This window comes from Lysinibacillus sp. FSL M8-0134 (assembly GCF_038069745.1).
GTDB classification, from domain to species: Bacteria; Bacillota; Bacilli; order Bacillales_A; family Planococcaceae; genus Lysinibacillus; species Lysinibacillus irui.
In genome coordinates, this window is record NZ_JBBPAJ010000001.1 from 1,672,472 (window position 1) to 1,730,142 (window position 57,671).

At 39.7% G+C, this 57,671-nt stretch carries 61 protein-coding genes and 1 riboswitch (1 of these 62 cut by a window edge); of the genes, 46 read left to right on the forward strand and 15 right to left on the reverse strand.

Translation table 11 applies throughout. The features are described 5' to 3' along the window. Positions 1-27: 27 nt before the first annotated feature. The 4 genes from MKY49_RS08200 (at position 28) to MKY49_RS08215 (ending at position 1,462) form a co-directional block, all read left to right on the forward strand. Positions 28-396, forward strand: a complete 369-nt coding sequence (locus MKY49_RS08200; protein WP_274796630.1) for a response regulator — start codon at positions 28-30, stop codon at positions 394-396. 24 nt (positions 397-420) lie between these two features. Further along, on the forward strand, positions 421-915 hold the full coding sequence (locus MKY49_RS08205) for a CcdC family protein (RefSeq protein ID WP_274796631.1): 495 nt from the start codon (positions 421-423) through the stop codon (positions 913-915). A 62-nt stretch (positions 916-977) separates the two neighbouring features. Then, positions 978-1,127, forward strand: coding sequence for a hypothetical protein (locus MKY49_RS08210; protein ID WP_341385933.1), 150 nt, complete (start codon positions 978-980; stop codon positions 1,125-1,127). Between the two features lie 134 nt (positions 1,128-1,261). After that, positions 1,262-1,462 (forward strand): hypothetical protein, encoded by a 201-nt coding sequence (locus MKY49_RS08215; RefSeq protein ID WP_341385934.1) that lies wholly within the window; start codon positions 1,262-1,264, stop codon positions 1,460-1,462. On the opposite strand, the gene MKY49_RS08220 is transcribed toward MKY49_RS08215, so the two are convergent. Then, positions 1,463-1,891, reverse strand: a complete 429-nt coding sequence (locus MKY49_RS08220; RefSeq protein ID WP_274797296.1) for a DUF2621 domain-containing protein — start codon at positions 1,889-1,891, stop codon at positions 1,463-1,465. A gap of 123 nt (positions 1,892-2,014) precedes the next feature. Here MKY49_RS08220 and MKY49_RS08225 point away from each other — a divergent pair, with 123 nt between their 5' ends. The 7 genes from MKY49_RS08225 (at position 2,015) to MKY49_RS08255 (ending at position 5,462) form a co-directional block, all read left to right on the forward strand. Continuing rightward, positions 2,015-2,230, forward strand: coding sequence for a DUF1659 domain-containing protein (locus MKY49_RS08225; RefSeq protein ID WP_322606248.1), 216 nt, complete (start codon positions 2,015-2,017; stop codon positions 2,228-2,230). A gap of 14 nt (positions 2,231-2,244) precedes the next feature. After that, positions 2,245-2,469 (forward strand): DUF2922 domain-containing protein, encoded by a 225-nt coding sequence (locus tag MKY49_RS08230; RefSeq protein ID WP_274796635.1) that lies wholly within the window; start codon positions 2,245-2,247, stop codon positions 2,467-2,469. 71 nt (positions 2,470-2,540) lie between these two features. After that, positions 2,541-2,663, forward strand: a complete 123-nt coding sequence (locus tag MKY49_RS08235; RefSeq protein ID WP_004229459.1) for a YvrJ family protein — start codon at positions 2,541-2,543, stop codon at positions 2,661-2,663. Between the two features lie 106 nt (positions 2,664-2,769). Then, positions 2,770-3,378 (forward strand): SCO family protein, encoded by a 609-nt coding sequence (locus tag MKY49_RS08240; protein WP_274796636.1) that lies wholly within the window; start codon positions 2,770-2,772, stop codon positions 3,376-3,378. A gap of 102 nt (positions 3,379-3,480) precedes the next feature. Next, complete coding sequence (locus MKY49_RS08245; RefSeq protein WP_341385935.1) at positions 3,481-3,996, forward strand: RNA polymerase sigma factor; 516 nt, start codon at positions 3,481-3,483, stop codon at positions 3,994-3,996. After that, positions 3,989-4,879, forward strand: a complete 891-nt coding sequence (locus MKY49_RS08250) for a hypothetical protein (RefSeq protein ID WP_341385936.1) — start codon at positions 3,989-3,991, stop codon at positions 4,877-4,879. Before MKY49_RS08245 ends, MKY49_RS08250 begins: the two co-directional genes overlap by 8 nt. A gap of 46 nt (positions 4,880-4,925) precedes the next feature. Further along, a complete protein-coding gene (locus MKY49_RS08255; RefSeq protein ID WP_341386917.1) occupies positions 4,926-5,462 on the forward strand; it encodes a DUF1572 family protein in 537 nt (178 codons plus the stop codon). 39 nt (positions 5,463-5,501) lie between these two features. Here the strand turns inward: MKY49_RS08255 and MKY49_RS08260 are convergent, their stop codons facing one another. Then, positions 5,502-6,059, reverse strand: coding sequence for a delta-aminolevulinic acid dehydratase (locus MKY49_RS08260; RefSeq protein WP_274796641.1), 558 nt, complete (start codon positions 6,057-6,059; stop codon positions 5,502-5,504). Positions 6,060-6,374: 315 nt separating this feature from the next. Here MKY49_RS08260 and MKY49_RS08265 point away from each other — a divergent pair, with 315 nt between their 5' ends. Then, positions 6,375-8,336, forward strand: coding sequence for a methyl-accepting chemotaxis protein (locus tag MKY49_RS08265; protein WP_341385937.1), 1,962 nt, complete (start codon positions 6,375-6,377; stop codon positions 8,334-8,336). Positions 8,337-8,380: 44 nt separating this feature from the next. Here the strand turns inward: MKY49_RS08265 and MKY49_RS08270 are convergent, their stop codons facing one another. Then, complete coding sequence (locus tag MKY49_RS08270) at positions 8,381-9,775, reverse strand: alanine/glycine:cation symporter family protein (RefSeq protein ID WP_274796644.1); 1,395 nt, start codon at positions 9,773-9,775, stop codon at positions 8,381-8,383. 249 nt (positions 9,776-10,024) lie between these two features. Here MKY49_RS08270 and MKY49_RS08275 point away from each other — a divergent pair, with 249 nt between their 5' ends. The 4 genes from MKY49_RS08275 to MKY49_RS08290 all read left to right on the forward strand — a co-directional run bounded on the left by MKY49_RS08275 (position 10,025) and on the right by MKY49_RS08290 (position 13,570). Beyond that, positions 10,025-10,756 (forward strand): aspartate/glutamate racemase family protein, encoded by a 732-nt coding sequence (locus MKY49_RS08275; RefSeq protein ID WP_341385938.1) that lies wholly within the window; start codon positions 10,025-10,027, stop codon positions 10,754-10,756. Continuing rightward, positions 10,725-11,792 carry a DmpA family aminopeptidase gene (locus MKY49_RS08280; protein WP_341385939.1) on the forward strand — a complete coding sequence of 356 codons (1,068 nt, stop codon included), beginning with the start codon at positions 10,725-10,727 and terminating at the stop codon, positions 11,790-11,792. Before MKY49_RS08275 ends, MKY49_RS08280 begins: the two co-directional genes overlap by 32 nt. A gap of 285 nt (positions 11,793-12,077) precedes the next feature. Beyond that, on the forward strand, positions 12,078-12,779 hold the full coding sequence (locus MKY49_RS08285) for a M15 family metallopeptidase (RefSeq protein WP_341385940.1): 702 nt from the start codon (positions 12,078-12,080) through the stop codon (positions 12,777-12,779). Further along, positions 12,776-13,570 (forward strand): M55 family metallopeptidase, encoded by a 795-nt coding sequence (locus MKY49_RS08290; RefSeq protein ID WP_274796650.1) that lies wholly within the window; start codon positions 12,776-12,778, stop codon positions 13,568-13,570. The genes MKY49_RS08285 and MKY49_RS08290 overlap by 4 nt, the downstream gene beginning before the upstream one ends. Positions 13,571-13,625: 55 nt before the next feature. Here the strand turns inward: MKY49_RS08290 and MKY49_RS08295 are convergent, their stop codons facing one another. Continuing rightward, positions 13,626-14,216, reverse strand: coding sequence for a hypothetical protein (locus tag MKY49_RS08295; protein ID WP_341385941.1), 591 nt, complete (start codon positions 14,214-14,216; stop codon positions 13,626-13,628). A gap of 374 nt (positions 14,217-14,590) precedes the next feature. Here MKY49_RS08295 and MKY49_RS08300 point away from each other — a divergent pair, with 374 nt between their 5' ends. The 8 genes from MKY49_RS08300 to MKY49_RS08335 all read left to right on the forward strand — a co-directional run bounded on the left by MKY49_RS08300 (position 14,591) and on the right by MKY49_RS08335 (position 22,977). Continuing rightward, positions 14,591-16,420 (forward strand): peptide ABC transporter substrate-binding protein, encoded by a 1,830-nt coding sequence (locus tag MKY49_RS08300; protein ID WP_445928401.1) that lies wholly within the window; start codon positions 14,591-14,593, stop codon positions 16,418-16,420. 83 nt (positions 16,421-16,503) lie between these two features. Next, complete coding sequence (locus MKY49_RS08305) at positions 16,504-17,448, forward strand: ABC transporter permease (RefSeq protein ID WP_274796653.1); 945 nt, start codon at positions 16,504-16,506, stop codon at positions 17,446-17,448. Next, positions 17,448-18,422, forward strand: a complete 975-nt coding sequence (locus MKY49_RS08310) for an ABC transporter permease (protein WP_274796654.1) — start codon at positions 17,448-17,450, stop codon at positions 18,420-18,422. The genes MKY49_RS08305 and MKY49_RS08310 overlap by 1 nt, the downstream gene beginning before the upstream one ends. Continuing rightward, positions 18,415-19,488, forward strand: coding sequence for an ABC transporter ATP-binding protein (locus tag MKY49_RS08315; RefSeq protein ID WP_284702028.1), 1,074 nt, complete (start codon positions 18,415-18,417; stop codon positions 19,486-19,488). The genes MKY49_RS08310 and MKY49_RS08315 overlap by 8 nt, the downstream gene beginning before the upstream one ends. Continuing rightward, positions 19,481-20,428, forward strand: a complete 948-nt coding sequence (locus tag MKY49_RS08320; protein WP_341385943.1) for an ATP-binding cassette domain-containing protein — start codon at positions 19,481-19,483, stop codon at positions 20,426-20,428. Before MKY49_RS08315 ends, MKY49_RS08320 begins: the two co-directional genes overlap by 8 nt. Continuing rightward, on the forward strand, positions 20,425-21,357 hold the full coding sequence (locus MKY49_RS08325; RefSeq protein WP_341385944.1) for a S66 peptidase family protein: 933 nt from the start codon (positions 20,425-20,427) through the stop codon (positions 21,355-21,357). Before MKY49_RS08320 ends, MKY49_RS08325 begins: the two co-directional genes overlap by 4 nt. A 7-nt stretch (positions 21,358-21,364) precedes the next feature. Next, on the forward strand, positions 21,365-22,147 hold the full coding sequence (locus MKY49_RS08330; protein WP_341385945.1) for a serine hydrolase: 783 nt from the start codon (positions 21,365-21,367) through the stop codon (positions 22,145-22,147). Beyond that, positions 22,147-22,977 carry a C40 family peptidase gene (locus MKY49_RS08335; protein WP_312507024.1) on the forward strand — a complete coding sequence of 277 codons (831 nt, stop codon included), beginning with the start codon at positions 22,147-22,149 and terminating at the stop codon, positions 22,975-22,977. The genes MKY49_RS08330 and MKY49_RS08335 overlap by 1 nt, the downstream gene beginning before the upstream one ends. 124 nt (positions 22,978-23,101) lie before the next feature. Here the strand turns inward: MKY49_RS08335 and MKY49_RS08340 are convergent, their stop codons facing one another. Together MKY49_RS08340 and MKY49_RS08345 are read right to left on the reverse strand one after the other, a co-directional pair. Next, a complete protein-coding gene (locus MKY49_RS08340; RefSeq protein WP_341385946.1) occupies positions 23,102-23,527 on the reverse strand; it encodes a hypothetical protein in 426 nt (141 codons plus the stop codon). Between the two features lie 104 nt (positions 23,528-23,631). Then, positions 23,632-24,414 carry a glucosaminidase domain-containing protein gene (locus MKY49_RS08345; RefSeq protein ID WP_274796661.1) on the reverse strand — a complete coding sequence of 261 codons (783 nt, stop codon included), beginning with the start codon at positions 24,412-24,414 and terminating at the stop codon, positions 23,632-23,634. 236 nt (positions 24,415-24,650) lie between these two features. Between MKY49_RS08345 and MKY49_RS08350 the strand changes: the two genes are divergently transcribed. From MKY49_RS08350 to MKY49_RS08380, 7 genes are all read left to right on the forward strand, one after another. After that, positions 24,651-25,709 carry a MoxR family ATPase gene (locus MKY49_RS08350; protein WP_322606237.1) on the forward strand — a complete coding sequence of 353 codons (1,059 nt, stop codon included), beginning with the start codon at positions 24,651-24,653 and terminating at the stop codon, positions 25,707-25,709. A 3-nt stretch (positions 25,710-25,712) separates the two neighbouring features. Beyond that, positions 25,713-27,512, forward strand: coding sequence for a DUF2201 family putative metallopeptidase (locus MKY49_RS08355; RefSeq protein WP_341385947.1), 1,800 nt, complete (start codon positions 25,713-25,715; stop codon positions 27,510-27,512). A 480-nt stretch (positions 27,513-27,992) separates the two neighbouring features. After that, complete coding sequence (locus MKY49_RS08360) at positions 27,993-28,316, forward strand: DMT family transporter (protein ID WP_322606235.1); 324 nt, start codon at positions 27,993-27,995, stop codon at positions 28,314-28,316. 13 nt (positions 28,317-28,329) lie between these two features. Continuing rightward, the gene (locus MKY49_RS08365; protein WP_341385949.1) at positions 28,330-28,713 is read left to right on the forward strand and encodes a DMT family transporter; all 384 of its coding nucleotides are present in this window, start codon (positions 28,330-28,332) and stop codon (positions 28,711-28,713) included. Positions 28,714-29,637: 924 nt separating this feature from the next. Then, positions 29,638-30,297, forward strand: a complete 660-nt coding sequence (locus MKY49_RS08370) for an HAD family hydrolase (protein ID WP_322606233.1) — start codon at positions 29,638-29,640, stop codon at positions 30,295-30,297. 150 nt (positions 30,298-30,447) lie between these two features. Continuing rightward, on the forward strand, positions 30,448-30,879 hold the full coding sequence (locus tag MKY49_RS08375) for a hypothetical protein (protein WP_274796668.1): 432 nt from the start codon (positions 30,448-30,450) through the stop codon (positions 30,877-30,879). Positions 30,880-30,957: 78 nt separating this feature from the next. After that, complete coding sequence (locus tag MKY49_RS08380) at positions 30,958-33,150, forward strand: YheC/YheD family protein (RefSeq protein ID WP_274796669.1); 2,193 nt, start codon at positions 30,958-30,960, stop codon at positions 33,148-33,150. Between the two features lie 69 nt (positions 33,151-33,219). Here the strand turns inward: MKY49_RS08380 and MKY49_RS08385 are convergent, their stop codons facing one another. Next, complete coding sequence (locus MKY49_RS08385) at positions 33,220-34,431, reverse strand: ATP-grasp domain-containing protein (protein ID WP_274796670.1); 1,212 nt, start codon at positions 34,429-34,431, stop codon at positions 33,220-33,222. 140 nt (positions 34,432-34,571) lie between these two features. Here MKY49_RS08385 and MKY49_RS08390 point away from each other — a divergent pair, with 140 nt between their 5' ends. After that, positions 34,572-35,966 (forward strand): UDP-N-acetylmuramoyl-tripeptide--D-alanyl-D-alanine ligase, encoded by a 1,395-nt coding sequence (locus tag MKY49_RS08390; protein ID WP_341385950.1) that lies wholly within the window; start codon positions 34,572-34,574, stop codon positions 35,964-35,966. Between the two features lie 146 nt (positions 35,967-36,112). Beyond that, positions 36,113-37,501 (forward strand): UDP-N-acetylmuramoyl-tripeptide--D-alanyl-D-alanine ligase, encoded by a 1,389-nt coding sequence (locus tag MKY49_RS08395; RefSeq protein WP_341385951.1) that lies wholly within the window; start codon positions 36,113-36,115, stop codon positions 37,499-37,501. Positions 37,502-37,745: 244 nt separating this feature from the next. On the opposite strand, the gene MKY49_RS08400 is transcribed toward MKY49_RS08395, so the two are convergent. Next, on the reverse strand, positions 37,746-38,687 hold the full coding sequence (locus MKY49_RS08400) for a C40 family peptidase (RefSeq protein WP_341385952.1): 942 nt from the start codon (positions 38,685-38,687) through the stop codon (positions 37,746-37,748). A gap of 242 nt (positions 38,688-38,929) precedes the next feature. Then, positions 38,930-39,295 carry a VOC family protein gene (locus MKY49_RS08405; RefSeq protein WP_274796674.1) on the reverse strand — a complete coding sequence of 122 codons (366 nt, stop codon included), beginning with the start codon at positions 39,293-39,295 and terminating at the stop codon, positions 38,930-38,932. 864 nt (positions 39,296-40,159) lie between these two features. Further along, positions 40,160-40,351, forward strand: a riboswitch (cobalamin riboswitch). Positions 40,352-40,380: 29 nt separating this feature from the next. On the opposite strand from MKY49_RS08405, the gene MKY49_RS08410 reads away from it, so the two are divergent. The 8 genes from MKY49_RS08410 to MKY49_RS08445 all read left to right on the forward strand — a co-directional run bounded on the left by MKY49_RS08410 (position 40,381) and on the right by MKY49_RS08445 (position 47,227). Further along, the gene (locus MKY49_RS08410; RefSeq protein ID WP_274796675.1) at positions 40,381-40,506 is read left to right on the forward strand and encodes a hypothetical protein; all 126 of its coding nucleotides are present in this window, start codon (positions 40,381-40,383) and stop codon (positions 40,504-40,506) included. Positions 40,507-40,565: 59 nt separating this feature from the next. Next, positions 40,566-40,742 (forward strand): hypothetical protein, encoded by a 177-nt coding sequence (locus tag MKY49_RS08415; protein WP_274796676.1) that lies wholly within the window; start codon positions 40,566-40,568, stop codon positions 40,740-40,742. 101 nt (positions 40,743-40,843) lie between these two features. Next, on the forward strand, positions 40,844-41,476 hold the full coding sequence (locus MKY49_RS08420) for a TetR/AcrR family transcriptional regulator (RefSeq protein WP_274796677.1): 633 nt from the start codon (positions 40,844-40,846) through the stop codon (positions 41,474-41,476). Positions 41,477-41,493: 17 nt separating this feature from the next. Then, on the forward strand, positions 41,494-42,513 hold the full coding sequence (locus tag MKY49_RS08425; protein WP_322606227.1) for a 2,3-butanediol dehydrogenase: 1,020 nt from the start codon (positions 41,494-41,496) through the stop codon (positions 42,511-42,513). Between the two features lie 187 nt (positions 42,514-42,700). Then, positions 42,701-44,062, forward strand: a complete 1,362-nt coding sequence (locus tag MKY49_RS08430) for a PepSY-associated TM helix domain-containing protein (RefSeq protein ID WP_341385953.1) — start codon at positions 42,701-42,703, stop codon at positions 44,060-44,062. Between the two features lie 170 nt (positions 44,063-44,232). After that, positions 44,233-45,711 carry a sensor histidine kinase gene (locus MKY49_RS08435; RefSeq protein ID WP_274796680.1) on the forward strand — a complete coding sequence of 493 codons (1,479 nt, stop codon included), beginning with the start codon at positions 44,233-44,235 and terminating at the stop codon, positions 45,709-45,711. Further along, entirely contained in the window at positions 45,689-46,375 is a 687-nt protein-coding gene (locus tag MKY49_RS08440) for a response regulator transcription factor (protein WP_322606225.1), read from the forward strand. Before MKY49_RS08435 ends, MKY49_RS08440 begins: the two co-directional genes overlap by 23 nt. 162 nt (positions 46,376-46,537) lie before the next feature. Next, positions 46,538-47,227, forward strand: a complete 690-nt coding sequence (locus tag MKY49_RS08445) for an ankyrin repeat domain-containing protein (protein WP_445928415.1) — start codon at positions 46,538-46,540, stop codon at positions 47,225-47,227. 125 nt (positions 47,228-47,352) lie between these two features. Here MKY49_RS08445 and MKY49_RS08450 read toward each other — a convergent pair whose 3' ends face one another. Beyond that, complete coding sequence (locus MKY49_RS08450; protein ID WP_341385955.1) at positions 47,353-48,111, reverse strand: CPBP family intramembrane glutamic endopeptidase; 759 nt, start codon at positions 48,109-48,111, stop codon at positions 47,353-47,355. 409 nt (positions 48,112-48,520) lie between these two features. Between MKY49_RS08450 and MKY49_RS08455 the strand changes: the two genes are divergently transcribed. Continuing rightward, the gene (locus MKY49_RS08455; RefSeq protein WP_341385956.1) at positions 48,521-49,606 is read left to right on the forward strand and encodes a hypothetical protein; all 1,086 of its coding nucleotides are present in this window, start codon (positions 48,521-48,523) and stop codon (positions 49,604-49,606) included. Between the two features lie 108 nt (positions 49,607-49,714). Here the strand turns inward: MKY49_RS08455 and MKY49_RS08460 are convergent, their stop codons facing one another. From MKY49_RS08460 to MKY49_RS08475, 4 genes are all read right to left on the reverse strand, one after another. Further along, positions 49,715-50,320, reverse strand: a complete 606-nt coding sequence (locus tag MKY49_RS08460) for a response regulator transcription factor (RefSeq protein WP_274796685.1) — start codon at positions 50,318-50,320, stop codon at positions 49,715-49,717. Beyond that, complete coding sequence (locus MKY49_RS08465) at positions 50,317-51,432, reverse strand: sensor histidine kinase (RefSeq protein ID WP_274796686.1); 1,116 nt, start codon at positions 51,430-51,432, stop codon at positions 50,317-50,319. The genes MKY49_RS08460 and MKY49_RS08465 overlap by 4 nt, the downstream gene beginning before the upstream one ends. 13 nt (positions 51,433-51,445) lie before the next feature. Further along, positions 51,446-52,573, reverse strand: a complete 1,128-nt coding sequence (locus MKY49_RS08470; RefSeq protein WP_341385957.1) for a DUF418 domain-containing protein — start codon at positions 52,571-52,573, stop codon at positions 51,446-51,448. 153 nt (positions 52,574-52,726) lie between these two features. Next, positions 52,727-53,434, reverse strand: coding sequence for a class I SAM-dependent methyltransferase (locus tag MKY49_RS08475; RefSeq protein ID WP_341385958.1), 708 nt, complete (start codon positions 53,432-53,434; stop codon positions 52,727-52,729). Positions 53,435-53,593: 159 nt separating this feature from the next. On the opposite strand from MKY49_RS08475, the gene MKY49_RS08480 reads away from it, so the two are divergent. Then, positions 53,594-53,839, forward strand: a complete 246-nt coding sequence (locus MKY49_RS08480) for a hypothetical protein (protein WP_274796689.1) — start codon at positions 53,594-53,596, stop codon at positions 53,837-53,839. A gap of 51 nt (positions 53,840-53,890) precedes the next feature. On the opposite strand, the gene MKY49_RS08485 is transcribed toward MKY49_RS08480, so the two are convergent. Further along, positions 53,891-54,940, reverse strand: a complete 1,050-nt coding sequence (locus MKY49_RS08485; RefSeq protein WP_274796690.1) for an NAD(P)/FAD-dependent oxidoreductase — start codon at positions 54,938-54,940, stop codon at positions 53,891-53,893. A 147-nt stretch (positions 54,941-55,087) separates the two neighbouring features. Here MKY49_RS08485 and MKY49_RS08490 point away from each other — a divergent pair, with 147 nt between their 5' ends. The 3 genes in view from MKY49_RS08490 to MKY49_RS08500 are tightly spaced (at most 24 nt apart) and all read left to right on the forward strand, a layout consistent with a single transcriptional unit that may run on beyond the window. Then, on the forward strand, positions 55,088-55,876 hold the full coding sequence (locus tag MKY49_RS08490) for an ABC transporter ATP-binding protein (RefSeq protein WP_274796691.1): 789 nt from the start codon (positions 55,088-55,090) through the stop codon (positions 55,874-55,876). A 13-nt stretch (positions 55,877-55,889) separates the two neighbouring features. Next, a complete protein-coding gene (locus MKY49_RS08495) occupies positions 55,890-56,816 on the forward strand; it encodes an iron-hydroxamate ABC transporter substrate-binding protein (protein WP_274796694.1) in 927 nt (308 codons plus the stop codon). 24 nt (positions 56,817-56,840) lie between these two features. Beyond that, positions 56,841-57,671 carry the 5' portion of a FecCD family ABC transporter permease gene (locus MKY49_RS08500; RefSeq protein WP_274796695.1) on the forward strand. 171 nt of this gene lie beyond the right edge of the window, so the window shows 831 of its 1,002 coding nt (coding positions 1-831); the start codon lies at positions 56,841-56,843; its stop codon lies off the right edge, out of view.

Consider the following 57,671-nt stretch of genomic DNA (forward strand, 5'->3'; position numbering starts at 1 on the left):
CGAACTTTAACGTAGGGAGATGAACATGTGCCGACAGTTTTAGTAGTGGATGATACGCTTTTTATGCGTGTTGCAATCAGTAATATGTTTACAGAATGGGGTTATGAGGTAGTCGGTAAGGCAGCAAATGGTAAAGAAGCTGTGGCGATGTATCGTGAGTTACAACCAGACTTAGTTACAATGGATGTAACGATGCCCGTTATGACAGGTATTGCAGCAGTAAAAAAAATTATTCCAGAATTTCCACATGCAAAAATTATTATGGTGACTGCTTTAGGCCAGCAAAAGTTAATCGTAGAAGCGATCGAAAGTGGGGCAAAGGATTTTATTACCAAGCCCTTTGAGCCAGAACGATTAAAGGCTGTAGCTGATCAATTACTTGGACAAAATTGCTAATTAGACATTAGAGGAGGATTTTTTATGTTGAGCAGTATCCCTTCTCACTATTATGTTATAGGGTCGACCATCATGGCCATTCTTATGGGAAGCTTTGTCATGGTCATTCGAATGAGAGCTTCCAAAAAGCCGACAAATGAGAAGAAAATTATTATTCCACCAATAGCGATGTCTTCGGGTGCACTGATGTTTCTATTCGAGCAATTCCGCGTACCACCGATGCAAATTTTAGAGGCAGCAGCTGTCGGAATGGTGTTCTCGACGATTTTAATCGCTACTTCAAAATTTGAAGTTAAAGGTCGAGATATTTATTTAAAACGGTCAAAAGCATTCGTTTTCATCTTAATCGGCTTGTTAGTTTTCCGAGTTGTTGCGAAAATGATATTAAGTAGCTCCATCGATGTCGGTGAATTAGCAGGAATGTTCTGGATACTAGCCTTTGCCATGCTATTACCTTGGCGAATTGCTATGCTCATCCAGTTTAAAAGAGTCAAAAAAACAATTCCACAACTACACTAGTGCAGAAGCTAGTGTAGTTTTTTTATGCTCATAAGTGTGAAGAGGTGTTGGATCGCACTCTTATGGGGTGGATTGAAGCGTGGGATAGCAAGGCGAAGGTGGTGGATAGCAAAGGGAAAGTGACGGATAGAAGTGAGAAAGTAGTGGATAGAACAGCAAAAGTAGCGGATAAAACCTGCAAAGAGAAGGATAGCGCCAAGAGAAGGGGATAGAATCGCAAAAGTGGAGGATAGAACAGCAAAAGTGGAGGATAGAACAGCAAAAGTGATGGATAAAACAGCAAAAGTAGCGGATAAAACCTGCAAAGAGAAGGATAGCGCCAAGAGAAGGGGATAGAATCATAAAAGTGGTGGATAGAATCGCTAAAGTGATGGATAAAACAGCAAAAGTAGCGGATAGGATGGCTAAAGTGATGGATAAAACAGCAAAAGTAGCGGATAAAACCCTCAGAAGGAAGGATACAACTCCAAAAGCAATGGATAGCCAACAGCAGCATTCGATAACAAAAGGAAACGCTGCACAAAATGGATGTGCAGCGTTTTCATAATCATTCAAATAAGTGTTCGTATGGGGCGATGTCAATTTGCATTTGTTCTAATTTTTTGCGTAAAAATTTGTGATCGCGCTTGGGTGTTGCTTGGATATAGCCACGAATAATGAGGTCATTGTTAATGGCAGCTGCTTTTTCCTCTAAAGCGAGCTCACCGATTTTGCCTGCGATTTTTTCCTTTGCTACTTGTCTAAAGAGCTCAGGTACTGGACTTACTAACTCATAGAGTAAGTCCTTTTCAGCTTGTCCCCATAAGTGAATTGTTTTATCTAAATAATATTCCTGCCAATCTAAGTCAGATTTTCCATCCTGCTTAGGTAATGCTTTTAAGAATTTACGGAACATAAAGAATCCGCCAATAGCCATCAATGAAATGAGGACGACAACCCAAAATAAAATAAACCATAAAAACCAACCTTGTAACAAATCGTTCACCTCTTTGCCTTCTCTCACTCTATTATAAGAGCTTCCGAAAAAAAATTCATCCTATAATGTCCCTTTTTTAGCAATTCATCTTTATATAGTGTGCAAGAAGGGAGGTGACGTTAGATGGCAAACGTTAACTTTATTAGTGCAACTCTGCGTCTCAAGTATGAAGATGGCTATGATGAGCAAAATGAACCGAAATTCACAACAAAATCGTATCGTAATCTTAACAACACACATAGTGCGGATGATTTACTAGCTGTGGCGCATGCTATTGCAAGTCTTTCATCACAGACTTTGTCTAGCATTGCAAAGCAAGAAACAAGCGATATATCTTAAGGGGGGATTACAGCATGGCACAAGTATTAGAGTTACAATTTGCAACAGTGGATGGTAAAACGACAACATTAACGATTGATGCTCCAAAGCCCAATGTCTCAGTGGCTGAAATTCAGCAGGCAATGGAAACGATTGTGGCGAAAAATGTATTTGCCGGACAGGTAGGGGCTTTGTCTGCCATTAAGGGGGCACGCCTTGTAGATCGTCAAGTAACGGAATTTGATGTAGCAACAGAATAATTCATCGATGGCCTTTGCAATTGGAACTGCAAAGGCCATTTTTTACCGTAGGAGAGAGGAGAGGAGACCTAATGGAACAGTGGTTAAACATGATATCCGATATCGGTTTTCCGATTTTAGTGTCATTTTATTTGTTGCACCGCGTCGAAGTAAAGCTGGATGCGATTCATGCTGCACTCGTTTCGTTAAAATGAAATCCATTTCACAAAGATGTACGAAAGCTGTCACTTAGTAGTTCTTGTCAACGCTTACAACCTACGTTAGGATGAGGATAGTGTAAGGTTAGGGAGAGTGTTGACCATGAAACGTAAATTACTAGGGCTAGTTCTACTGCTGACTTGTGCATCCGTGCTAGGAGCATGTGGAAATTCAAAATTTAAAGCAGATTATAGCCTGGAAATACCCGAATTTGAACATGTAAATCAACGTGGTGAAACGATTTCACTAGAAAGTTTGAAAGGCAAGCCTTGGATCGGCATGTATATATTTACGAACTGTGTGTCGATTTGTCCGCCCATGTCATTGAATATGGCACAAGTGCAAGAAAAGCTCCAGAAAAAAGGAGTAGAGGATTATCATATTGTTGCCTTTTCAGTAGATCCAGATGTGGATAAACCAGAGGTGTTAGCCGATTATCTTAGTAAATACAATGTACCAGATGAATCAAAATGGAACCTTCTAACAGGATATTCACAAAAATATATTGAACAATTTGCTGTGAAAAATACCAAAATTTTAGTGAAAAACGACCCTAACAGTGATCAAGTCATACATGGTAATCAATTTTTCTTAGTCGATAAAGATGGTGTTATCGTCAAAATGTATAATGGCTATGCTGAAAATATTGAAGATGTCCCAATTGATACGATAGCTTCTGATATCGAAACATATATTGATGAAAATTTATAAAAAGCAATAAACCGTCTCGGACTTAAGAGACGGTTTTTTTGTTCTGGAAAAATAATCTTTTTCTAGTTGAGCATCGTTTATAGTGTAGAAGGAGGGACAAGCATGTCTGATAACGAAAAATTAGAGCAACTAATGGCTATACATACGGAGCAATTATTTCGAATTGCTTATTACTATACAAAGGATTTACAACTAGCCGAGGATATTGTGCAGGATGTTTTTATTAAATTCTACCATCAAAAACATTATGAAGAACGAGGAGAAATGAAGGCTTACTTGGCACGCATGACGATTAATAAATGTAAGGATTACTTAAAAAGCTGGGCATATCGAAAAATTACATTTCAGCATAAATTTTTTACCAAACAAAAGTCGGGCTTACAGGATACACTTATTCTTCAGGATGAACAAGATTTATTAGATGAAGCAATTTTACGGTTACCCATTAAGCCACGAGAAGCGATTGTCTATTATTACTTAGAGGAAATGACAATTAAAGAAATTGCTGTATTACTTGAGATTCCTGAAGGTACGGTGAAATCACGTTTAAAAAAAGGGAAAGAGCTTTTAAAAGTAGATTTACAAAATATCGAATGGGAGGTACTTTTCCATGGATAAGCATACAATGCATATTTTGAAGGATGTCACAGCTCATAAAGAGGCGATCATTCAAAACGTTCGACAACAAATCCAACAGCAAACACATCCATCCAAGACAAAGTGGACATATCGTGCAGTCACAATGTTGATCACTTGTTCGCTCTTACTATTTATTGCGTGGCAAGCAACACAACCAATGAATCAATTGGCGACTGAGGTAACGGATGAAGGGGAAGTACCTACATTCACTGAATTATTTCAGACAGAGGTAGATGGAACTGCTACAACATACAGTCAGTATTTTCAAATTGCCGATTCACTCAATCACCGTGAAAATATCAAGTATTATGCTCCGCTTCAAGGTTTCGGGGCTATGCAAGAAGTAGCATCTACAATGGGGGATGCAGTCCATCTAATTGAGCCTAAAGATCTGCCGTTTCAAGCAAATATTCAGGAGGTCTATGCGGTAACTTCAGATATGAAAGATGGTAGCCTACAAACGCAATTTCAATTTAGCTTTAAAGAAAAATCTCTTGCAGGTGTAGATTTGCAGTATATTCATTTTACAATTACGAACGTAGAGCGTAACCCATTAGCTAACCGTAAACTTACAGAAAATATTGAGAACATTGAGGGGAGTAACCTCAAGAATGTAGGCTTTAATTTTTTGAACCCTTTGTATTATCGAGAGATGACTCCAGACCGAGGTTTTGCATATATATACTATGATTATGATGAGGCAGATAAGCGAGTCTTTCGAATGACTACAACCAGTGCTAATGAATTTTATACGTATGATAACGGATATGTTTATCATATTGGTTATCGAATAAATGGTGATCAAGAAGAAGTCCAAGAAAAAATGGTAGCCATCGTAAGAAAATTTATTTCTGGCAATTAGCTCATCCTATTGTAAAATGATAGAAAAGAAGGGATGGGGGTCAATGATAACGATTGCGCAAACCTATTTACAGGTTGTTCAAAAGAGATTCCAAAATGTGAAAGAGTTAGGGGATAAGGCTCTTGCCCAATTAGAAGAGGAACAGCTGCACTGGGCGTATAATGAAGAATCTAATAATATAGCTGTCATTGTGAAGCATGTTAGTGGCAATATGATTTCACGTTGGACGAATTTTTTAACGACAGATGGTGAGAAGGCTACAAGAAATCGGGATGATGAGTTTATGGATAGTCTTCATACAAAAGAATCTATTATCGCAGTTTGGGAAAAGGGCTGGCAAGTCTTTTTAGATACTTTGGCGAGTTTAAGCGAATCTGATTTGGAGAGGCATGTTACCATTAGAGGAGAGCAGCTAGCTGTAATCGATGCCATTGAGAGACAAATGGCTCATTATGCACAGCATGTTGGTCAAATTATTTATATTGCGAAACAAGTAAAGGGCTCTGAATGGCAAACATTAAGTATAGCAAAAGGGGAGTCTCAAGCTTTTACAGAGGCCATGCTAGAAAAAAACCAATCATAAATACACAAGATCGTAGCAATCATCTGTTGCTACGATCTTTTAATTTGCTACATAAAGCTTGTACATGGCTGTTTCAGAGTCAATGGCTTGCGCAAGGTCAAACGCCTCCTGCTGACTTTTTTGATTGGTGATGATTTCATAAAAATAACGAATAACAAACATAAGATTCGCATTGCCGTCAATATAATCATCAGGTGCTAAATAGGATTGACAGCCACTCGCTAAAAAGGCTGTTGCTAGCTGCTGCCAACCTAATGTACAGCCTGTTGCTAGAACTTTGACATTTTGTAGCCGGCAATAGGACTCAATATGCCTTGGTCCAAAGTATAGGTCTTGAGGTTCATCGTTCTCATACACTTCTTCGCCTAACTCGGGTAAACAAAAGCGCCCTTCATTGCCGTGGAAATTTAAAATAAGATAGTCCATTCTGCCATAAAGGTCCTCTCCAGATAAGACATCAATCAAATCATTGGGTCTTCCAATCAAATGCAGTGTGACCCTGGCGCCAAATGATTCAAGTGCCGCTCTAATGGCCATGGATTCGAAATCACAATCTGGTCCAACTACTAAATTTACATATAACTCTGGTTTACTCAAAGTCTCTTCACCTCCATTATTAGTATAAATGAAAAGTTAATATTACAGGATACATTTCCAATTGCTGATGTTCAGCAGGCTATTTATTTACTAGAATAAGCGAAATTACTCCTATATTGTCATCATAATAATGGCGAATATAGGGGATTTTTATTTTTCGGGAAAGACTGAATAGTAGGAAAATCATAAAATTGTTTGAAAAAATTTTTTTCGTCCGATAAAAGTAAGGGGAGAAATGTTATGCAGATAAAGAAAGGGAAAGATGGTGGAAAAATAAAGTATTTTTTCACGTGTAAATTAAAAGGAGACTGATATATGAAGAAACTATTTAGCAGTTTTAAAGGCAAGCTTTATACGCTATTTGCGCTTGTATTACTTATCCCTGTGATATCTGTGGGGAGTTTATCCTACTTATCTGCAAAAGATTCCATTAAAGAAGAAATTTTATTTAGTGCCAATGAAAGTGTAGGCATTTTAAATAAGCTTATTGATAAAACCATTAGCGAAAAAATGGATGAAATTAACGTCTTTAGTAGTGAAGTAGATGCTCAACAGTATGAGCAAGCACAAGCATCGATTGTGTCAAAATTACAGCAATATACTAAGCTGAATCCAGATGTTTTGAGTGTTTATATTGGCATGAATAACGGTGACTTTACACAGGAGCCTCGATTAAATGATGCGGACTACAATCCATTAGATCGAGATTGGTATAAAGAGGCAACAGCTCTTAAAGGAGAAACCCTAATCACTAACCCTTATAAGGACGCAGGAACCGGCGATATGGTGGTGACAGTTGCCAAACAGATTAAGGATCACTCTGGTGTTGTGGCAATTGATATCAAGCTAACAGACCTGCAAAAAGTTGCCGATTCGATTCGGATTGGGAGAAATGGCTATTCCTCTATTTTTGGGGAAAATAACTTAGTCATTTCACATCCGACCCTAGAAGCAGGCGGAGAGCTGAAAGAAAGCTTCCTTGATAAAATGTACGAAAATTCATCGGGCACTTATGACTATGTCTTTGACGGTGATGATCGAATCCTGTTCTATACAACAAATGAATTAACAAATTGGAAAATTACCGGAACAATTTTTGCTGAAGAAATTGATGAGTCCGCTTCCTCCATTTTGTATCATACAATTCTTGTATTAGTGGCAGCTATTATTATTAGTTCCATCGTCTTTTATTTTGTAATGAAGGCCATTATTAAACCAATTAAAGCATTAAAGGACAGCGCCGTTACAATTAGTAAAGGTGATCTTACAGAGACGGTGACGGTTTCTTCAAATGATGAGATTGGTCAATTAGGGCAAGCCTTTAATGACATGCAAGAAAGCTTACGGACACTAATTCAAAAGATTGAACAAAACGCAGAGGAAGTCGCTTCGTCAGCAGAAGAGCTAACAGCCAATGCGAATCAGACAAGCATTGCGACTGAAAAAGTAGCGATTTCGATTCAGGATGTCGCAACAAGTGCTGATTCTCAAACGATTAGCGCCAATAAAAATGCAGAGTCACTGCATGAGCTTTCAACAGCTATTCTTCACATAGCGGAAATCTCCACTGCTGTAACCGATCTTTCACAGCATGCAACATTGCAAGCAGATGAGGGTGGACAAGCCGTTCAAAATACAAAGGATCAAATGCAGTCCATCCATTTATCCGTAGCGGATTCCAATGCGAAAATCCAAACTTTACATGAACGATCACAGCAAATTACATCTATTTTAGATGTCATTACAAGCATCGCAGATCAAACTAATTTACTGGCACTAAACGCAGCAATAGAGGCAGCACGAGCGGGTGAACATGGAAAAGGCTTTGCGGTTGTGGCAGATGAAGTGCGCAAGCTAGCCGAGCAGTCACAGGAATCGGCAAAGCAAATTTTTGAGCTGATTCGAGGAATTCAACAAGAAACAGAGCAATCTGTTACGATTATGGCGAAGGTGACGGAGGATGTGCAAAGTGGATTGCATATTTCAGATGAAGCTATTACAAAATTCCAAGTTATTATGGCAAGTATGAATGAAATTACGCCTAAAATGGAGGAAGTATCCTCAGCCTCAGAGCAAATGTCTGCAGGTGTTCAAGAGGTTGCAGCAGTGACGGAAGATCTGGCATTCTCAGCAAAAGGTAATGCAGCTGCGTCAGAGGATGTAGCGGCATCGACAGAGGAACAATTAGCTTCAATGGAAGAAATCAATGCCTCTGCTCAAGCACTAGCACATATGGCAGATGAATTAAAGCAACTCATTAGTCAGTTTAAATATTAAAGCAAAACGCCACTCCTGTTAAATTAGGAGTGGCGTTCGTTGTTTTATCGATCTTCTTCCCAACAATCTGTATTTTTTAACGTTGGAATCGATTTTGCATAAAAGACAGGGTTTTTACCAGCTTTACGTTGTAGGGTAAAGTCGTCTAATACAAGGAAGGCAATTTTTCCAAGAAGCATAATAATAGCAATATTGATGAGAGCCATGAGACCCATAAATAGGTCAGCTAAGTTCCACACAAGCTGTACCTGTGCTAACGAGCCAAACATTACCATAACTAACACTAAAATACGATAGCTAAACATCCAACCTTTATGGGCATTCATAAATTCAATATTGGATTCACCATAATAATAGTTACCGATAATCGAGCTAAAAGCAAAGAAGATGATGGAAATGGCAATGAAATATGGAGCCCAGCCCCCAACATGCACAGCTAAAGAATCTTGCGTCAAAATAATGCCGTTGCTTTCACCTGTATCATATAAACCAGCTAAAATAATGATAAAGGCTGTCGCAGTACAAATCATAATCGTATCAAAAAAGACACCTAAGCTTTGTACAAGCCCTTGCTTCGCGGGATGTGAGGTATTGGCAGTAGCTGCTGCATTAGGCACACTACCCATACCAGCTTCATTGGAAAATAAACCACGACGTACCCCTTGCATGATAGCCGCACCGATTGCACCACCAGCCGCTTCTTGAAGACCAAATGCGTGCGTGAAAATTAGTTTGAATACATTCGGTATTTCAGATAAATTTGTCACCACAACAAAAAGGGCTACAAGTAAATAAAAGATCGCCATGACAGGTACAAGAATTTGTGTTACTTTTACAATTCTATGTACACCACCAAAAATAATTAATGCTGTTAACACTACTAGCATAACCCCGATGGCCTTTGGACTTATGTCAAATGCATCTCCAACTGAAGTTGCGATAGTATTCGATTGTACAGCGTTAAAAATAAATCCAAAGCTTAATGTTAATAGAATACTAAAGATAATACCTAGCTTTCTTTGACCTAATGCCTTCTCCATATAGTAGGCAGGTCCACCTCGGAACGTATCGCCATCCTTGACTTTGTACACCTGCGCTAAAGTACTTTCGATGAAGGCGGTTGCCATCCCTAAAATAGCGATAATCCACATCCAAAATACAGCACCAGGGCCCCCGACACCAATGGCTAAGGCAACACCTGTGATATTCCCAGTGCCAACACGTGAAGCGGCACTAATCGTAAAGGCTTGAAACGGTGACACACCCGATTCGCCATCTCTTTTTTCAACAATCAGACGAAACATTTCAGGAAAAAGACGAATTTGTACAAATTTTGTACCAATTGAAAAATATAATCCTGCTGCTAAAAGTAAAATAATCAGGATATATGTCCATAAAATATTATTTCCGCTATCTACAATAGATGAAATCCATTCCATAAGTTGTCCTCCTTTCATACAATACGTTTAAGTCTACACTGTTTTTTTATAAAAAATCAACTTTTCTAAAATAAAGAATTATATTAAAATTTTATGATTTCAAAATAGTAAGTTAGAAATTGTATTTTTAATTATTGTTTCCTAGTAAAATACAATAATAATTTTATAGAAAATTATAGGTACTTGGAAAATTCTCTTATTTCTGCGCATGTTCCGCGTATAATAATAGAAAAAAGGAGAGTGATTTTGATGAAAACAATCGGTTTAATTGGTGGCATGAGCTGGGAATCGTCTGCACAATATTACAGACTTATCAATGAACAAATCAAACAACAGCTCGGAGGCTTACACTCTGCGAAATGTATCCTATATAGTGTTGATTTCCAGCAAATTGAGCATTTTCAGGCTAGAGGAGAGTGGGACAAGGCGGGCGAGGTCCTTGCTCAAGCAGCACAATCACTTGAGCGAGCAGGTGCAGATTTTATCGTTATTTGTACGAATACGATGCATAAGGTCATTGATATTATTGATGCATCTATCACCATTCCTATTTTACATATTGCGGATGCAACAGCTCGGCAAATTAAAGAAGCAGGCCTACAGAAAATTGCCCTTCTTGGCACGAAATATACAATGGAGCAAGCGTTTTATAAAGCAAGAATAGAGGACTTTGGTATTGAAGTCATTGTGCCAAACGAACATGAGCGAATAGAAGTAAATCGTATTATTTATGAAGAACTATGCTTAGGCAATATTGTGCCAGCCTCTAAGTCATACTATGTCCACGTTATCGACGAGCTTGTGAAAGCTGGTGTAGAAGGGGTCATTTTAGGCTGTACAGAGATTGGTCTGCTGATTCAACAGGAGAATGTTACGATTCCAGTATTTGATACAACAGCCATCCATGCACAGACTGCTGTAGCGATGGCTATTCAGGAGGGAGCAAATTATGCAGGGGAAAGTAAGACAATTAGGCATTAAAATTGGCACCTTACCAGTCGGCAAAAAAAACTGTATTACCGACGTAGCTGGAGTCCGAGTGGGTCATGTCACACTGGATGAGCCATTAGATCAGCATGGAGGCTATGCGTGCACGGGCGTCACAGCCATTTTACCGCATAGCGGCAATGTATTTCAGGACAAGGTGACGGCTGCAAGTTATGTGCTGAATGGCTTTGGAAAAACGACGGGGCTTGTACAGGTCAATGAACTAGGGGTTATTGAGTCACCCATTATGCTAACCAATACTTTCGGTGTGCCAGCAGTTACGCAAGGCACGATGCGTTATATGCTAGACATGAATAAAGACATTGGCCTCACAACAGGAACCATTAATCTCGTTGTAGGCGAATGTAATGATAGTTATTTAAACTCCATCAGAGCCTGTGCTGTGACACCAGAGCATGCCATCAAAGCGATTCATCAAGCCTCCAACGATACCGCACAGGAGGGAGCCATTGGTGCAGGAAAAGGCATGATGTGTTTCGGCTATAAAGGAGGGATTGGTTCATCTTCTCGTCTTGTTAAAATTGAACAACCTGATGTTAGCTATACAGTTGGCTGCTTAGTTCTTAGTAATTTTGGACAAAGTACAGACTTTTTAGCCGAGCATTATGTAGCTTCACCTACTCAAAGCAAATCGACCTTATCACCAACAGATGGCTCCATTATTATTGTACTTGCGACAGATGCTCCACTAAGTAGCCGACAATTGACCCGCGTCATTAAACGTTGTGGCATCGGTCTAGGACGGACAGGCAGTCATTTTTCGCATGGTAGTGGCGATATTGTCATTGGCTTTACAACTGCCCATCGTATTCCTCATAGCACTGACCAGCTAGTGGAAACAAGAGCACAGCTACGTGAGGACCATCCTATCATGAATCAATTATTTGCTGCTGCTGCTGAAGCAACAGAGGAAGCCATTTTGAACTCACTTTCACAGGCACAGACAACGGTTGGTCGTAATGGACATACGGTAGAAGCATACTCATTTCAAAAAGCTATTAAAACATAGACCATGTTTCAATAGCTTTTTTTGTGCACTAACAGAGGATTCGTCATTTTTTTAGCATGAGTGAGCCATACATTGAATAAAATCCTTAAATAGAGGTTTTTCGACGGTATGCTGCTGGAATATGTGTCATTATCAGAGAATGACCATTATTTTGTAATTATTCTTTTTTTATCTAGTCAATGCTAGAGAGTTGTGATAATATTCATTTTAAAAAACTGAATTATCCAAAAATTCTAAGGGTGGTGTTCCAGGATCGTCAAACTATTTCAACCAATAGCAGCTGTAATGGAAAGGAACCATCCTAATACGCCGTCTGTATGTGAAAGCAATGAGCCGCTTATTCAGATCCCTGCTGCCCATCCGAGATTATTCATTGAGCCTATCTATTATCAGCAACAAATCCCTGATAGTTTACGAACAATTTATGTACGTAAAGGGGTTTTTGAGCGTTTGCAGCAGGCGTTAACATTATTACCACAGGAATATAGTCTAGTACTCTATGATGGCTATCGTCCTTTTCAGGTGCAACACTATTTGTTTAGTCATTTTTCGAGGCAATTAGCTCAACAAATGCCGCAGGCGACTTCTCAAGAGATCATGCAAGCAACAAAAAGGTATGTAGCCTTTCCAAGTGAACAGTCTGCTCATCTAGCACCTCATTTAACAGGAGGTGCCATTGATGTAACGCTTGCTGATGTAACTGGGAAAGCTTTGGATCTTGGAACAGCTTTTGATGAAATGAATGAAAAATCAGCTACACGGTATTTTGAACAGCATACAGCAGAAAATCCTCTGGCCTGTCGGCATCGGCGCTTACTGTATAACTGTATGACGCTTGCAGGGTTTACCAATTATGCAGAGGAATGGTGGCATTATGATTATCACAATGTGGCATGGGCCAGACGTGTTCAAGCGCAAGTAGCCTATTACGGAGCAGTACACGCAACAATTCAAAATCATACTGTAAAGGAGTTTCGATTTCTATGAAAGTATATATTAGCGCAGATATTGAAGGCATTACTGGCACAACCTCATGGAGTGAAACTGAGTTAAATGCGCCAGATTATCAATTTTTCCAAAGACAAATGACGCGAGAGGTAGAAGCAGCGATTGAAGGTGCGATCGCAGGAGGGGCCACAGAAATTTTATTAAAAGATGCACATGATTCAGCTCGAAATCTGGATATTTCCAATTTGCCAATCAATTGTAAAGTCATCCGTGGCTGGACATACGATCCTATGTGCATGGTAGCAGGTCTTGATCAAAGCTTCGATCGTGCTATTTTTATTGGCTACCATAGTAAAGGAGGAAGTGAACGTAATCCCTTAGCCCATACGCTTTGCACATATGCCGATGTCAAAATTAATGGTGAATATGCAAGTGAATTTTTAATCAATACGTACGCAGCAGCCTTGCACGGTGTTCCAGTATCCTTCGTTAGCGGTGACGTGGGGCTCACAGAAGAAATACAGGCGTTAAATGACCACATTGTAACGTTTGCGACAAAAGAAGGCGTAGGAAATGCAACGATTAGTGTCAGCCCACAGCTAACCATTAGGGAAACGAAAAGACTGGTAGAATCTTCAATGAAGGTGCCCCGTACTGCTTTGCAGGTGAAGTTGCCAGATCGCTTCGTGGTAGACATTATTTACCGTGATCATACAAGAGCCTACCGCAATTCTTTCTATCCAAATGCCACATTCAAGCCACATAATACGGTGGAGTTTATAACCGACGATTACTATGAGGTTCTACGACTATTGCAATTTTTAACGTGAAGAGAGTTTTTCTTTGAGTTGATGAAGGAGTGAGTGGGTTCGCTCGATAGTGGGGCTACCTATCGAAGAATTCGCTCATAAAAGTGAGAGAAGCGCTCCTTTTGGTGAGGAACCCGCTCATAGCAAGGTGAGAAGCGCTCATCTTGGCGAGGACCCCGCTCATAAAAGTGGGAGAAGCGCTCATCTTGGTGATGACTCCGCTCATAGCAAGGTGAGAAGCGCTCATCTTGGTGAGGATTCCGCTCAAAAAAGTGAGAAAAGCGCTCATCTTGGTGATGACTCCGCTCATAGCAAGGTGAGAAGCGCTCATCTTGGTGATGACTCCGCTCATAAAAGTGAGAGAAGCGCTCATCTTGGTGATGACTCCGCTCATAGCAAGGTGAGAAGCGCTCATCTTGGTGATGACTCCGCTCATAAAAGTGAGAGAAGCGCTCATCCAGGTGATGACCCCGCTCATAAAAGTGAGAGAAGCGCTCATCTTGGTGATGACTCCGCTCATAGCAAGGTGAGAAGCGCTCATCCAGGTGATGACTCCGCTCATAAAAGTGAGAGAAGCGCTCATCCAGGTGATGACCCCGCTCATAAAAGTGGGAGAAGCGCTCATCCAGGTGATGACTCCGCTCATAAAAGTGAGAGAAGCGCTCATCTTGGTGATGACCCCGCTCATAAGAGTGAGAGAAGCGCTCACTCAAGCGAAGACCCCGCTCCAATCAGTGAGAGAAGCGCTCCACCGAGCGAAGACCTCGCTCACAAAAGCAAGAAACCGACTCGAACGTATGTCAAACCTGATCCATTCCATTCAATGGTAGGAGCTGCTCGAAAATTTATCCATGTAGGACACGCTGTTGCCATTGTGTCATATATCTCAAATCAAGCCGAGGCAAACGACATGGTGTCGTTGGCTGTTTCATCGATAGAGGGTCAATTAAGAGGGACCTAGCTTTATGTTTGAATGATCCTATTGAAAGGTACAATCCGTCCTGGCAATAGGATTTTCATTATAAAAAGATGACTAGGGGGATGCTTGTGAGGAAGTATTGGTTGTTGTTGATATGTCTGGTTGTATTGTTTTGTGTAGCTTGTAATGACGAATCATCAAGTGAGAAAGCATCGGAATATCGTGTTGTGTATTCAGGGGAAATTAAAACGTTAAATTATTTAAAGACGTCTGAAACAAATGAGTTTGCGGTGGCAGCGAATATGGTGGATGGGCTCATTGAATATGATCAATACGGGGTTGTCCAGCCAGGGCTAGCCAAAGAGTGGTCTGCGAATGAGGATGCTACCGTGTGGACGTTCAAATTGCGAGATGATGCTAAATGGGTTACTTATGAGGGCAAGGAATATGCAGATGTCGTAGCGCAGGATTTTGTGGATGGCTTACACTATGTCCTGGATGCGAAAAATGAATCATCAACTGCGTGGATTGCGACAGTAGTAAAAAATGGGGAAGCATTCTATAACGGTGAGATGACTGACTTTAAGGAAGTTGGCATAAAGGCGCTAGATGAACATACAGTAGAATATACTTTAGAGGCACCAACACCTTATTTCCTTTCTATGTTGAACTATGTTTGTTTCTTCCCGGTAAATGGCCAATTCATTGCGGAAAAAGGGGAGGATTTTGGTACAACGCGTGAAAACTTCCTTTATAACGGCGCCTATATTTTAGATAAATTTGAGCCGCAAAATGAGCGGGTCCTTGTTAAAAATGAGACGTATTGGGATAAAGACAACGTATTAATTGACCGCATCCGCTATAAATACAATAAAGAAGCGGCAACGGTAGCGCCAGAGCTATTTTTACGTGGAGAAATCGATTCAGCAAGTATACCAACTTCAATTATTGACGAATGGTTTAAAGACGATAAGAAAAAATCACAGGTTCGTCAAACACAAAATAACTTCTATACCTACTTCTATGCTCTCAACTTCAATCCACAATTTGACGCACAATATGAACCAGATAACTGGAAGGTCGCCGTCAACAATAAAGAATTCCGAAAATCATTATTCCATGCCCTTGATCGTGTGTCTGCCATGTTAACAGTTGAGCCTTATAATCCGGCAGATTTGCTAAGCAATACCATTACGCCGAAGAATTTTGTTGATGTTGAAGGGGTGGATTATACACAGTTAGCGCCACTAACGGCGATTTCCAATGAGGATTCCTTCAACAAGGAGCTTGCACTTGAGTACAAAGAAAAAGCGAAAACAGCCTTGGCGGGTAAAGCGACTTTCCCTGTCAAAGTATTAATGCCTTATAATGCTGGAATTCCAGATTGGGCGAATCGTTCTCAAGTAGTCGAGCAGCAAATGGAAAAATTACTAGGGACAGATTATATCGACATTATCGTAGAGGCTGGTCCATCGACAGGCTTCTTATCAGAGGTGCGTCGTCCAGGTAAGTTTGCGCTGTTAGAAGCAAACTGGGGCCCTGATTATGCAGATCCATCTACGTATACAGATCCATTCACAGTTGATGGTACTTACAATAAACCTGAATTAGCAGAAGGTTATAAAGAGGCTAATGGCAAAACGACTTATCAAAATCTCGTGGATCAGGCGAAAGAAACGATTGATACAGCCAAACGTTATGAGCTATTTGCCAAGGCAGAGGCATTTTTAATTGAAGAAGCTTTTGTCATTCCATACTCAGTAGGTGGTAGTGGCTATGTGGCTTCCAAATTAAATCCGTTTGAGGCTCAGTACTCACCATTTGGTGTAACAGCGGAGAAATTTAAAGGACAAAAAGTGCTGGAAAAACCAATGAGCAATGAAGAATTTAAGAAAGCCCTTGCACAGTGGGAACAAGAACGTGCTGAAGCTTTAGCCAATGCTGAAAAGTAGATGTTTTTTGTAGATGAACAAGGAGATACCGAAGCGTATAGTCGGCATCTCCTTTAGTCTTTTTGACAAAGGAGGATGGCGCGATGTTGCAGTATATAGGAAAACGACTCTTACAATCCGTATTAACCCTTTTTATTATCATCACCATTGTCTTTTCTTTATTACGGTTAATGCCAGAGGAAGGGTATTTAGGAGCGGCAGCGGATAAAATGTCACCCGCACAGCAAGAAGTTTACTTAACAAATCTTGGCTTGCGTGATCCATTGCTAGTTCAGCTAGGGAACTTTTATAAGAATTTGTTGCAAGGGGATTTAGGAAAATCGGTCACTTATCGCACGGATGTCCCAGTCGTTACGATTATTGGTGATAAAATTTCGTATTCTCTGCTCTTTGGCTTAGGCGCAGTGGCTTTATCGCTACTGATTGGGGTGCCATTAGGGATATTAATGGCCTATCGCAAGGGGCGTTGGCTGGATCGGCTTGGGACAGGCTATATCGTTTTTGTCGTTGCTGTCCCAGCAGCCGTGTATTACTTGGTTATTCAAATGTATATTACAGAACTTTTCCAGTTACCGATGTTGTTTGATGAGTACAGGCCGATTACATGGATACTTCCACTAACATCAATGGCACTAGCACCAACAGCCTCCTATGCGATGTGGATGCGACGCTACATGGTGGATGAACTGAACAAGGACTATATTAAGCTAGCGAGGGCGAAGGGTGTAAAGGAGCGTACATTAATGTTTAAGCATGTGTTACGTAATGCCTTTATTCCGATGGCACAATATTTACCTGCCACGATATTGTTTACAATTACCGGCTCTATTTATATCGAATCGCTTTATTCCATTCCAGGAATGGGAGGCTTACTCGTGGATGCCATTCAGCGACAGGACAATACGATTGTGCAAGGTCTAGTGCTAGTATTCTCTTCTCTTGGCATTATTGGCCTTATATTAGGGGATATTGCCATGGCCCTTGTTGATCCACGCATTAAATTAGGCAAGGGAGGGGGAGTGCGTTAATGGGCATGTATTCAAATGAAATCAATAATATTTCGAATAAATCCCGTGAAACCTTGTTTGACTTTGCGGAAGTTGATGCACGTCAAGCAGAGGAAACTGGTTATTCAAATTACTCTTATTGGCGCTCTACATGGCAATCCTTTTTGAAAAATCGACTGGCTGTCTTTTTATTAGTCGGTGTGCTCATTATTGTCGGCTTTACCATTCTCCAGCCCTATTTACCAGCGCAAAAATCACCGACTGAAATATACCTAGATGAGCAAACAGGGATGCAGGCACGTAATATAGCCCCGAATGCAGAATTTTGGTTCGGCACAAATTCCATAGGACAGGATTTATGGTCACGTATTTGGGCGGGCACACGGACATCCCTCTTTATCGGCTGTGTTGTGGCTTTAGTGGAGGCAGTAGTGGGGATTACAATCGGTACGCTGTGGGGCTTTTCAAGGAAATTAGAAGCACCAATTACACAGCTTTATAATGTTGTGGATAATATTCCTACAACGATTGTCCTTATTTTAATGTCTTATATATTACGGCCAAGTATTTCGACTATCATTATCGCCATGTGTATAACGGGGTGGGTGGAAATGGCTAGATTTATTCGCAATCAAATTGTGATTTTACGAGATCGCGAATACAACCTTGCCTCTAAATGTTTGGGCACACCGGATTATCGGATTATCCTTAAAAATCTATTACCCTATTTAATTTCTGTCATTATGTTACGCATGAGTCTAGCAATTCCTTTTGCGATAGGGGCCGAAGTATTTTTAACGTATATTGGGCTGGGGCTACCAATTAGTGAGCCTTCCTTAGGAAATTTAATCAATGAAGGGCGCGTACTTATGATGTCACCAGATTTACGCTATCAGCTTATTTTCCCGAGTATTGTGTTAAGTGTCATTACTATCGCATTTTATATTATTGGTAATTCCTTTGCAGATGCAGCCGATCCAAAAAACCATGTGTAAGGAGATGAAGCAAGTGACCTCGAAAAAATCGCGCATTTTAGTTATCCAAAATTTAGTGATTCAGTTTACATTACGTGGTCGTGTATTAACAGCTATTCGGGATATTTCCCTCGATCTTTACAAGGGAGAAAGCTTAGCTATCGTGGGGGAGTCAGGGTCAGGAAAGTCCGTGCTAATGAAATCTATTATGGGCTTGCTTGACAAAAACGGTAGCATTAAGCAGGGAAGAATCATTTACAATGCACAGGATTTAGGCCAGTTTACGACAGAGCAAGAATGGCTACGTATTCGAGGAAAGGAAATTGCGATGGTCACACAGGACCCGATGACATCGTTGAATCCGCTCAAAACTATTGGCAAACAAATTGAGGAATGTGTCGTCCTCCATCAAGGCTTAAGGGGCAAGGAAGCGTATGAGGAAACATTAAAACTTCTTACGGATGTAGGAATCAATGATGTAAAAAAACGCTACAAGCAATATCCGCACGAATTTTCTGGAGGGATGCGCCAACGTATTGTTATTGCCATCGCGATTGCCTGTAAGCCCAATATTTTAATATGTGATGAGCCTACGACGGCTTTAGATGTAACGATTCAGGCACAAATTTTACAGCTCTTAAAGAATCTTCAGCAAAAGTATGGCTTAACAATCGTCTATATTACACATGATTTAGGGGTTGTGGCGAAGGTTGCTGACCGTATTGCGGTGATGTATGCGGGCGATGTCATTGAGGTTGGGGAGACCCATGAAATTTTCTTTCATAGCAGGCATCCATATACATGGGCGCTCATTTCCTCCTTACCTCAGCTTGGCTCCAAGGGGGAACAATTGTATTCCATTAAGGGCACGCCCCCCAACCTTTTTCAAGAAATAAAAGGTGATGCCTTTGCGCCACGCAATCCATATGCCTTAAAAATTGACTTTCTGGAGCGGCCTCCTTTTTTCCAGATCAGTGACACTCATTATGCGCGAACATGGTTGTTGGACCCATTGGCCCCAAAGGTAGAGCCCCCTGCAGCCTTACAAGCATTTTTTGCAGAGGGGAGGCAGTATGCTAATGATTGAGAAAGAAGTGCTAGTAGAGGTAAAAAATTTGAAAGTTGTTTTTGGTAAAGGGAAAAATAAATTTACAGCCATTGATGATGTCAGCTTTCAAATTTTTAAAGGTGAAACCTTTGGCATTGTAGGTGAATCAGGCTCAGGGAAAACAACTATTGGTCGGGCAATTATGCGCATCAATGAGGTGACAGAGGGACAGATTTTGTATCATGGCAAAAGTATTCAAGGAAAAATCCCTAAAGAATGGGATAGAGAAATTACGCAAAAAATCCAAATGATTTTCCAGGACCCCATGGCATCTCTGAATGAACGAGCAAAGGTAGATTATATTGTTTCAGAGGGGTTATATCCTTCAAAAAAATATAAAGATGAGGCAGAACGGCAGCAAAAAGTGCGCGATGCATTATTGAATGTAGGGTTACTGCCAGAGTTCTCAAGCCGCTTTCCACATGAGTTTTCAGGAGGACAACGCCAACGTATCGGTATTGCTCGTGCGTTAGTGATGGAGCCTGAGTTTATCATTGCAGATGAGCCAATATCTGCCTTAGATGTCTCCATTCGAGCGCAAGTATTAAATTTATTAGCACGTCTGCAACAGCAAAATCATTTAACCTATTTATTTATTGCCCATGATTTATCGATTGTCCGTTTTATTACGGATCGTACAGCGGTGATTTACAAAGGGAAAATTGTCGAGCTAGCGGAAACGGAAAAGCTTTTTGCTCATCCGCTTCATCCTTATACGAGGGCCTTGCTATCAGCCGTCCCGGAGCCCAATCCATATAAGGAACGAGAGAAAGTAGTGGAGGTCTATGACCCGTCACAGCATCGTTATGATCAGCATCCCCCCTCCTTCATTGAAATTGAGGATGGCCATTTTATCTTGGCTAATGAAGAGGAGCTAGCTGATTATCGCATTTTACTGAAAATGGAGGGAACGAAATGATTCGTCCGAAAGCATTGAAAAAGGGTGACACAATTGGTCTTATAAGTGCTTCAGGGGCCACACCACCAGAAAAGCTGCAGCCAGCTATTGCCAGTATTGAAAAGCTTGGACTAAAGGTTGTCGTTGGAGAGACCTGTCATGCGAGGCACGGTTATTTAGCAGGTACTGATGATTTACGTGCGGCAGATGTCCATCGAATGTTTAGTGATCCAACGATTGACGGTATTTTTTGTATACGTGGGGGATATGGGGCCACGAAAATTTTATCCCAATTGGATTTTGACATGATTAGGGCAAATCCTAAAGTATTTGCAGGCTATAGTGATGTGACAGCCTTACATATAGCGTTTAATCAGCTATGTGGCTTTGTCACCTATCATACGCCGATGCCCTCGACTGAATTTATTCGACAAGAAATGGATGACTTTACATGGCAATCCTTTATGCAACAAGTAATGGACAATGAACCAAATGAGTTCTACTTAGCAAACCCTGCAGCGCAACCAATGACCACGCTCGTTGCTGGAAAAGCTTCAGGTCAGCTTATCGGTGGAAACCTAACATTAGTCACTGCCTCACTCGGTACACCTTATGAAATAGATACAAGAGGTAAAATTCTGTTCTTAGAAGATATTGATGAAACGGAGCAACGAGTTGATCGCATGCTAACCCAAATACAGCTAGCAGGGAAACTAGATGACGTGGCAGGCATTTTATTGGGAGCCTGGACAGAGTGCGGACCTGAAAATCCTGAAAAGCCTGACCATAGTTTATCATTACAAATGATTTTCGAGGAAATACTTGTGCCAGTAGGTAAACCTATTCTGGCCGATATAGCTTGTGGCCATTGTTTACCAACGATGTCGTTACCTTTAGGAAGAACGATTACAATGGATGCGGACAATCAACGAGTCCAGGTTATGAGGTAGGTGTCCTATGGAACGAAAGATTCACGAGATGATTCAAGCATCACCTTATGAGGTACATCTATTTGTAAAAAATCTAGCAACCAATCAATTTCTAATTGGTCATCAGCTTGAGCATTCATTTTCAAGTGCTAGTTTAATAAAAGTTCCTATTCTTCTAGCTTTCTTATCGTCTATGGAGGACAACCATCTTGAGCTTGATTCTACGCTTTCCATTGCGCCGAACGATTGGGTGGATTTCAGTGTAGTGAGCGAACAACGTCTGACGCAAAGCACTGTATATGAGCTGCTTGTATGGATGATTATTACTAGTGACAATACAGCCACGAACGTCCTAATTGATGTAGTAGGAATGGATTTTTTAAATGAATATTTCCACAGGTTGGGTCTACAGGACACCTTGCTACAGCGTAAAATGATGGATGTTGAGCGCCTCGCAAAGGGCATAGACAATTGCACGTCAGCTCGGGATATGGCTCATCTCTTTACACGTATTTACCAGCAAGATGTGTTGTCCCCCGCATACAGTAAATTGGTCATTGATATTTTAAGTCGGCAGCGTATACACGAGTCCTTAAGGCGCTATCTCGTGGATGATATCAAACTTGCACATAAAACAGGAGGACTTGATACCGTCGATCATGATGTGGGGATTGTTTATAGTAGTGCTATCGATTATAGTATCGGTGTTTTTATCACCAATGTGACGAATAATGAGCAGGCACGCCAATTAATTGGTCGTCTATCAAAGGTTGTTTATGAAGAGCTAGTGGAGCGGAAGGAGGGAATGTAATGAAGGCTATCGTAACAGCAATGATTGCTAGTTTACACGCTATGCCAACTTCAACGTCTGAAGTTGTCGATGAAGTGCTTTATGGGATGACAGTAAAGAGGATCAGGGATGTCAATGAAGGTTGGGTATATATCCAAACGGCCTATCGCTATGAAGGCTATTGTCAGAAGGCAGACTTACTAGTAGACGAAGTACTAGTCTCTAAGTGGGAAAGGGAAGCACAGCATATCATTTTTCAAAGTTTTGCGGATGTATTACAGCAACCACGTATTCAAAGTTCGAAACTAGTAACACTTGTAAGAGGCTCTTCCATCTGTGTTGTGTCAGAAGAAAATTTACCGGAAGAATGGTCAGCTGTACAGTTAGTGACAGGGCAAAGGGGCTATGTTCGCACAAAATGGCTACAGGCAAAAATGACAGAACGTTCGGTTTCCGAGCAGCAATTTCGAGAGAATGTGGTGGCAACTGCGTTAAGTTATTTAGGAGCACCTTATCGTTGGGGTGGCAAATCACCATTGGGGATTGATTGCTCTGGTTTGTGCTCGATGGCTTATTTGCTAAATGGTGTGACGATCTATCGAGATGCCAAAATTGTAGAGGGCTTTTCGATTGTGAAAATAGCTAGAGACCAAATGCAAAAGGGCGACTTAATTTATTTTCCAGGTCATATTGCTTTATATATGGGGGATCAACTTTATGTTCATTCTTCAATTGGAGGGAATGAAGTGTCAATTAATAGTTTAGAAGAAAATCACCCTCTCTATCGGCATGATCTAGCTACGACCATTTTAGAGGTAGGTTCATTATTTCAGGAGAAGCTGTGTAACTAGGCTTCTCTTTTATTGGGTGAAATGATAGTGTCGGAAGAAGCATGGTCAACAGTCAATCACCGATTAGAGTTCTAGGAGGGGGGAAGGACAGAAAAGACACGAGTCTTCATCGTATAATACATCATTAAATTTTAGGTACATTTTTTAAGGACATCGATATTTTGCTCATAATGAATGTCAGGACATTGACAAGAAATAAAGCGACTAGCTGCCATAGTCCGAGTAAAAACGTTCTCATGTATAATTCAAAGGTCGCCTCACCTGGGGGCATGTGTGGATAGGGGATTAGTTGACTGTAGTGCCAAACAAAATAACAGGCTAAGGAAGTACCTGCTCCTACATAGATAAAGGTCCAATGAATATAGGATGTTATACGAAGACGACAGCTCCATAGTAGAACATTTATCAATAATATTAGTAGTGGAAACAGCCAAAGTTGAAACATGCCTTCGGGTATATCTACGGCATAAAATTGATTGTAGCTTAGCTGAATGATTGGCAATAGTACAAGATTGACGATGATTAGACTGACTAGCTGCATGCGCTTCATTGGATTCAAACCCTTTCGTCATTTTACATTTAGACGTGGTGAATAAGATTTGGTTGCCAACAAGAAAACCTCCATACACCCGCAGGCGAGATGGAGGTCTTGAGTTAATAATGATAAATATTTAATTGTTGACCTGCTTCAAGGCGGTCTGTTCGAAGCTGATTCCATTGTTTAATAGAGGTTACTTTCACATTATAAACCTCTGCAATCTTCATCAACGAGTCCCCGTCAGCTACGGTAATGGTTTTCTTATCTTTGACAGGGCTATCATATTGTTGTAGATCATATTTTGCGATAAGTGTATTTAATTTTTCATTGTATGACGAATCGGTAGCATAAGAGCCTGTTAAAAACTTCGTTGCATCTGTATAGGCAGTTGTGTTGCTTTTAAAAACGCCCGCATAGAAATCTTTGTTCCACGAAACCCCATTACGCATTAATTTGACATAATCCTGCATCGATGCCTCATAGGAAGGGTATTTGCGGAAGGCAGCCATGATTGTGGATAGATTACCTGAACCATCATCCTCTGTTGTTTCAAGAGTTACGGAATTATTTTGGTAGCTGCCTTTCATCCCGAATAGATTATAGTTTGGAGCAGAGCCAAGTCCACTTTGTCCATGCTCACTTTCTAGAATCGCTTGTGCAATCATGACGGAAGCATATAGGTCATTTTCAGCACCAAGATCTCGTGCTGTTTCAGCGATCTCTCCAATAAACTCCTCCACACTTGGACGATCATCGACAACAGGCTCTTCTCTTTCAGTCGTATTAAATAACTGTGTCACCATATAAAACGAAATACAAATAACGACAACGGTAATCATGAGTCCTTTTAAAAAATTAAGCATATATTTCATCGTATGCTTGATGTTGGTCGTGACCACATCTCCCTCCCTTCTATCAAAGTTTAGCTATCTCTCATTATTACAGAGAGTGAAAGAGAAATAAAGAGATGTCTTGATTAATAGATTCCATCATTAATAGAACGTCCCTCAACATAATTAGTTCCTCATTTTTTATCTTCCCGCATGACATAATAGATTGGTAGAGACAAGCATAATGTAATAGAAAATGGTAGTATTATTTGTAAAACAATGACCAGCTTGAAAGGAAGTTTTGATTGAATACTATTTTTTCTGTGACACAAAAACAACTATATGATTTTCTTTTAAATGTAGCGCCTATACGACCAGTATTTATTTGGGGAGCACCTGGCATTGGGAAGTCGGCAATCGTAGAAAGCTTTGCGAGTGAATTAGGAATGCCATGTGTGTCTTTATTAGGCAGTCAGCTAGCACCCGAGGATATCATCGGGGTTCCACAAATAAAGGATGGCTACAGTGTGTTCTGTCCACCAAAAATGATTGCTCGAGATGAACCCTATTGCTTATTTTTAGATGAATTAAATGCTTGCTCACAGGAGGTACAAAAAGCTTTTTATAGTCTTATACATGAAAGAAGAATTGGGGAATTTCTATTACCAGAGGGCACGATTGTGATTGGAGCAGGGAATAGAGCGCAGGATAGTGCGATCGTGAAGCCGATGTCCTCGGCATTAATTAATCGTATGGTCCATGTTCAACTTAGAGCCTCTCATAAAGATTGGCTCGAATGGGCCTATGAACATGAAATACACCCATATGTGATTGAGTATGTTCAAATGCGTCCCGATCATTTATGGAGTGAACCACCAAAAACTGAAGAACCCTTTTCCACTCCAAGGTCTTGGCATATGCTAAGTGATTGCCTGTATGCCTATGGTAACAGTCTAGATGAACAAGCTATCGATATTTTAGCGAGTAGCTGCCTATCTTCGCATATTGCAAGTCAATTTAAAGCCTTTATTAAACAAGTGCAAAGCAAATATGATTTAGCCAAAATCATCAATGGTGAATTACGCTGGCCAGATCGACCTGATGAAAGAGACTTACTCTATTTCATGGCGCAGTCCTTCCGCGCGCAACTAATCAAAGAGCTACCGAGCGAGCATACGACTTTGAAGGGAAATCAACAACAATTAGCATTCCGTGCCAAGGATTTGATCAAGGATTTAGCTTCGATTAGCTTAGAAATTGCACAAATGGTCGTGTCTGAGCAAAAGGGTGAAGCCTTACCAGCCTGGTTTATGCTTGAAGTGATTAGAGATTTACCACGTTTAGTAGCTAAGAAGGATGGATAAATTATGGCTAAAAAAAAGAAAACATCAAAGCAGGAGCATAAAAATGAGACATCAATCGCTCGAGGACATGAAATGGTCGCCACCCATCCATTATTTGAAGTGTTATGTAATGCCGTTTACATGCAATATGAAAATATGGCACAAAAAGATTGGGCTTATGTGTCGAGTACAGGGGTAATCTACGTCAATCAAGATAAAAAAGGGCAGCCAAATGAATGGGCCTATGTCATTGCCCATTGCTTATTACACCTTGGCTTACAGCATCACCAACCCAAAAAAGAGCAGCAGGATCTATGGAATATTGCTTGTGACTGTTATATCACGAAATTTTTAGCAGAACTCAAATTTGGTCAAGCACCAAAAGAAATGAATGAACAACTTGTTGAAGCCTTTACCTCTGAGGAAAAATTGTATGATCGATTTCTACGAGAGGGTGTACCTGCTCATTTTAAAGGCTATAGCACAATGCCAGGACAAATGGATTTTCTAATTTCACAAAATAAAACACAGTACATGTTTAGCGGCTATCGCAACTATGGCGAATTATTTGCAGAGGGATTAGCTAAAGCTGTGCAAAGCGCCATTCGTGTAGCGGGAGGTATAGACAACACACTCGCAGGCTCGACGAATTTGACACAAGCACAACGGGCAAAAGCTTGGTTTATGAGCTCCTATCCATTATTTGGCGCATTAGCTGCCGATTTTACGATTATCGAAGATCCACTTGTTTGTACAAGGATGGACATCTCGATAGCAGCCATCTCGGTTGAAACAAAGGAGATTTACCTAAATACGGCGATGGGGATGACAGATGAAGAAATGCGATTTTTAATAGCACACGAATTGCTTCATGCTGGATTAAGTCATACTACACGGAGACAAGGGCGTGATCCCTATCTCTGGAATGTTGCTTGCGATTATGTCATAAATGGCTGGTTAATCGACATGAAAATAGGGGAGATGCCAGCATTTGGTGGACTATATGACCCTGCATTAAAAGGGTTATCTGCAGAAGCTATTTATGATCGTATTGTTACGGATATGAGGTTGTATCGTAAATTAAGAACCTTTCGGGGGCAAGGAATGGTGGATATTATAGAAACGAAACCGCCAGACTTTTGGGAAGGAAAAGTAGGCGTTGATTTGGACGCATTTTATAGAAGAGCATTGAGTCAAGGGCTAAGCTATCATATGGCGCAAGATAGGGGGTACTTGCCACAAGGACTAATCGAGGAAATTCGAAGTCTGTCACAGCCGCCTATTGCCTGGGACGTGGAATTAGCAAAATGGTTTGATCGCATGTTTCAACCATTAGAGAAGGTCAGAACCTATGCACGCCCCAGTAGAAGGCAAGCATCAACACCTGATATTGCAAGACCAAGATGGTTTCACCAAAGTGGGGAGGAAGATGGGCGTACATTCGGAGTTATTATCGATACTTCTGGCTCTATGGATCGTGCCTTACTTGGCAAAGCACTCGGGACAATAGCAAGCTATAGTATTGCAAGAGAAGTTCCACTTGTACGTGTCATCTTTTGTGATGCCATTGCCTATGATGCAGGCTATATGGCACCAGAAGAGCTATTAACAAAAGTAAAAATACGGGGCAGAGGAGGCACAGTGTTACAACCTGGGGTCCGCTTACTGGAAGAAGCATCCGATTTCCCTAAAAATGGCCCTATCCTTATTATTACGGATGGACATTGCGACCGTTTAACGATTAAAAGAGAACATGCCTACGTGCTACCCCAAGGAGCTAAGTTACCATTTGTACCAAAAGGTGAGGTATTTAGAATGAAATAATGTTCATAAAAAGTAGAACTCTCTAGCATTAGAGGGTTTTATTATTTAATAATAAAGGAAGGGACTGCTGGCATGGAACAAATTATATAGTAAAGAATTTTAATTATTGATTAAGGGGCTTCTTACTATTTGTACGAACATGCTAATGACGATTCAATTTGTACGGGGTAGGGTCGTTACAGAACAGGAAGTGAATCAGTACTTGACTAAGGGCAGTGCACGGCTTCCATTCATTCTGAAGGTGAAGGTGTGACATTATTGTTGTCCGATCAGCTAGCCAAGAAAATCTAAAAAGATTCGTGAAATGTTTATTTACTGCTACACTATACATAGCGATTGTGTTCGTACGGGCAAGGTAAGTGCCGTACGTTTTTCTACTTTCAATGCAATTCTGTATGAGTAGTTGAACTGTCAGCTAGGAGATAGACTGGAGTATGTAGAGGAAGAGGAACCATAGCAACGAAGAAGGGATTTTTAACAATGTTGGCTTTTATTTTTTTATTACTCGCTATTATAGCAGAGGTTTTTGCAAGCTCCATGCTAAAGCGCACGGAGGGTTTCACTCGGATTTGGCCATCGATCGGTGTGGTGGTGGGCTATGGAACGGCATTTTATTGTTTAGCCTTAACATTAAAAGTCATTCCAATTGGTACGGCCTATGCGATATGGGCCGGTTTAGGGACAGCCTTAACAGCTATTGTGGGGGTTGTCCTTTATAAGGAAATATTCAATCGCAAGAAGGTGCTAGGGATTCTCTGTATTATTATGGGTGTCGTAGTACTCAATCTTGCAGGCGGTCATTAGGAGGCACCATAGAATGAAAGGCTATTTATTTTTAACACTCTCAATCATAAGTGAGGTCTTTGCCACAACGATGCTCAAGCTTTCTGATGGTTTCACTGTGCTGGTCCCATCATTAGCGGTGGCACTTGGCTATGGGATATCATTTTATAGCCTATCCTTATGCTTAAAAACAATGCCATTAAGCTTAGCCTACGCCATCTGGTCTGGAGTTGGCACAGCTTTAACCGTCATGGTCGGCATTATAATTTGGAACGATATTTTTAATCTCTACTCTGCGATTGGCATTGCTCTAATTATTGGAGGGGTTATCTTGTTAAATCAAGGGGATAAAAGGGAAGACGTGGCGGATAGCCGGCTGAAATCGAAGGATAGCCCCGCAAAAAAAGCAGGAATCTAGCGTGTAGACGGTTAGAAATGGAAAAGTGGCGGATAGCCGTCCAAAAGCGGTGGATAGGAATAGAAAAGTGGCGGATAGCCGGCTGAAATCGAAGGATAGCGCCGCAAACTAGCAGGAATCTAGCGTGTAGACGGATAGGAATGGAAAAGTGATGGATAGCCGTCCAAAAGCGGTGGATAGGAATGGAAAAGTGGCGGATAGCCGGCTGAAATCGAAGGATAGCCCCGCAAACTAGCAGGAATCTAGCGTGTAGACGGATAGCGATAGAAAAGTGATGGATAGCCGTCCAAAAGCGGTGGATAGGAATAGAAAGGTGGCGGATAGCCGACTGAAATCGAAGGATAGCGCCGCAAAAAAGCAGGAATCTAGCGTGTAGACGGATAGGAATGGAAAAGTGATGGATAGCCGTCCAAAAGCGGTGGATAGGAATGGAAAAGTGGCGGATAGCCGGCTGAAATCGAAGGATAACCCCGCAAAAAAGCAGGAATCTAGCGTGTAGACGGATAGGAATGGAAAAGTGATGGATAGCCGTCCAAAAGCGGTGGATAGGAATAGAAAAGTGGCGGATAGCCGGCTGAAATCGAAGGATAGCCCCGCAAAAAAGCAGGAATCTAGCGTGTAGACGGATAGAGATGGAAAAGTGGTGGATAGCCGTCCAAAAGCGGTGGATAGGAATAGAAAAGTGGCGGATAGCCGGCTGAAATCGAAGGATAGCCCCGCAAAAAAGCAGGAATCTAGCGTGTAGACGGATAGGAATGGAAAAGTTGCGGATAGCCGGCTGAAATCGAAGGATAGCCCCGCAAAAAAAGCAGGAATCTAGTGTGATAGATGAATAGCCATCGAAAATCGAATTATAGCTGGCCAGAATCAATGGATAGCACCACAAGAAGCAGGATACACAGATACGGAATAGGGGGATATGTGATGATTAAAGCCATTATTTTTGATTTTGACGGTACAATTATTGATACGGAAACGGCGTGGTATACTGTTTTTAGAGATGCCTATGCCCAATATGGGGTTGACTTATCGTTGGCAACATATGCAAAATGCCTTGGGACCAATCTTCAAGAGTTTAATCCTTATACATATCTTGTCACACATCATCACATTGAATTGGATGTGGAGGCATTTCAAACATCGATTCAACAAAGCCATGCGCAGCTAATGGCCAAGGAAACAGTAAGACCTGGTATTTTAACTTGGCTACAGCAAGCAAGGGAAGCGGGTTTACAAATTGGGTTAGCTAGTAGCTCTAGCCGCCAGTGGATCGATCAATATGTTGATACGCTTGGTATTCGAGATTTTTTTGATTGTTATTGTACTGCTGACACTGTGACCAATGTTAAGCCGGATCCAGAGCTTTACTTGCAGGCCCTTGAACAGTTAGGGATAAAGGCTAATGAGGCTATAGCAATTGAGGATTCACCGAATGGCGCACAAGCAGCAGTAGCAGCGGGGCTGTATACATTAGTCATTCCTAACGCAATCACTAAGCAATTACCTTTTGGTACAGGACATCAGACCCTGGAGACAATAGCACAGTATGATCTACAAGATCTTCTAGCAGTCTTCATCTCCTAATCTCATAACAACAGCCTCTCCATTTCAATGGGAGAGGTTTTTTTGTTTCTTTGTGAATTAGTCGTCATATTTTTTATTGCTACATATTATAACGAGAGGGCAATTTACATGGATATATACACTTATTCAGACTAGGGAGGGGGCTATTATTTGAATAGTGAGAAGAAAAGAAATCATTTTTTATGCGAAGCTTTAAGTGATTTGAAGGATCTTCAGGATATTATGATGAACTTTCATTCTAAATATTTCGGTCAGTTACTTGTCAAAATCGTTGGGAGTGATACGATTCCCTTTTTTTTAATTACAAACAGTGGCGCTCATTTAAGGTTAATGGATACAGTGAAACAGTTTGAAACGGAGTTTTTTCGTATTGAGGCAGTCGATAAGGAGCGTTGTCGTGGCACCGTGTCGTTGTTACGTGCCTTCGATTATGAAGGCAATGATACCAATTCCGTGGCGGATGTAGTGAGGTTAGAAAAAACAAGTACGGAAAAATCCATTGAACTTAGTGGCATTTCTGCGATTCAGCTATTAAAGCCAGACATGCTGAAAGGGAAATTTATCATTGAGCCTAAATGGTAGCGCCAGATTATACTACTAAGCTAGAGCATCTGTCTCGATGTAAGGGATAGAAAGTGAATGTAATAGAGAGAGACTCTAATGAAAGGAAGTTTAGCTATGACGATTATTGGTATGCTGCATCATCGACTTGATCCAACGACAGTCCTCAAGTCGTATGCCTATGCAGCAGTTGCAAAGGCAGAAGGGGCACAGTTTTTTTACTTCACACCTAAAAGTGTTGATTTTGCCAAACGTTCCATTCGCGCTAAAGTTTATGAGGATGGACAATGGCATGAAAAAACGATGCCCTTTCCAGATGTGATCTATAATGCAGGGAGTCCAGAGAAATTATCCGTGTCCAAAGAGATTATTGATCGTTTAAAAGAAGAAATTCCATTTACGACTCATTCAATTGGGAATAAATGGAATGTGATGAAGCGATTGAAGGAAGCAAAGGAATTTGAACAGTATTTGATTCCATCAGAAATTGTGAAGGATGTCGATGTATTTCACAAGTTTATCAATTATTATAAAAAGGTTGTGTTTAAGCCAATTGATGGGCGCAAGGGTAAAGGTATCTATTTTATTACGAAGGCAGGAACAAAGCATTTTGATGTGAGAAAGGATAGTACGAATACAACCTATTCAAAGCCTCAATTAGATGCATTACTAAAGGAGCAGCTTGCGGCTGGCACCTTTATTATGCAGCCCTATATTCAATCAATCACTAAATCGGGTCAAGTCTATGATTTCCGGCTACATGTACAAAAAAATGGTGAAGGTAAATGGGTAGTGACGACAGTATACCCAAGGATCGCGCCTAATGGCTCTATTATACCGAATATTAATAATGGTGGCTTTACCAATTACTTAGATCCTTTTTTGGAGCAGGAGTTCAAGGAAGAAGCTTATAATATTCGTCGAATGCTAGAGCATTTTTCATTAGCGTTGGCCCATCATCTGGATGAGATACAAATGGAGAAGTTTGGGGAAGTCATTGATGAAATTGGCATTGACGTAGGTTTAGATCAGCAGCAAAAAATTTGGATGTATGAGGTCAATTGGCGACCAGGCTGTCCTCCTGCTTTTTACTTGGAATTAGATGTTGTCATCCATTCTATTCGTTATGCTATGTATTTAGCGAAAAATCATAAAAAATTGCAGAAGGAGATCGTTCAACAACAAAATCAGCAGCCTGCAGAAAAGAAAAGCATACCGATTATTGCGATTACCGGAAGTGCTGGGAAAACAACGACAAAGGCATTTGTTGGGTCGATTTTATCGAAAAAATGGAATGTTTTTGAGTCGAAGGATTATTGGAATACGACAGAGCATACGAAAAAGCATAAGGAAGAAATCAATGATTCACACCAGGCAGTCGTATTAGAATATGGTATGGCCTACCCTGGTATTATTACGAACCACTGTAGCATAATCCAGCCGAATATTAGTATTGTTACAAATATCGGTTTAGCGCATGTCGGTAATTTTGATGGCGATGTAAGAGGCGTAGCGAAGGCGAAGTCGGAATTGATTCATGGCATGGATCAACAAGGTTTACTCATTGTCAATCAGGATGATGATAATTCAAGGTATTTAGAGACACAGCAATTTAAAGGGAAAATCATCACGGTGGGCATTAAAAAGGAAGCGGACTATCGTGCCTATGATTTACAGTATAAGGATATCGGCATGTCCTTTAAAATGAAGCTACATGGTCAAGAGATAGAAATGTATATTCCTATTTTAGGAGAACATCATGTTTACAATGCTCTGAATGCAGTTGCAGTGGCTGATCTTTTAGGGTTCAGTGCACTCGATATTCAGGCTGGACTCAACTTTAAAAAACCACCAAGACGCTTAACTATCTATAACTGCCGCGATGATATTACAGTTATTGATGACACAGTACACTCCCATCCACAAGGGGTTCGTGCAGCGATTGATGTGCTAACCAATATTGCTAAAAATCGGAAGGTAGCCATTATTGGGCAAATGCGTGAGCTTGGTGTTTTAAGGGAAGAAGAATATAAAAAGGTTGGGGAATATGTATATGATGTTGGCATTGATGAATTCATTACCTATGGATTTAGGACAGATGAAATGAGCAATGCCGCCATCGCCAAGGGCATGGACCCATCCAGGGTACATCATTTTATTAATAAGGACCAATTACATGCCCTCCTAGAAAAGCTCATTAAGCCTCATGATACCATTCTCGTGAAAGGTGCTAGTAAAACGAATATGTTTGAAACCGTGAAATTTTTAGATCAAACATTTAGAGAAGAATAAACCATTAATAAAAATAAAAAAACCCGAGTAACTGTCCACTGCAAGCGGCAATTATTCGGGATATTTTTTTCAAACTCTCAATATAAATTTGATTTCCTTTGCTGCGTTGATAGCATGATTTCTAGCTTCCTTCAATGTGGCTCCTTGTGCAATAACATAGGCATAGCGGTGACCCATTGATAAAGGTGGCGTTAGGAGCGTTCCTTTTCTAGGTTTCACATATACTTCTACGACGCCTGTGGATCTGGATGCTCTCGCCTTACCAATCACCTTCTCTAAAACCCCTTTACTTTCTACAATGACATATTTTGTATAGACAAATTTTTTATGCCTTGGCTGAAAATTAGGCTGTTGACCAAGCAATAGTTTCAGTGTTTCTTCTACTAAACTAAAGCCAAGAGCAGCCTGGAGCATATTGTTCATAGCGCCCCCAGATATTCGCGGATTTATTTCGATGAGTTTCCAACCGTTTTGGGTTAATCGAAGCTCTAAATGGAGCGCCCCATTTTCTAAATCAAAGGCCTTTACAATGGAGTGGAGTACTTCCTCGATTCCCGCGCGAATGTCTTGAGGCGCTTTCACCAATACACCATAGCCTGTAATGATAAAGCGTTTCCCTTGGGTAATTTCCTGCTCAATTATGCCAATCACATGTGGCTGCCGTTGATACACAACAGCCTCCACTAAGTATTGAGGGCCCTCCAAATACTCTTCAATCATGATCGATTCATAGGGGTTTTTACTACGTAATGATTTGAGGTGGTTATTAAGTTGATCAGCATCCGTTGCTAATAGTACATCTTTTGAACCTGTTGATTTTGGTGATTTCACGATTAATGGAAAAGTCCAATTGTTAGCAATAGGTTCATTGGGTTTCATGAGCGAAAACTTTGGTGAGTATGGCTGGTCTTTTAAATAATTTCTCGTTTTTTCTTTATCCTCCATGATTTCAATTGCGGAGGAGGAGGTGTAGTTATGACAAAATTCATCACATAGCATAGAGGCAACATGGACAAATGGATCCACAAAACTAACGATACTTTTAATGTCTAATCCGGTTTTCCCTAGTTTATCAATTTCCTCTTTCATTCTTTCAATATTCAAAGTATCAATGAGTATCATTTTATGAATGTCAGGGTAGGCTCGTCGCTGCTGAAGTTGTTTTTCATTATTAGTAAAAAGTACTGTGAAGTAGCCTAATTTTTCTGCTGCTCTCGTCGCTTCACGGCTAGACCCGGATTTGTTTGTACCGATAAATACAATTGCTTTCAGGTATATCACTCCTTCTATTGGTACTTAGATACTTAATCACCTTTATATATATGCAACGAAATAGATTTCTCCTAGTTATGTATCTTGACTTCATCCAAGCAACTTTTAGGAGGTTACATATACTAGAAAAGAAAGGAGGGAGAAAAGATATGAAGCCTCTTTCGGTGAAAAATTTAGCAATGATTACGACAGGCTATATAGTGCAAGGGTCAGAGGATTTACTGATTCAGCATGGTGCTTATCGATTAAAACAAGTAAAAAAACCTAATACAGCCCTTTTTACTAGTAAACGCATTGTCAATTGGAAAAATCTTGAGCCATTTTCTCCTCTAGTGCTAGTGACCGATAGAGCTTATCGGCCAAATGACATTCCAAACCAAGTTAATATGATACAGGTAGCGAATGCAAATGAGGCCTATTGGAAGTTTGTCGATTTTTATCGCAATCAGTTCCAGATCCCCATTGTAGCGATTACAGGAACTTCGGGGAAAACAACAACAAAAGAGATGATTAAACATATTCTTTCAGCAGAGCATAAAGTGACCGCTACTACATTGAGCAGTAATTCAAGAACGGCATCATTGCAATATTTACTAAGTATTGAGGAAGATACAGAGGCAGCCGTATTTGAAACGGCTGTTGGCTCACCAGGTGATGTTACAAATGCTGGGAAATACTTCAAACCGACGATCGGGATTATTACTAATATCGGAGCCCATCATTTAAATTATTGCAAAACATTAGAGGGCTATATTCAAGCAAAGGGAGAAATGCTAGACATTATTCATCCTAAAGGTACGTTAATTATTAATGCGGAGGATATCAATACAAAAAAACTAGATGTTTCTAGATTTAGTGGGCGCTTGATAAAGGTGGGAAAGCATGAATCCTGTGATTTTCGAGCGAGTCATATTCAGTATTATCAAAAGGGCATGAAATTTGTTCTTCAGCATGACAGACAAAGCTATGACATTCTTGTACCAGGATTTGGTGAACATCAGGTTTATAATGCCCTTGCTGCCATCGCTGCAGTCTATGACATGGGGGTACCTATTCCAGTTGCAGCAAAACAACTTCAGTCATTCCGCCAATTGAAAAAACAACTCCAGCTCTTTGAGGGCATCAATCATTCGATGTTATTGGATGATACTTGGAGTATTACAACCACCTCCTTAGAGGCTGCTTTAAAAGTATTAAATGAGCTAGGGGATGGCAAGAAGAAAATTGCTGTGATAGGGACGATTACGGATTTAGGTTCATGGGGCTATGTTATTCACGAGCAAGCGGGTGAATTAATCCATCGTATTGGTGTGGATGTTTTGATAACTATTGGGGAGCATGCCAAGATTATGGCGGATTATGCAGTAATGCTAGGGTTTAGCAAGCCTGTTTATTCATTTAAAAATAGCACGCTCGTTTATCCGTTATTGCAGGGGATTGTGGATGAGAATACGATTGTTCTCATAAAAGGTGATATGTATAGTAAACAGGTGTCAAAACTAGCAACGGAGCTAAAGATTAAACCTACACCACCCGCAGATTAACTTGCTTCTGACAATATAGGATATTGACTGTGCCACATAGAAAGAAGCGCTAATAAGGTATAGTAATTGATCAGAAAACAACACTCTGAATCAAGAGAAGGAACAAATCATCTATAAGATTGATAAAGAGAGGAGGCGTAGTACACTTGCAACCGATTAGTGTGCAAAAACTTAGGAATGTACTACAGGGAAAGCTCATTCATGGATCAGATCAATGGTCTGTTCAGCATGCAATCTACTATAATCGGCATGATTTAACGAAAAGTCATACGCTTCTGTTTGTAAGTCGAAGTGATCAAATTAACTGGCAAGAGATTGATCGAAAAGGTCCGTCCCTCATCATATCCGATAAGCCGTCTACTGAGTTAAAAAACGCCTTAGACAATACAACCGTTTTACAAGTCAAAAGCGTTACGCAGGCCTATTGGACTTTTATCGAATATTATCGGAGTCTGTTTGACATTCCGGTTGTTGCTTTGACAGGAACCTGTGGTAAAACAACAACAAAAGAGATGTTAAAGCATATCGCGAGTAAGCATTGGCAAGTGCAAGCATCCGTCAGCAGTAAAAATGAGCCGAGACAATCATTACCCTATTTGACGGGTATTGAAGAGAAAACACAAGCGGCTATATTTGAATTAGGCTTAGGCAACACAGGGAATATTAAACATCAGTGTATGATCTATCAGCCAACAATCGGTATTATTACGAATATTGGTGTACATCATTTAGACGGCTGTCTCAACCTTGAAGGTTATATTAAGGCCAAGGCTGAAATTGTAGAGGGAATTAAAGAAGATGGCACGTTAATCATCAATGCGGATGATGATAACATTAAAACAATTTCTTTGAAACGATTTAAAGGGAAGATTATTAAATTTGGTTTACAGGATTCGGCGGATTACAAGGCTTCGAAAATACAATTTGCCAATACAGGTATGAAATTTGTACTTGAATTTGCAGAGACAAAGTATAACGTATTTGTCCCTGGCTATGGGGAACACCAAGTTTACAATGCGTTAGCCGCAATTGCCGCCTGTCATGAAATGGGGCTGACCATTCGTCAGGCTATTTCAGGATTAAGGAATTTTAAACCAATGGCAAGACATTTAGAATTTACGACAGGACTAGGAGATAGTACGATTATCGATGATACATGGACCAATAATCCAACATCAGTAGAGGCAGCCGTAAAAGTATTAGATACAGTAGGAAAAGAGAAAAAGGTTATTCTTATTTTAGGTGATATTAAGAGATTGGGTAATTTTGAGGAAAAATATCATCGAGAAATTGGCTCGATGGTTGCTGAGAGAAAGATTGATACATTAATTACCATCGGCAAAAGGGCAGAGAAAATTGCCGACCAGGCTCAAAAAGATGGAACCAACGCAGAAGTTCATACGTTTAAAGAGGTAGCAGGCGTTTTAGAACTATTGAAACCAAAGCTTGATGCGGACACGATTGTCTTAATAAAAGGGCCGATGTCGAGTAGATCCATGATTGAATTTGCCAATACACTTAAAAACTCTTTATAGAGCAAAAGGGTGTCTCAAAATTAAATGAGACACCCAATTATCTTACTTATTTTAAAACGCGTCGAGCTGTTACAAAATTCTTTTGTGCCCATGTCGTTGTCATACTAATATATTGATTACTCCCTAAATAGATCCCCGTTTGTGTGATTTCTATTGGTAGAGAAGAATACTAAATCAACTTTTTCAAGCTGAGATTTTTGAATAAGTGTACTAACTAAAGCTTGCTATACTTCTGGGCGTAGAGTTATTTAGTAGAGATAACGCGCTTCGCAGTAATATAATGTTTAGCATAATAATCAACAAATAATACTCTTGTCATAACACCATCGGAATTAGGGATGATGATGCGGTGATCGCCTGCATAAATCCCTACAAGAGAAGGGTTTTTTGAACCTTTCACACTATTAAAGAAGACTAAATCACCCTTTTTCAAATTAGCACGCGCTACAGTTGATCCTTTGCTCATTAAACCACTTAAAGAAGTTGATCCGAGTGTAACGCCACATTTACGATAGATGAAATCGACAAAAGCTGGAGCGGTAAATCGTAGACTTGACTCATTTGTTGTCGAGCTAATCGATACTTTATTTTTATAAGTCAGCGCATTCTCAACAATTTTATCGCCTTTTGTTGCAGGGTTGGCTGATAGTAGGGTAGGTAATACTCTACGTGCAGATACATAATTTTCTTTATAATAAGGCTTACTATTTAAATCAGAGATGATGATATTTTGTTTTGGATCAGCCATGTGAATGATTTTATTGTCGCCAATATACATGCCGACATGGTCGGGATCTGTCCCTGTTTTTTTACTTTTAAAGAAGACTAAATCCCCTTTTTGTAATTGGTTTCTCGCTACATATGTCCCTTGCTGAATCATATAATTTTCATTGTACGTACCAAGATCTACACCATTTTTCTCGAAAATGTACATTAAAAATGAAGCACAAGAAAATTTATATGGGTATGTAGGCTTGTATACCGTATTGCTGTATGTTGCTTGCCCCATTAAGCTTTTACCAGTTTTAATTAATTGATCTGCTTTCGCAGCAACAGCCTGTGCGTTGTTCTGTGTATTTGTTGTAGCAGCCTCTACTTGGATAGGTTGGAATGCTGTTTGCACCATTCCGAATGAACTCAATCCAATCGTTAAGGCAAGTGTTGTAGATAAAAATCGTTTATTCATGTTATTAAATAACCTCCTTAGCATCTAGTAGGATTTCTCCTGTATAGCTTTGCCATGGAAATAATCGTAGCATGAAAATCTAGGGCTTCTACGCGGTAAATGTTACCAGAGCAACAAAGGAGAGCCCCTTAACACTTGCTATAAAAGGCTTTATCAAGGGAATTTACAGTTTTATTACAAATGTTTCAGTACGTTGTCATATGGAACATTCTCATGAAAAAAACTGCCCAAAAGTGGACAGTTTACGAGATTTTCTGAATCATTTCAACACGATTGCCAAAAGGATCTCTGAACTCAAAACGTTCATAATGAGGGATTGGCACGGACTCTATTATGTCGATCTGATGTTGTGCTAGTTTCTCCCGCCACTCGTTAATATCCTCTACCTGATAAGCAATATGCGCCTTTGTCGTCAAACGATCGAAGCCTTCCTCTGTACCTACATGCACCTCTTGATGCCCTAGCTGCAACCAAAATCCCCCACGCCCTTTGAGAGAATCAGGTTTTTCAATTTCCTCAAGACCTAAGACATGACAATAAAATTCTCTTCCCTGCCCCTCTGTCCCCTTTGGAATCGTAATTTGCACATGATGTAAACCGATAATCATAGAAATGAAGCCTCCTTTTCTACCTTAATTATAGTATATTTTCAAAATATTTGAAATGGTGGCAGGAGGCAGAGCGCAATGGCGGCTTTAGTAGTGGGAGGAAAGCTTTTATTGTGGGGGTTAGTAACTTCGAATTGAGAGATAGCACTCTGGAATTGAAGGAGAGGGCGGCGGATAGAACCCCAAAATTAAAGGATAACCCTCAAAAAGTGGTGGATAGAATGCTCAAAGTGAAGGATAGCGCTTAAAGCGGTGGATAGAACCCCGAAATTGAAGGATAGCCGACAAAAAGTGGTGGATAGAATGCTCGAATTGAAGGATAGGCTTAAAGCGGTGGATAGAATGCAAATTGAAGGATAGCCGACAAAAAGTGGTGGATAGAATGCTTAAAGTGAAGGATAGGCTTAAAGCAGTGGATAGAACCTAAGAATTGAAGGATAGCCGACTAAAAGTGGTGGATAGAATGCTCAAAGTGAGGGATAGAATGCGCGAATTGAAGGATAGGCTTAAAGCGGAGGATAGAATCTTAGAATTGAAGGATAACCATCTAAAAGTGGTGGATAAAATGCTCAAAGTAAAGGATAGCGCTTAAAGCGGCGGATAGAACCCTGAAAGTGAAGGATAGCGCTTAAAGCGGTGGATAGAACCCCAAAATTGAAGGATAGCCAACAAAAAGTGGCGGATAGAATGCTCAAAGTGAAGGATAGAACCCCAAAAGTGAAGGATAGCCAACAAAAAGCGGCGGATAGAATGCTCGAATTGAAGGATAGCACCCTAGGATTGAGTGATAGACTCCAAAAAAGTAAAGGATAGCCCACCATATCTAATCTATTATGATATTAGTACTATGGTATAATAATAAAAACGGAATAATAGGATAGAGGTACAAATTAGATTTTTTAATTTGTTTAAAAGGGAAGATCGGTGAAAATCCGACGCTGTCCCGCAACTGTAAATGGGAGCACATTTCAAAGGGCCACTGTTACGAGTCGTAATGGGAAGGTGGAAGGTGCGATGAACATAAGCCAGGAGACCTGCCTTTATCTAGTACAGCCAAAAACCTACGCGGATAGGGGGTGTTGAGTGTGACTAGAGAAATTCTCCTGCATGCTCATAGTACGATGATTGCTAAAAAGGTAGCTTCTATGTTTAATAGCAAGCTTTTTTTCAACTGGCCATCATCGTATTATGTCGTGTATTTGTCATTGTAGACATCTTTCTAATGAGGGAAAGATGTTTTTTTATGTAAAACAATAAAGGAGCGGTTCACATGAATCCACAAGTGATTGAATACTATGAAAGTCTATTTAAATTAGAAATTATGCAAGAGCCTTACGCGGCTAGACCATTGAAGGAGCTTGTTGAACAGTATGTTGGGCATGATGCCGCACATGAGCAGTCGATTTTAGCGGCATATGCGAATGTTATGAAAGAATTAATTGGATAAAATTCATGTTGGCTACTTCGTAAATGGAAGTAGCCATTATTAATGAGCGCATCCATTGACAATAGTAAATTGTAGGCGTAAGATTTTTTTGAACAATCGTTTTGAACACTTGTTCAAAAAAAGAGGTGAGAGAAGTCGATAAGAAAGAAGTAGCACAAAAAGAGAAAAATAAAGAGGTAAAAGAACAAATTTTGCAGGCAGCGAAATCCTTGTTTTCATCAAGAGGCTATGATGGAACGACAGTGAGACAAATTTGTGATGAGGCAAATGTGTCGCTCGCGCTTGTTTCCTATCATTTTGGTGGGAAAGAAAATGTCTTCAATGCATTATTTGAACCGCTACGCGACACCTTTATGAATGCCCATTATGATGTTAGCGATTCACTAGGTGCGCTCAGAAGCTTTTGTCGTAATTTTGTCCTTTATCGTATTCATGAGCATGAATTAATTGATATTTTACAGCAAGAGATTGTCATGAATAGTCCAAGACTAGAGATGCTAAAGGATGTTTTTTTACCTTCCTGGGAGCAGCTTCGAACAATTTTACAAGCGTGTCAAGAGCAACAGACCATACACTATGAGTCCATTGATGTCGCGTTGAACTTTATTATGGGGACGTTAATGTATTCCTTGAATAACCCATTTTTAAATCGTTCTTCCTTACAATCAACACCCGAGCAAATTGCAGAGCTTGCAGTTCATTTCGTGTTCAATGGTCTTCACACAAAACAATAAAAAAGAAGGTAATCACAATGAAAGCAGCAAAATTTTACGGTATTAAAGATATTCGAGTAGAGGAGGCACAACTGCCAGCACTAGAGCCTGGGATGGTGAAAGTGAAAGTTGCATTTGCCGGAATTTGTGGTAGTGATTTACATGAATATGTAGGCGGGGCCTATGCATTCCGTACACAACCAGTATTAGGGCATGAATTTGCCGGAGTTGTTGTAGAAGTAGCAGAAGGAGTTACACAAACAAAAGTAGGGGATCGCGTAGCAGTGGAGCCGCCAATACCATGTGGCAAATGTGATAACTGTAGACGTGGCTATTCAAACTTATGTAAACGTGGACAATCTTATGGTTATACCATTTCAGGTGGATTCGCTGAATATGCGGTTGTGCAAGAAGAAAATATTTACCAGCTCCCTGATGGTATGAGTTTAGAGCTAGGTGCTCTGGTTGAACCGACAGCGGTAGCCGTGCATGCTGTTCGACAAAGTCAATTAAAGCTTGGCGATACTGCCGCTATTTTTGGCGCAGGTCCCATTGGCTTATTAGTCTTGCAGGCTGTGAAAGCGGCTGGAGCAAGTGAAATCTTTGTAGTGGAGGTTTCCGATGAACGTCGCCAAAAAGCGCTTGATTTGGGTGCAACCTATGTTATCAATCCAATCGACACAGATGCCGTAGCCTATATTCGCGAAAAAACAAATGGTGGAGTAGATGTTGCCTATGATGCAGCAGGTGTTCAAGCAACGTTTACAAGTGGCGTAAGTGCTGTTCGCCCTGGCGGCGAATTTAAAATTGTCAGTGTCTGGGAAAGACCCGTTGAATTTAATCCAAATGCGGTAGTTTCACCAGAGGTAACAATTAGCGGTTCATTTGCCTATGTTAACATTTTCCCTGAAGTCATTCGATTACTAGCACGAGGCGTTATTGATGGACAAGCCGTGATTACAAGTGAAATTGCTTTAGAGGATATTGTGGAAAAAGGCTTTGAGGCTTTAACAAAAGATCGTAGTCAGTGTAAAATTTTGGTGAATATGAGTTTGTAAATCTTGACCTAATCATAGTCAAACTTGAGTCAAAACAGGTTTGGCTATGATTATTTTTGTTCTTAAATATCATAATACCAATGGGAATACATTTGTTTGTCATAAAACTGCCTTTAGGACTTCATTCATATTTCACTTTTACTTTATATAATAAATTTGCTATATATAAAAAGAACGGAGATTAAATATGAAAAATTTGCTTTATTCAAGGTTTTGGCGGCTACATTTTTTCGCAGCACTTTTTATAACGCCATTATTGTTATCTCTTACTTTAAGTGGGATTGGCTATTTATTTTTTACAGATGTAGAAAACAAATTATATGATGATTACTTCTTTGGAGAAAGCCATAAAGAAGAGGTCTTAACGATTGATGAAGCCGTAGAAAAAGCGGAAGCGGCATTTGCGGGGTACTCCACAACTAAAGTCATTATGCTGGAAGAACCATATAATACCCGTTTAACATTATCCAATGGGAAAGAAGAAAAATATGTATTTTTAGATGATCACAATCAAATGGTAGGTAGTCAGGATGCTAACTATACATTCTCTAATATTATGAGAAATACGCATAGCTCCCTATTTATTGGCGGTACATTTGTCAATTATTTAGTAGAACTAGCAGCATGCTGGACTATCTTTTTATTACTGTCAGGTCTTTATATGACATTTAAAGGGAATGCTCTGAAAAAGCACAAGTCGGAAAATAAACGCCAAAAAAGTAAGAGATACCATGCGCTTGTTGGGACCATTATTACGATTCCAATGGTAATGTTCATTTCTACAGGGCTATTATGGTCTGCTTTTCAAGGGTCAATCCTTTCCAATATTGCTTCAGAGAGTCCAACGTTTGGTTACCCAATATTACAGCAAAAGCCACCAACATCGGATGTCTCGGAAATACCATGGGCGACTCGCCAATTAGAAGCACCATCGTCTGAAGGCGAACATGCACAGCATCATGGAGGCGGCGCTGTCCGTTATACAAACGACAACCAAATCTCGATTGCTAACCTTGAAAAAGAAATCGATGCAATGAATATCACTAAGCCTTATTCAATTATTTACCCTTCAAATAGTGAAGGCGTATATACAGTGGCAAAGGCTAGTAACTCTGGAGTAACGGGTCTAGATGTCAAACCTACAGAAGAAGCGACAATGTATTTTGATCAATATAGTGGCAAGTTTATCGATCAAGTCAACTATGAGGATTACGGTATGTTAGCCAAGTTCTTTTCATGGGGCATTCCTTTACATGAAGGCCACTTATTTGGCTGGCCTAATAAGCTGCTAAACTTAGTGATTTGTCTCGCCTTTTTAGCTGTCATTGTCTGGGGAATTCGCATGTGGATTTTACGTAGGAAAAAAGGCGAGCTGTCGGCACCACCTCAAATTTCTCATAAAATTTCATTGCCTTTTGTGATCTTCCTTATTATTTTAGGTGTATTAATGCCATTGTTTGGCGCTTCCTTGATCGCTGTAGTGTTGATTGAACTTATCATTATTGGCTGGCAAACAAAAAAGAAATTAAGAGCAGAAGAAACAAAATAAATGACTGGATACGGCACAGCATTAAGGTGCCGTATCTTTTTTTGTGTTGTTTACTTCAATAGCATACGCGCAATACTGTAATTGTTTATAGATTTTTCAGCCGAATTTTATAAAGTTTTAAGATTTGTATGGTACATTGCTAGTAGCTTCAGCTTATTGGGGGAATGTAGATGTCAATTAAAACGAGGTTTTTACTATCTTATATTGGTGTTATTTTTATTGCCATCGCTCTATTACTAGCAGCAGTTTTTCTTTTTTCCTTTGCTATTACAGGTGATGTTAAAGCGATTGAGCATTTTTATAAAAAATCCTATGTCCAAAAACCTTTGACAACGGTAGAGGAAAATGCTTTTTTGGATTTAAAATTACTAGCTAAAACTGATCCCAAGCAGCTTTTAGATGTCAAGCAGCTAGAAAAAATAAATGCCCCTGCGATTGAGATTGTTGTACGAAAAGATCACCAAATTGTCTATTCTACGCAGAAAAACCATAAGCAATTGTTGCTGAAAAGTTTACCTGGTTTTGAGGCAACGAATATAAATTCTCGTGACACCATCATGATTAATCAAGCATTTTATACGTATGTAAAATTCGATTTTTATTTTCCGGATGAAACAGAGGGAAGTATTTTCGTTTTACGAGAGGTTAGTTCCCGTGCAGAAGTAACACGAGAGCTATTACCTATTCTTTTAGGTATTTTATTTGTCTTATTTATGATGATTATTGGCATATTAAATTATTTAGTTTCGAGAAGTATTATTAATCCAATTTCTGCTTTAAAGGAAGGGGCAGAACGCATAAAATCGGGTGATTTGGATTTTGAAATTACGTCCCGTTCGAATGATGAAATAGGACAGCTTAATCGATCGTTTGAGGAAATGAGGATTAAGCTGAAAGAATCGATCCAGCTGCAGCTTCAATATGAGGAAAATCGAAAAGAATTACTATCAAATATCTCACATGATTTAAAAACGCCAATGACCTCGATTATTGGCTATGTAGAGGGCATCAAAGATGGTGTGGCGAATACAGAGGAGAAGATGGATAAATATTTAACAACTATCTATACGAAAGCAAAGGATATGGATGTATTAATTGATGAGCTGTTCTTATTTTCAAAGTTGGACTTAAAAAAGATTCCATTCCAAATGGAAAACGTCAATTTACAGCAATATATGCATGATTATGTAGAGGATGCGAGCTTTGATTTTATTGATCGAGACATTCACTTACAATATATATCAGCGGACTCACCACTTTTTGTTATGGCTGATCGTGATAAATTAAGAAGGGTCCTGTCAAACTTATTAAGCAATAGTGAAAAATATATGGATAAACCATATAAGCAAATTATTATTTCCTTACATGAGCGAGTAGATGACGCGATTATTCAAGTAACAGATAATGGTACGGGTATTGATCCTGTCGCATTACCTCACATATTTGATCGCTTTTACCGTGCAGAGCTCTCACGTAATTCGCAAACAGGTGGGAGTGGCTTAGGCTTAGCCATTGCGAAACAAATTGTGCTTGAAATGGGCGGCGACATTTGGGCGAACAGTGAGCTAACAAAGGGGACGAGCATTTTCATTTCATTGAAAAAGGCGGAGGAGAAGGTGAAAGAACATGAAAAAAATACTGCTAATTGAAGATGAAGTGAGCATAGCAGAGCTCCAACGAGATTATTTAGAAATTAATGGGTTTGCAGTGGATATTCAGCATCAAGGAGATGATGGACTGAAACAGGCACTTGAAGGTGATTATGATTTAATCATTTTGGATATTATGCTGCCTGGGATGAATGGCTTCGAAATTTGTAAACAGATTCGTGCAGTGAACAATATTCCAATACTGTTTGTGTCGGCTAAAAAAGAAGATATTGATAAAATTCGAGGTCTTGGACTAGGAGCAGATGATTATATTACAAAGCCCTTTAGTCCAAGTGAGCTAGTGGCAAGGGTCAAGGCTCATTTATCGAGATATGAGCGTCTTGCAACAAATCAGCAAACCAACCATTTGATGTCCATCCATGGCATTACTATTGATACATCAGCCAGAAAGGTTTTTGTGAATGGAGATGAAATTGCCTTTACGACAAAGGAATTTGATTTGTTGGTATTTTTTGTGAAACACCCCAATCAGGTATTAAGTAAAGAACAATTATATGAGCGTAACTGGGGTTATGAATCAGCTGCGGATGTTTCGACTGTTACTGTCCATATTCGAAAGCTACGTGAAAAAATTGAACGTGATCCCGCACAGCCCAAATTTTTAGAAACCGTTTGGGGAGCAGGCTATCGCTTCAATGTATAAGAAAAGATATCTCGTCTTGTTGGCGAGGTATTTTTTTGTACAAGATTTTAGACTTTTTTAAGAAATGGTTAATAGGCACTTTAGCATTACCACGTACACTAAAGAAAGTACGTCATCAATTTAGAAAGGGGTGTATGACAGGTGAAGGAGATACAGGCAGTTATGATAGCATTATCATTTTTACTGCAAGGGTGTTCCTCCAACGATACAGAGGCTATCCAGCTTGATAGAGGGGGAAGTGAAGAGTTGAAAACAGATTTGACAGACGAGCTTTTGAAAGCAGCAGAAAAAGGAGATATAGAGGTGCTTCGAAAGGTTCTGGAGCAAAAAGTAGATATCAATGCTCAGGATGCAAACAAGCGAACGGCCTTAATGATTGCTACATATAATCAGGATGTGGAGGCAGCCAAGCTATTAATTGAGGCGGGGGCAGATGTTAATATTCAAGATAGCATGCAAAACACACCGTTCCTCTATGCAGGAGCAGAAGGCTATCTCGATATTTTAAAGCTTACTATTCAGGCGGGAGCAGATCCTACGATTTTGAATCGATATGGCGGAACAGCATTAATTCCAGCAGCAGAGCATGGTCATGTGGAGGTCATCGAGGAGTTATTAACGAATACAGACATTAACGTCAATCATGTCAATCATTTAGGATGGACAGCCCTAATGGAGGCGATTGTTTTAAATAACGGCAATCCTACACAGCAGACCGTGATTCAATTATTAATTGAGCATGGTGCAGATGTGACTATACCCGATCAAAATAATGTTACACCATTGCAACACGCGAAACAGCGAGGCTTTCAAGAGATTGAACAAATCCTAATTGCCGCGGGAGCAAAATAATCCACATTATAGACAAAAGGAATCTAGAGGTCACGCTCTCGATTCCTTTTGTTGTACGAGATATTTAAAACCTCCACATGCGAACCTTTAGAGTTTTTATTGAAGAAAATAAGAGATATAGAAAATTATTGTAAAATGTTGTTTTTATAATTATTTTTTCTTTTATCAATTAGCAACAAAACTGACAGCACGACTACACTCAATATCACTATAAACCAAAAAGACAAGTAGAGCGTCATAAATCCTCCAAATGTCTCATCAAACTCTAAAAGAGCGACATCTGGGTTATACATGCCTCCCATGGAAATATATCTAGCCACTTCAAGATAAACAATATGAAAGAGAATACTCATCCATAGTGTACCTGTATATCTTCTATATAGCTGTAGAGCAATGCCAAAAATGAAGAGTAAAATAAAGTAGTCTATAGTTACTGTAAATGGTTCACTAAAGAATATGGATGCCATGGCCATCACCATAATCGGCACACATATGAAAATTAACGGTTGCAAAATTAATGAGATGATAAACCGATATTTCTTATGCAACTCTTCAAAAATTAGTCCCCGGATATAAACTTCTTCTGGAAATGCCTCATACATAAATGCTGTTAATGAATTGATTAAAATAGCGATAATGACATTTGTTGTCAAGTTCAACCTGACATTTTCTATGCCACCAAATAAATAAGCTGTTAAAATGCCTGATACGAGTAAAATAAAAGGCAACGCAATACCGAACATCAACTTAGATAATGAATTAACACCCTTCAATCCAATATTTTTTAAAAAATCTGGATTTTCTCTTTTAAGTACAAAAAGGACAACAAGCGTTAACCCAGTAAAAATCATTCCTTGTAAAAGCATGGCTATTTTTTTATCCATACCTTGTGTTTCTATCAAATATTGTCCGACATTTCCCGAAACAAAGAGAAATAGTGATACGAGTACAAAGTACAAAAGCAACCGGCTAATCCTGAATGTCGAAGAACTTATTTGAAATCCCCCTCTTTTTAATGTGGTGTCGTTATAGATTACGTATCAACAAGTGTATAGTTTCAATTTTCTTAATGTGAATTATGGAAAATTATAGAATATTACCAATGTGTATTCCAGTTAATGGTCTGTTTGTTATTGTTACATACCAGATGTTTTGAAAATTTCTTTCTAGTTGTTCTTAAATTATTTTTCTTATTTTTTTATTTTTTTTAATAGTTTATTTATTGGCAGTTTAGATATGGGCTTTATGATAAATCTTGTAAACCAAATGACACCAAAAAGGAGAGTTTTATAGATGAAATTAAGAAAACGTATGGTTCCAGCAGCATTAGCTTTATCCGTTTTATCAGCAGGTCTTGTTACATTTAACGAGCCTTTGAATGCAGAGGCAGCAAGTAAGAAAGTGGTAGCAGCTGCCGAAAATGAGCAAGTAGCAAAGATTACAAATATTAAGCCATTAAATACAATGACACTTCAAATTACATTTAACCAGCCGTTAGCAGCAGCTGATGTAGATCTGAATAATCTAGATGCAATTAAACAGAATTTTACGTTTAATGGAGATTTAGAGATTGTCAATGTGCCACGCTTAATGACAGGATCTAAGAGTACATATATTGTACCGACGACATTCCAAGAAGATGACTTCATCTATACATTGAGCTATAAAGAACAGCGGAATAAAGTTTTTGAAGGAACAGATGAAAAAGTATTTGTACGCAATGTGGAGCAAGTAACAAACGATACATTTACATTGGAATCATTCCAAGAGGATGGCGTTGTGGACTATGCCAATATTATTGAAGCATATCGCGCTGGTCGTGGAGATTTAGCATTTAGCTTAGATCGTCATAATCGAGATGCGAGTGGCAAACGTTTTGATGTTATATCTTCATTACGTGACCGCTATGTGACAGTGAAAACAAGTGAAGGAGAAGAGTTTGTAGCAAACTATGTACCATTCACGCAAGCAGCAGATGGCAGACAAGCTCCTCAATTTAGATTACCGGCTGGACAAATATTAAAACCAGGTGTCACATATCGCGTGTACTCACAATGGGCGGAAATGGATGTAAAGAGCTTTGTAGCACAAGAAATCGCACCATTTACACTACAATCAGCAAAAGCTATTGATGAAAAATCATTCGAATTACAATTAACAAATGATCCTCAATCTGATTTACTAGCAGGAAGAAGTGTTGAGCTACGTGGAAATGATGGTAGCACATTACAAGCACAGTATCGCTATTCATCACGTAAAGGTGCTGTAGGTATCTTTGATGTTGCGAACGGTGGCACGTTAAAAGCCAATGTAAGTTATACAGTTATGCCATTAAACAACTGGGCCACAGCAACAAATGTAGTTCTACAAGGAAAATAATTTTTAATAGAATAATGAATCTGTCATTTGAAACCTAAAACCTGAAACCTAATAGATGTAAAGTATCCAAATAAAAATCTCGTCACATGCTGTGGCGAGATTTTTTAGCTATAGCCAGCCTTTTTCACGTGCTACCTGAGCGGCCTGCTGTCTAGATTCGACCTGTAGCTTTTGAATAGAGGTTGATAAATAATTGCGAATGGTGCCTTTTGTTAAAAATAATCGTTTACTAATTTCATTTGTCGTTAAGCCTTCTTGAACAAGTTGTAGTACGGCAATTTCGCGTTCATTTAAAGGGTTATGCTCTTTCATAAATAAGGTAGCGGCTAAATCCTTGCTGACTACCTTTTCTCCTTGCATGATTTTCCGAATTGTAGCGATTAAATAATCAATGGGTTCATCTTTTAGTAGATAACCGTGAACCTCACAGTCCATCGCTTTTTGTAAATAGCCCGGGCGTGCAAAGGTTGTGACAATCATGACTTTGCAGGGGAGGTTAGCCTGTTTAATTTTTTCTGCAAGCTCCAATCCTGACAAATGAGGCATTTCTATATCTACGACACAAACATCAGGTAGCTCCTGTTGAATGTAGTCCCATGCTTTTTGACCATCTGACACTTCAGCTATTACTTCAATATCTGGTTCAAAAGATAAGAGCGATGTTAAGGCACCCCGTAGCATTTGTTGGTCCTCAGCTAGTAATACACGTATCATGTTAGAGGCTCCTTTCCATCTTGAATGGGTATGGTTAGTACCACACTTGTACCTGTAGGTGTGTTATTTTCAACCGTGGCCGAGCCCTGAAGAACTTGCATTCTTTCTTTCATTGAATGGATGCCATTGCCAAGCCCTTTCTGCGATAATCCAATTCCATCGTCTTTCATCTCTAGCGTATACAGTCCATTGTGACAATGGATTGTCATGTGGCATTTTTTTGCCTCACTATGCTTGAGGAGGTTTGTCGTAGCTTCTCGTACACATAAAGCAAGCATCGTTTCCTCCACGCTAGAAAGGACGATTGTAGGGCATTGATTGTGTAGCGTTGTTGTAATATTCGCGCTTTGTAATAGTTGCTGGCAGTGTATTAACTCGGTCTGTAATGATACAAAATTCATATCAGATACGAGCTCTCGTACTTGTTTTAGGGCGGTACGAGTAGTGGCTAGTATCTCATTTAATTCTTGTTTGACACTTGAAGGATCTCGGTCGATTAGTTTAGTTGTTAGCTCTGTTTTGATTTTAATCATCGTCAGCGTATGACCAATCGTGTCATGGAGATCTCTAGCAATTCGCTGTCGTTCCTCTTGTTGAACGAGCTGCGTATTGACATCAGCCAATTCAGATTGTAGGTTTTTCGACTTTTCTACAAAATAAATAAGGACAGGAAACACCATTTGAATAATCATCATTGGTGCTAGTACCTGTGATTCAACTGTTACTAGCGAATCTGTAGTAAGTTTCATGACGCCTAAAAACATGACAGCTATACCAAGCATCCCAATCGCGATATGCCATTTCGATTTGGCTCTTCCTAATAAATCGGCAAAGGTAAATCCGAAAATCAGCATAAAGATGTCCTCATATATACCGAGGATAGTAATAAGGAGGAAGGCTACAAGTGAAGCTACAAGCAACCTCCAATCTCGATGCCATAAAGCTATATAGAAGGCACCGAGATATAAGCCTAAAATCGATATTCGAGCTGCCAAAGGGAGAGCTGAATGAGACCATAACACCATCGTTATTAAAACAATCAAGGACATCACATCGATGATTAAATAATGCTTTATTTGTTCTCTAGGATAAATTTTTATTTCATACACCATCCTTTGTTGCGTATTACTGTGTCATCGCTTGAATGGTTTTTTTACGAATCCACTCCATCGGGCCCATATGAAAGCGCTGCTGCCAAAATGACGCTAACATGAGCTGTAGGCAAGATAGGGCTAGCCAAATACTGATAATAACAATGCTATTTAATTGACCTCCTAAGCCAAGCCCCCAGCCATAAAAAATGATAGAAGCCAGCACGTTTTGGAGGATATAACAGCTCAAAGACATCTTGCCAACTTGTGCAAAACATTGCCACAGCCAATCCAGTCTCTTATATTCTACCAGTTTACCTAAAATACCAATATAGCCAATTGATAGAATAGGAGCACATAAATAGCGAACAGGTAAATCAAACAGTCCACCAGGAACAAATAACAGTAAATTTAACGGTAGGCCAATATATATACCGATTTTAAAGAGCTTTTGACGAGCTTGACGTCCTTTGTCATGTTGCGAAAATACCTCATTGCGCATGAATTTCACACCAAGTAAAAATAAAAAGACATTCATTGGGATAATAAAAATGGCTTCTGTTCGATAAAATAAAAAATTCGTCAGACGATGTTGAACCTGTGCAAGCCATGTGCCCTGTTCATATAGAGCAGCCACAGTTTCCATACCATTGAAGGAAATAATTGTACCCTGTAGGCTACTAATGAAAATCAATAGAATCATAAGGACATGAAAGCTACCAAACAGATAGAAAGCCCATGTCATCACTTTGTCACCTAATCGGATTAGGAAGGCAACTATGAAAGCTGTCACTGCGTAGCTCATTAAAATATCGTATTCCATGACAAGTGTATAGTGCAGCAATCCTTCCAAACCTAAAAAGACAATTGTCCAAAGATAGACGCCCGGCCAAGCATTTCCTCTTCGTAGAGCTTGTTGGTATTTTAATTGTAAGCCTACCCCAAACATAATGGTTAACAGCCCAAGGAGCTTCCCATTGACGAAAAATAGGACGACCATTCGTAAAAAGTCATTGAAGGACCACCAACCAGAATAATTACTCGTTGTGATATACGATAAATCTCCTAGATAAGCAAAAATCCAAATATTTGTGCCAAGTGTTCCTAAGACAGCGAAGCCTCTTAACATATCGATAAAGGGGAGTCGTTGTTGTGTTTGCATAAGTTCAATCACTCTTTCTTTTGTTTTCTTATGTTTTAAGAATAAGAAATTATAAAGAGAAAACCTATTCACAGCAGTCAAAGAATCTAGATGACAGGTGTCATAAAATTGCTGTAACGGCAAAAAAACCAGCAACATTAGAAGCTGGCTCATTTATTTTGTACATGAATAAATACGATAGTCCAAATATTTTCCGTATTTTTCGTTCATCGTCATATGCTCATCCATTACATCTAGTAATTCGGGTTCAATATGTTGGGAAAAATGAAATTCATGCTGAGACGAGATGGATTTATTTTTTTGTATTCGAATATTGTGAAACCCAGCTTGCTGCAATAATGTGACCCAATCCTTTTTCGTAAGAAGAGATTCAAATCCATAAAACTGCTGGATTTCTTGAGCTAGTTGGGAGGGAAGTGTTGCAGGAAGGGTGAATTCAATGGCAATAAAGCGGCCCCCTTTTTTTAATAAACGATAAATCTCTTGTAAAGCCCGTTGTTGATTGACAAAGGCCAGAACCGATTCGGCAAGAATGAAGTCAAAAGACTCTTTTTCAATTGAGGTTTGCTCAATCGAGCCTTCTATAAGGTTGACAGCTAAATGAGTTTTTTGCATTCGTTGTCTAGCTTTTTCGATCATAAGAGGATGAACATCGATGCCCGTGACATTTGCCTGATAGAAGGAAGCTAAATAAGCAGCAGTTTGCCCTGTGCCACACCCCACATCTAAAATGTCTACACCTCGCTGGATATTCTCATGTTCAAAAAGTGCTTTTGATAGATTAATGCCCCCAGGATGTGCACCTCCGATACCAAATTTAGCTAAAAATTGGAGATAATTGGAGCTTTGAATAATAAACACCTTCTTTTTTCTTATAGTATGACAAGAAAACTAGTAAGGTGACGTCCATATAGTAGTGTCTTACGAAATATATTATTTTTAACACTTCTTCAAATGTCTAATTCATCCTTAAAATTCGCACATATACTATCTTGAAGCTTTCAGATAGGGGGTGTATAAATGCCATATTTCCATCCAAATGCTAGAAGGGGATCATATCCGCCGAGCAATAGACAATATTTTGGCCCACCTTTTCGAGGTAGATCCATACAACAACCTTACTATTCTCCTAACCAACAATCACAAGGTTTAAGATTAGGGAATTTGCCTGATCATTTAAATACGATTATGGGGCACGCTGGGACGATTACGAATGGAGTCAATATGTTAAGGCAGATGGGGTCATTACTAAGTTTATTTAAATAAAAGCTAAAAACCCTCTTAAGAGAAGGATCTTAAGAGGGTACATAAAAGTGTTTAATTGACTTGGACAAGTTGCTTTTCAATAATAGAACGATTTTTTTCTTTAAATAGCTCATTATGAGAAGAGACCATACCATGACGATAGGCTGATGGCTCTAAATAAGTCTTAATCGAGTTAACGGCATTAGCCGCATCCTGGAATGTCCCAAGTAGTAAATTAATTTTTCCTTCAAACGATAAAATATCTCCTGCTGCAAAAATGCCAGGCTGTGCCGTCTCTCCAGTTGCTCTTCCTTCTACATAATAATCATCCTTTTTAGGAACAGCAATGGCCTCATCAAATGTGAGGGATGCTTCACAATTATAGCCGTGGCTTACGATCACCTCATCGATTTGACGAATATAGCTTTGTTTAGTTGTCGTGTTTTCACATGTCACTAATTGAATAGCCGTTTTATTAGCATTGGCAGTAAGCTTTGTAATAGTTGTATTACACTCAATGTGTACACCAGCATCCAGTGCTTCCTGTACAGTTGCTTCATGTGCAGATAACTTCTCTTTACGGTAAACAACGGTCACACTTTTGGCAATCGGGCTTAATTCAACAGCCCAATCAATGGCCGCATTGCCACCACCTGAAATCAAGATATCCTTATCAACAAAGCGTTTATAGGATTGTACAGTATAATGTAAATTCGCCATTTCGTATTTTTCAGCACCTTCAAGTGTTAGCTTTTGTGGATTGATAATGCCACCTCCTACAGCTAACAGCACTGTTCTCGAATAATGCTTTTCACCCGTCGCTGTATGTATGATAAATAGATCATCCTGGCGTTCAATAAAGTCTACCTTTGTGTTAGTCAAAATCGTAGGATCAAACGTTTTTGCTTGCTCGATTAACTGTTTAGCAAACTGCTCGCCTAACACAGGAGGGTGTCCGCCAATATCCCAAATCAACTTTTCAGGATACAGTAATACTTTTCCACCTAACTGTGGTTGGCTTTCCAATAATTTTGTTTTTAATCCACGTAAACCACTATAAAAGGCACTATATAAGCCAGCAGGGCCTCCGCCAATAATTGTCACATCGTATATAGGTTGCATTTTTATTGCCACATCCTTAATGAATAGTAAAAAAGTAATTGACAAAATCTTATCGGAAAACTAGACTAATTCTAGTGATAATGATTATCATTTTTAACTATGAATATCATAGCATGGAAATAAGTAAAAAGAAAGTGAGGGTCCGTTTTGCGTTTAGAAGTTGACTCGATACGTGTTGGTTATGAGAGCAAAACCATTGTGCATGACTTATCATTGCAAATTCCAGATGGCAAAATTACGACGATTATTGGTTCAAATGGTTGTGGAAAATCAACGTTATTAAAGGCCATTACGCGTATTTTAAAGCATGAGAGTGGGCAGGTCATATTAGATGGTCAAACGATTTCCAAGATGAAAACGAAAGAATTGGCTAAAGAGCTGGCAATTCTACCACAGAGTCCAGAAAGTGCACATGGTTTAACAGTGGAAGAGCTAGTATCCTACGGTCGATTTCCTTATCAAAAGGGCTTTGGGAATTTATCTCAAAAGGATAAAGAGGTAATCGATTGGGCTCTACAGGTGACCAAAACAACAGACTTCCGTTTACAATCTGTGGATGCTCTATCTGGTGGACAGCGTCAGCGTGTGTGGATTGCGATGGCATTAGCTCAGGAGACTGACATTATTTTTTTAGATGAACCCACAACCTATTTAGATATGGCGCATCAGCTTGAGGTTTTAGAGCTGCTATATAAGCTCAATGAAGAACAAGGACGTACCATTGTCATGGTCCTCCATGATTTAAATCAAGCGGCACGTTTTTCAGATTATATTGTAGCGCTTTCACAAGGTGAGCTGGTGAAATTCGGAACTGCAGAAGAAGTGATGGTTCCAGAAGTATTGAAAAAAGTATTTAATATTGATGCGGTCATTGGCAAGGATCCACGAACAAATAAACCAATGTGCATTACATATGACTTATTACAAACGGTATAAAAGGAGAAGGACAATGAAAAAGTGGCTATTACCTATGTTCATGATGCTTGTATTAGTACTTGCAGCGTGTGGCAATAAAGAAGAGAAAACAGAGAAGGCAGATGAAGGCTCAAAAGAAGCAACGTCAGCAGAAACAATTACCTATCAATCAGAGACAGGTCCTGTGGAAGTACCAGCAAATCCTAAACGAGTAGTGGTATTATCGTCATTTGTAGGGGATTTATTACAGCTTGATGTAAATGTTGTAGGTGTGGATGCTTGGGCAGCGAAAAATCCAAACTTCGAAGATGCTATTAAAGATGCAGTGGTTGTTGAAAATACAGATATAGAAAAAATTCTTGAGCTAGAGCCTGATTTAATTATTGGCTTAAGTGGAATTGAAAATGCTGATAAACTATCAGAAATTGCGCCGACAGTGTTATTTACCTATGGCAAAGTAGATTATCTTCAACAGTTTATTGAAATAGGGAAAGTTGTAAATAAAGAAAAAGAAGCAACGGCATGGGTAGAAGATTTTAAAGCACGTGCGTCTGAAACTGGTAAAAAAATTAAAGAAAAAATCGGTGAAGATGCAACTGTCACAGTGGCAGAAAACTTTAATAAACAGTTTTATATTTACGGTGATAATTGGGGTCGTGGAACAGAAATCCTTTATCAAGAAATGGGCTTAAAGATGCCTGAAAAAGTAAAAGAAACTGCTCTAGAGCCAGGCTACTATGCGATTTCTCAAGAAGTATTAGGGGACTATGCAGGGGACTATGTCATCTTTAGTATGTTCCAAGATCAAGATAATTCCTTCACTGATGCTGCGTGGTTTAAAGATTTAGAAGCAGTGAAAAATGGTCAATTATTTGAAGTGAATGCCAATGCCTTTTACTTCAATGATCCTATTACATTAGAGTATCAGTTAAAGTTCTTTGAAGAGAAATTTTTACAATAATTGAGTAGAGAGTAGCGAAGGCAAATGACAAAGTTTCGAAAGCTTCCATTTTGGCTTCAGGTATTGCTTGCTTTGACCGTATTATTTGGTACGGCCGGTATCTCGTTGTGCTTAGGGGCAGCGAATACGAGTATTCAAGATGTCTTTCAAGCAATTGTCGGACAAAGTGGTGGTAAACATTACACGATTTTACGAGAAATTCGCTTTCCTCGTATCATTGCAGCTATTTTTGTTGGTAGTGCACTCGCTGTCGCTGGAGCAATTATGCAAGGGGTTACACGAAATCCATTAGCTGATCCAGGGCTGCTTGGTTTAACGGCAGGGGCCAATGCTGCCCTTGCCTTAACGATGGCATTTATTCCGAAATTCTCATATTATACGTTAATTTTAGCCTGCTTTGTTGGAGCTGGAATTGGCATGATGATAGTTTATGGAGTGGGTGCTTCTACTAAAAAAGGCTTTTCACCATTGAAGCTTGTGCTAGCGGGTGCGGCTGTAACGGCATTATTACAAGCAATCGCTGAAGGGACAGGCATTTTATTTCAAATTTCCAAGGATGTATCCATGTGGACAAGTGGCGGATTCATTGGCACAACATGGCAGGCATTATTAATCGTACCTGTCATTGTGATTGGTTTACTGCTAGCGTTTGCTTTTAGTCGCCAATTAACGATTTTAAGTTTAAATGAAGAGGTAGCAGTGGGCGTTGGGCAAAATACAACGATGATTAAAGGTATAATGATGTTTGTAGTGGTCATACTTGCAGGCTCAGCGGTGGCACTCGTTGGGAATCTAGCATTTGTTGGCTTAATGGTGCCGCATATGGTTCGTGCATTTGTAGGAACCGACTATCGT

Bases quoted from the DNA above. Each gene is read 5' to 3' on its own strand.
- MKY49_RS08405 (WP_274796674.1), bottom strand. From the start codon at position 39,295: ATGATTATCGGTTTACATCATGTGCAAATTACGATTCCAAAGGGGACA.
- MKY49_RS08325 (WP_341385944.1), top strand. From the start codon at position 20,425: ATGATTCGTCCGAAAGCATTGAAAAAGGGTGACACAATTGGTCTTATA.
- MKY49_RS08470 (WP_341385957.1), bottom strand. From the start codon at position 52,573: ATGCAAACACAACAACGACTCCCCTTTATCGATATGTTAAGAGGCTTC.
- MKY49_RS08265 (WP_341385937.1), top strand. From the start codon at position 6,375: ATGAAGAAACTATTTAGCAGTTTTAAAGGCAAGCTTTATACGCTATTT.
- MKY49_RS08415 (WP_274796676.1), top strand. From the start codon at position 40,566: ATGAATCCACAAGTGATTGAATACTATGAAAGTCTATTTAAATTAGAA.
- MKY49_RS08340 (WP_341385946.1), bottom strand. From the start codon at position 23,527: ATGAAGCGCATGCAGCTAGTCAGTCTAATCATCGTCAATCTTGTACTA.
- MKY49_RS08235 (WP_004229459.1), top strand. From the start codon at position 2,541: ATGGAACAGTGGTTAAACATGATATCCGATATCGGTTTTCCGATTTTA.
- MKY49_RS08310 (WP_274796654.1), top strand. From the start codon at position 17,448: ATGGGCATGTATTCAAATGAAATCAATAATATTTCGAATAAATCCCGT.
- MKY49_RS08430 (WP_341385953.1), top strand. From the start codon at position 42,701: ATGAAAAATTTGCTTTATTCAAGGTTTTGGCGGCTACATTTTTTCGCA.
- MKY49_RS08315 (WP_284702028.1), top strand. From the start codon at position 18,415: ATGTGTAAGGAGATGAAGCAAGTGACCTCGAAAAAATCGCGCATTTTA.
- MKY49_RS08320 (WP_341385943.1), top strand. From the start codon at position 19,481: ATGATTGAGAAAGAAGTGCTAGTAGAGGTAAAAAATTTGAAAGTTGTT.
- MKY49_RS08460 (WP_274796685.1), bottom strand. From the start codon at position 50,320: ATGATACGTGTATTACTAGCTGAGGACCAACAAATGCTACGGGGTGCC.
- MKY49_RS08400 (WP_341385952.1), bottom strand. From the start codon at position 38,687: ATGAATAAACGATTTTTATCTACAACACTTGCCTTAACGATTGGATTG.
- MKY49_RS08485 (WP_274796690.1), bottom strand. From the start codon at position 54,940: ATGCAACCTATATACGATGTGACAATTATTGGCGGAGGCCCTGCTGGC.
- MKY49_RS08440 (WP_322606225.1), top strand. From the start codon at position 45,689: ATGAAAAAAATACTGCTAATTGAAGATGAAGTGAGCATAGCAGAGCTC.
- MKY49_RS08355 (WP_341385947.1), top strand. From the start codon at position 25,713: ATGGCTAAAAAAAAGAAAACATCAAAGCAGGAGCATAAAAATGAGACA.
- MKY49_RS08335 (WP_312507024.1), top strand. From the start codon at position 22,147: ATGAAGGCTATCGTAACAGCAATGATTGCTAGTTTACACGCTATGCCA.
- MKY49_RS08250 (WP_341385936.1), top strand. From the start codon at position 3,989: ATGGATAAGCATACAATGCATATTTTGAAGGATGTCACAGCTCATAAA.
- MKY49_RS08205 (WP_274796631.1), top strand. From the start codon at position 421: ATGTTGAGCAGTATCCCTTCTCACTATTATGTTATAGGGTCGACCATC.
- MKY49_RS08305 (WP_274796653.1), top strand. From the start codon at position 16,504: ATGTTGCAGTATATAGGAAAACGACTCTTACAATCCGTATTAACCCTT.
- MKY49_RS08280 (WP_341385939.1), top strand. From the start codon at position 10,725: ATGCAGGGGAAAGTAAGACAATTAGGCATTAAAATTGGCACCTTACCA.
- MKY49_RS08480 (WP_274796689.1), top strand. From the start codon at position 53,594: ATGCCATATTTCCATCCAAATGCTAGAAGGGGATCATATCCGCCGAGC.
- MKY49_RS08275 (WP_341385938.1), top strand. From the start codon at position 10,025: ATGAAAACAATCGGTTTAATTGGTGGCATGAGCTGGGAATCGTCTGCA.
- MKY49_RS08210 (WP_341385933.1), top strand. From the start codon at position 978: ATGGGGTGGATTGAAGCGTGGGATAGCAAGGCGAAGGTGGTGGATAGC.
- MKY49_RS08445 (WP_445928415.1), top strand. From the start codon at position 46,538: ATGATAGCATTATCATTTTTACTGCAAGGGTGTTCCTCCAACGATACA.
- MKY49_RS08295 (WP_341385941.1), bottom strand. From the start codon at position 14,216: ATGAGCGCTTCTCTCACTTTTATGAGCGGAGTCATCACCTGGATGAGC.
- MKY49_RS08425 (WP_322606227.1), top strand. From the start codon at position 41,494: ATGAAAGCAGCAAAATTTTACGGTATTAAAGATATTCGAGTAGAGGAG.
- MKY49_RS08455 (WP_341385956.1), top strand. From the start codon at position 48,521: ATGAAATTAAGAAAACGTATGGTTCCAGCAGCATTAGCTTTATCCGTT.
- MKY49_RS08495 (WP_274796694.1), top strand. From the start codon at position 55,890: ATGAAAAAGTGGCTATTACCTATGTTCATGATGCTTGTATTAGTACTT.
- MKY49_RS08300 (WP_445928401.1), top strand. From the start codon at position 14,591: ATGCTTGTGAGGAAGTATTGGTTGTTGTTGATATGTCTGGTTGTATTG.
- MKY49_RS08245 (WP_341385935.1), top strand. From the start codon at position 3,481: ATGTCTGATAACGAAAAATTAGAGCAACTAATGGCTATACATACGGAG.
- MKY49_RS08465 (WP_274796686.1), bottom strand. From the start codon at position 51,432: ATGGTGTATGAAATAAAAATTTATCCTAGAGAACAAATAAAGCATTAT.
- MKY49_RS08390 (WP_341385950.1), top strand. From the start codon at position 34,572: ATGAAGCCTCTTTCGGTGAAAAATTTAGCAATGATTACGACAGGCTAT.
- MKY49_RS08360 (WP_322606235.1), top strand. From the start codon at position 27,993: ATGTTGGCTTTTATTTTTTTATTACTCGCTATTATAGCAGAGGTTTTT.
- MKY49_RS08450 (WP_341385955.1), bottom strand. From the start codon at position 48,111: ATGGATAAAAAAATAGCCATGCTTTTACAAGGAATGATTTTTACTGGG.
- MKY49_RS08225 (WP_322606248.1), top strand. From the start codon at position 2,015: ATGGCAAACGTTAACTTTATTAGTGCAACTCTGCGTCTCAAGTATGAA.
- MKY49_RS08365 (WP_341385949.1), top strand. From the start codon at position 28,330: ATGAAAGGCTATTTATTTTTAACACTCTCAATCATAAGTGAGGTCTTT.
- MKY49_RS08290 (WP_274796650.1), top strand. From the start codon at position 12,776: ATGAAAGTATATATTAGCGCAGATATTGAAGGCATTACTGGCACAACC.
- MKY49_RS08285 (WP_341385940.1), top strand. From the start codon at position 12,078: ATGGAAAGGAACCATCCTAATACGCCGTCTGTATGTGAAAGCAATGAG.
- MKY49_RS08270 (WP_274796644.1), bottom strand. From the start codon at position 9,775: ATGGAATGGATTTCATCTATTGTAGATAGCGGAAATAATATTTTATGG.
- MKY49_RS08330 (WP_341385945.1), top strand. From the start codon at position 21,365: ATGGAACGAAAGATTCACGAGATGATTCAAGCATCACCTTATGAGGTA.
- MKY49_RS08240 (WP_274796636.1), top strand. From the start codon at position 2,770: ATGAAACGTAAATTACTAGGGCTAGTTCTACTGCTGACTTGTGCATCC.
- MKY49_RS08380 (WP_274796669.1), top strand. From the start codon at position 30,958: ATGAAAGGAAGTTTAGCTATGACGATTATTGGTATGCTGCATCATCGA.
- MKY49_RS08435 (WP_274796680.1), top strand. From the start codon at position 44,233: ATGTCAATTAAAACGAGGTTTTTACTATCTTATATTGGTGTTATTTTT.
- MKY49_RS08370 (WP_322606233.1), top strand. From the start codon at position 29,638: ATGATTAAAGCCATTATTTTTGATTTTGACGGTACAATTATTGATACG.
- MKY49_RS08230 (WP_274796635.1), top strand. From the start codon at position 2,245: ATGGCACAAGTATTAGAGTTACAATTTGCAACAGTGGATGGTAAAACG.